Origin of the sequence: Leuconostoc miyukkimchii (assembly GCF_019656055.1) — a bacterium.
Taxonomy (GTDB): Bacteria; Bacillota; Bacilli; order Lactobacillales; family Lactobacillaceae; genus Leuconostoc; species Leuconostoc miyukkimchii.
Window position 1 is genome coordinate 1 of sequence record NZ_BPKY01000008.1, and the last position, 57,671, is coordinate 57,671.

General features: G+C 34.9%; 60 protein-coding genes, 1 tRNA gene and 1 pseudogene (1 of these 62 running past the window's edge). 38 read left to right on the forward strand and 24 right to left on the reverse strand.

The window, feature by feature from the left end; genetic code table 11:
* Positions 1 to 326 precede the first annotated feature (326 nt).
* Positions 327 to 1,514, forward strand: a complete 1,188-nt coding sequence (locus tag K5Q13_RS08515; protein WP_220741270.1) for an MFS transporter — start codon at positions 327 to 329, stop codon at positions 1,512 to 1,514.
* A gap of 35 nt (positions 1,515 to 1,549) precedes the next feature.
* On the opposite strand, the gene K5Q13_RS08520 is transcribed toward K5Q13_RS08515, so the two are convergent.
* Complete coding sequence (locus K5Q13_RS08520; RefSeq protein ID WP_220741381.1) at positions 1,550 to 2,323, reverse strand: TIGR01457 family HAD-type hydrolase; 774 nt, start codon at positions 2,321 to 2,323, stop codon at positions 1,550 to 1,552.
* Between the two features lie 299 nt (positions 2,324 to 2,622).
* Between K5Q13_RS08520 and K5Q13_RS08525 the strand changes: the two genes are divergently transcribed.
* Positions 2,623 to 3,057 carry a hypothetical protein gene (locus K5Q13_RS08525; RefSeq protein ID WP_220741271.1) on the forward strand — a complete coding sequence of 145 codons (435 nt, stop codon included), beginning with the start codon at positions 2,623 to 2,625 and terminating at the stop codon, positions 3,055 to 3,057.
* The gene (locus K5Q13_RS08530; RefSeq protein WP_220741272.1) at positions 3,057 to 3,845 is read left to right on the forward strand and encodes a DUF6681 family protein; all 789 of its coding nucleotides are present in this window, start codon (positions 3,057 to 3,059) and stop codon (positions 3,843 to 3,845) included. The genes K5Q13_RS08525 and K5Q13_RS08530 overlap by 1 nt, the downstream gene beginning before the upstream one ends.
* Before the next feature lie 3 nt (positions 3,846 to 3,848).
* Here the strand turns inward: K5Q13_RS08530 and K5Q13_RS08535 are convergent, their stop codons facing one another.
* Complete coding sequence (locus K5Q13_RS08535) at positions 3,849 to 4,298, reverse strand: GNAT family N-acetyltransferase (RefSeq protein ID WP_220741273.1); 450 nt, start codon at positions 4,296 to 4,298, stop codon at positions 3,849 to 3,851.
* 49 nt (positions 4,299 to 4,347) lie between these two features.
* Here K5Q13_RS08535 and K5Q13_RS08540 point away from each other — a divergent pair, with 49 nt between their 5' ends.
* From K5Q13_RS08540 to K5Q13_RS08560, 5 genes are all read left to right on the forward strand, one after another.
* On the forward strand, positions 4,348 to 6,558 hold the full coding sequence (locus tag K5Q13_RS08540; RefSeq protein ID WP_220741274.1) for an LTA synthase family protein: 2,211 nt from the start codon (positions 4,348 to 4,350) through the stop codon (positions 6,556 to 6,558).
* Between the two features lie 94 nt (positions 6,559 to 6,652).
* On the forward strand, positions 6,653 to 7,741 hold the full coding sequence (locus K5Q13_RS08545; protein WP_220741275.1) for a glycosyltransferase: 1,089 nt from the start codon (positions 6,653 to 6,655) through the stop codon (positions 7,739 to 7,741).
* 21 nt (positions 7,742 to 7,762) lie between these two features.
* Positions 7,763 to 8,239, forward strand: a complete 477-nt coding sequence (locus K5Q13_RS08550; RefSeq protein WP_220741276.1) for a MerR family transcriptional regulator — start codon at positions 7,763 to 7,765, stop codon at positions 8,237 to 8,239.
* A 22-nt stretch (positions 8,240 to 8,261) separates the two neighbouring features.
* On the forward strand, positions 8,262 to 9,182 hold the full coding sequence (locus tag K5Q13_RS08555) for an RluA family pseudouridine synthase (RefSeq protein WP_220741277.1): 921 nt from the start codon (positions 8,262 to 8,264) through the stop codon (positions 9,180 to 9,182).
* Positions 9,183 to 9,361: 179 nt separating this feature from the next.
* Entirely contained in the window at positions 9,362 to 10,066 is a 705-nt protein-coding gene (locus K5Q13_RS08560; protein WP_220741278.1) for a GNAT family N-acetyltransferase, read from the forward strand.
* A 48-nt stretch (positions 10,067 to 10,114) separates the two neighbouring features.
* Here K5Q13_RS08560 and K5Q13_RS08565 read toward each other — a convergent pair whose 3' ends face one another.
* The 3 genes from K5Q13_RS08565 to K5Q13_RS08575 form a co-directional block, all read right to left on the reverse strand.
* Positions 10,115 to 11,101, reverse strand: a complete 987-nt coding sequence (locus K5Q13_RS08565) for a hypothetical protein (protein ID WP_220741279.1) — start codon at positions 11,099 to 11,101, stop codon at positions 10,115 to 10,117.
* A 109-nt stretch (positions 11,102 to 11,210) separates the two neighbouring features.
* A complete protein-coding gene (locus K5Q13_RS08570; RefSeq protein ID WP_220741280.1) occupies positions 11,211 to 11,897 on the reverse strand; it encodes an ATP-binding cassette domain-containing protein in 687 nt (228 codons plus the stop codon).
* Positions 11,898 to 11,899: 2 nt separating this feature from the next.
* Positions 11,900 to 12,172, reverse strand: a complete 273-nt coding sequence (locus tag K5Q13_RS08575) for a hypothetical protein (RefSeq protein ID WP_220741281.1) — start codon at positions 12,170 to 12,172, stop codon at positions 11,900 to 11,902.
* Between the two features lie 178 nt (positions 12,173 to 12,350).
* Here K5Q13_RS08575 and K5Q13_RS08580 point away from each other — a divergent pair, with 178 nt between their 5' ends.
* Complete coding sequence (locus tag K5Q13_RS08580) at positions 12,351 to 13,118, forward strand: helix-turn-helix domain-containing protein (RefSeq protein ID WP_220741282.1); 768 nt, start codon at positions 12,351 to 12,353, stop codon at positions 13,116 to 13,118.
* 273 nt (positions 13,119 to 13,391) lie between these two features.
* Complete coding sequence (locus tag K5Q13_RS08585) at positions 13,392 to 14,954, forward strand: MFS transporter (RefSeq protein WP_220741283.1); 1,563 nt, start codon at positions 13,392 to 13,394, stop codon at positions 14,952 to 14,954.
* Between the two features lie 104 nt (positions 14,955 to 15,058).
* Here K5Q13_RS08585 and K5Q13_RS08590 read toward each other — a convergent pair whose 3' ends face one another.
* Positions 15,059 to 15,778 carry an MIP/aquaporin family protein gene (locus K5Q13_RS08590; RefSeq protein ID WP_220741284.1) on the reverse strand — a complete coding sequence of 240 codons (720 nt, stop codon included), beginning with the start codon at positions 15,776 to 15,778 and terminating at the stop codon, positions 15,059 to 15,061.
* 286 nt (positions 15,779 to 16,064) lie between these two features.
* Here K5Q13_RS08590 and K5Q13_RS08595 point away from each other — a divergent pair, with 286 nt between their 5' ends.
* The 5 genes from K5Q13_RS08595 to K5Q13_RS08615 all read left to right on the forward strand — a co-directional run bounded on the left by K5Q13_RS08595 (position 16,065) and on the right by K5Q13_RS08615 (position 19,359).
* Complete coding sequence (locus tag K5Q13_RS08595; RefSeq protein ID WP_281420546.1) at positions 16,065 to 17,420, forward strand: gluconate:H+ symporter; 1,356 nt, start codon at positions 16,065 to 16,067, stop codon at positions 17,418 to 17,420.
* 290 nt (positions 17,421 to 17,710) lie between these two features.
* Entirely contained in the window at positions 17,711 to 18,178 is a 468-nt protein-coding gene (locus tag K5Q13_RS08600; protein ID WP_220741285.1) for a helix-turn-helix domain-containing protein, read from the forward strand.
* A 61-nt stretch (positions 18,179 to 18,239) separates the two neighbouring features.
* The gene (locus K5Q13_RS08605; RefSeq protein ID WP_220741286.1) at positions 18,240 to 18,539 is read left to right on the forward strand and encodes a hypothetical protein; all 300 of its coding nucleotides are present in this window, start codon (positions 18,240 to 18,242) and stop codon (positions 18,537 to 18,539) included.
* A gap of 353 nt (positions 18,540 to 18,892) precedes the next feature.
* Positions 18,893 to 19,069 carry a hypothetical protein gene (locus tag K5Q13_RS08610; protein ID WP_220741287.1) on the forward strand — a complete coding sequence of 59 codons (177 nt, stop codon included), beginning with the start codon at positions 18,893 to 18,895 and terminating at the stop codon, positions 19,067 to 19,069.
* Positions 19,066 to 19,359: a DUF2087 domain-containing protein gene (locus K5Q13_RS08615; RefSeq protein ID WP_220741288.1), complete on the forward strand. Its 294-nt coding sequence runs from the start codon at positions 19,066 to 19,068 to the stop codon at positions 19,357 to 19,359. The genes K5Q13_RS08610 and K5Q13_RS08615 overlap by 4 nt, the downstream gene beginning before the upstream one ends.
* A gap of 217 nt (positions 19,360 to 19,576) precedes the next feature.
* On the opposite strand, the gene K5Q13_RS08620 is transcribed toward K5Q13_RS08615, so the two are convergent.
* Positions 19,577 to 21,679, reverse strand: a complete 2,103-nt coding sequence (locus K5Q13_RS08620; RefSeq protein WP_220741289.1) for a copper-translocating P-type ATPase — start codon at positions 21,677 to 21,679, stop codon at positions 19,577 to 19,579.
* Positions 21,676 to 22,110 carry a CopY/TcrY family copper transport repressor gene (locus tag K5Q13_RS08625; RefSeq protein WP_220741290.1) on the reverse strand — a complete coding sequence of 145 codons (435 nt, stop codon included), beginning with the start codon at positions 22,108 to 22,110 and terminating at the stop codon, positions 21,676 to 21,678. The genes K5Q13_RS08620 and K5Q13_RS08625 overlap by 4 nt, the downstream gene beginning before the upstream one ends.
* A gap of 87 nt (positions 22,111 to 22,197) precedes the next feature.
* Here K5Q13_RS08625 and K5Q13_RS08630 point away from each other — a divergent pair, with 87 nt between their 5' ends.
* Positions 22,198 to 23,637 (forward strand): o-succinylbenzoate--CoA ligase, encoded by a 1,440-nt coding sequence (locus K5Q13_RS08630; RefSeq protein WP_220741291.1) that lies wholly within the window; start codon positions 22,198 to 22,200, stop codon positions 23,635 to 23,637.
* Between the two features lie 51 nt (positions 23,638 to 23,688).
* The gene (gene ubiE / locus K5Q13_RS08635; RefSeq protein ID WP_220741292.1) at positions 23,689 to 24,399 is read left to right on the forward strand and encodes a bifunctional demethylmenaquinone methyltransferase/2-methoxy-6-polyprenyl-1,4-benzoquinol methylase UbiE; all 711 of its coding nucleotides are present in this window, start codon (positions 23,689 to 23,691) and stop codon (positions 24,397 to 24,399) included.
* An 82-nt stretch (positions 24,400 to 24,481) separates the two neighbouring features.
* Here the strand turns inward: ubiE and K5Q13_RS08640 are convergent, their stop codons facing one another.
* Positions 24,482 to 25,165, reverse strand: coding sequence for an ArsR/SmtB family transcription factor (locus K5Q13_RS08640; RefSeq protein WP_220741293.1), 684 nt, complete (start codon positions 25,163 to 25,165; stop codon positions 24,482 to 24,484).
* A gap of 74 nt (positions 25,166 to 25,239) precedes the next feature.
* On the opposite strand from K5Q13_RS08640, the gene K5Q13_RS08645 reads away from it, so the two are divergent.
* Positions 25,240 to 25,836: a flavin reductase gene (locus K5Q13_RS08645; RefSeq protein WP_220741294.1), complete on the forward strand. Its 597-nt coding sequence runs from the start codon at positions 25,240 to 25,242 to the stop codon at positions 25,834 to 25,836.
* A gap of 106 nt (positions 25,837 to 25,942) precedes the next feature.
* On the opposite strand, the gene K5Q13_RS08650 is transcribed toward K5Q13_RS08645, so the two are convergent.
* Positions 25,943 to 26,515 carry a cadmium resistance transporter gene (locus K5Q13_RS08650; protein ID WP_220741295.1) on the reverse strand — a complete coding sequence of 191 codons (573 nt, stop codon included), beginning with the start codon at positions 26,513 to 26,515 and terminating at the stop codon, positions 25,943 to 25,945.
* A 78-nt stretch (positions 26,516 to 26,593) separates the two neighbouring features.
* Between K5Q13_RS08650 and K5Q13_RS08655 the strand changes: the two genes are divergently transcribed.
* The 8 genes and pseudogenes from K5Q13_RS08655 to K5Q13_RS08695 all read left to right on the forward strand — a co-directional run bounded on the left by K5Q13_RS08655 (position 26,594) and on the right by K5Q13_RS08695 (position 35,295).
* Positions 26,594 to 26,917, forward strand: a complete 324-nt coding sequence (locus K5Q13_RS08655; RefSeq protein WP_220741296.1) for an ArsR/SmtB family transcription factor — start codon at positions 26,594 to 26,596, stop codon at positions 26,915 to 26,917.
* 714 nt (positions 26,918 to 27,631) lie between these two features.
* Positions 27,632 to 28,426, forward strand: coding sequence for a CPBP family intramembrane glutamic endopeptidase (locus K5Q13_RS08660; protein ID WP_220741297.1), 795 nt, complete (start codon positions 27,632 to 27,634; stop codon positions 28,424 to 28,426).
* 619 nt (positions 28,427 to 29,045) lie between these two features.
* Positions 29,046 to 29,417 (forward strand): CHAP domain-containing protein, encoded by a 372-nt coding sequence (locus K5Q13_RS09595; RefSeq protein WP_373306372.1) that lies wholly within the window; start codon positions 29,046 to 29,048, stop codon positions 29,415 to 29,417.
* A 38-nt stretch (positions 29,418 to 29,455) separates the two neighbouring features.
* Positions 29,456 to 30,058, forward strand: a pseudogene (locus K5Q13_RS09675) (hypothetical protein).
* Positions 30,059 to 30,474: 416 nt separating this feature from the next.
* Entirely contained in the window at positions 30,475 to 32,586 is a 2,112-nt protein-coding gene (locus tag K5Q13_RS08675; RefSeq protein WP_220741298.1) for an MMPL family transporter, read from the forward strand.
* A 64-nt stretch (positions 32,587 to 32,650) separates the two neighbouring features.
* Positions 32,651 to 33,862 carry a sensor histidine kinase gene (locus K5Q13_RS08680; protein WP_220741299.1) on the forward strand — a complete coding sequence of 404 codons (1,212 nt, stop codon included), beginning with the start codon at positions 32,651 to 32,653 and terminating at the stop codon, positions 33,860 to 33,862.
* The gene (locus K5Q13_RS08685; protein WP_220741300.1) at positions 33,852 to 34,484 is read left to right on the forward strand and encodes a response regulator transcription factor; all 633 of its coding nucleotides are present in this window, start codon (positions 33,852 to 33,854) and stop codon (positions 34,482 to 34,484) included. The genes K5Q13_RS08680 and K5Q13_RS08685 overlap by 11 nt, the downstream gene beginning before the upstream one ends.
* A 637-nt stretch (positions 34,485 to 35,121) precedes the next feature.
* Positions 35,122 to 35,295, forward strand: coding sequence for a YciI family protein (locus K5Q13_RS08695; RefSeq protein ID WP_220741301.1), 174 nt, complete (start codon positions 35,122 to 35,124; stop codon positions 35,293 to 35,295).
* A 242-nt stretch (positions 35,296 to 35,537) separates the two neighbouring features.
* On the opposite strand, the gene K5Q13_RS08700 is transcribed toward K5Q13_RS08695, so the two are convergent.
* Positions 35,538 to 35,735, reverse strand: coding sequence for a hypothetical protein (locus K5Q13_RS08700; protein WP_220741302.1), 198 nt, complete (start codon positions 35,733 to 35,735; stop codon positions 35,538 to 35,540).
* A gap of 389 nt (positions 35,736 to 36,124) precedes the next feature.
* Between K5Q13_RS08700 and K5Q13_RS08705 the strand changes: the two genes are divergently transcribed.
* The 5 genes from K5Q13_RS08705 to K5Q13_RS08725 all read left to right on the forward strand — a co-directional run bounded on the left by K5Q13_RS08705 (position 36,125) and on the right by K5Q13_RS08725 (position 39,232).
* Entirely contained in the window at positions 36,125 to 36,829 is a 705-nt protein-coding gene (locus tag K5Q13_RS08705; RefSeq protein WP_220741303.1) for an SDR family NAD(P)-dependent oxidoreductase, read from the forward strand.
* A 283-nt stretch (positions 36,830 to 37,112) separates the two neighbouring features.
* Positions 37,113 to 37,418 (forward strand): hypothetical protein, encoded by a 306-nt coding sequence (locus tag K5Q13_RS08710; protein WP_220741304.1) that lies wholly within the window; start codon positions 37,113 to 37,115, stop codon positions 37,416 to 37,418.
* Between the two features lie 115 nt (positions 37,419 to 37,533).
* The gene (locus tag K5Q13_RS08715; RefSeq protein WP_220741305.1) at positions 37,534 to 38,340 is read left to right on the forward strand and encodes a manganese catalase; all 807 of its coding nucleotides are present in this window, start codon (positions 37,534 to 37,536) and stop codon (positions 38,338 to 38,340) included.
* Positions 38,341 to 38,495: 155 nt separating this feature from the next.
* The gene (locus K5Q13_RS08720; protein WP_220741306.1) at positions 38,496 to 38,936 is read left to right on the forward strand and encodes a MarR family winged helix-turn-helix transcriptional regulator; all 441 of its coding nucleotides are present in this window, start codon (positions 38,496 to 38,498) and stop codon (positions 38,934 to 38,936) included.
* Between the two features lie 38 nt (positions 38,937 to 38,974).
* Complete coding sequence (locus K5Q13_RS08725; protein WP_220741307.1) at positions 38,975 to 39,232, forward strand: hypothetical protein; 258 nt, start codon at positions 38,975 to 38,977, stop codon at positions 39,230 to 39,232.
* A gap of 176 nt (positions 39,233 to 39,408) precedes the next feature.
* On the opposite strand, the gene K5Q13_RS08730 is transcribed toward K5Q13_RS08725, so the two are convergent.
* The 4 genes from K5Q13_RS08730 to K5Q13_RS08745 form a co-directional block, all read right to left on the reverse strand.
* Positions 39,409 to 40,386, reverse strand: coding sequence for a hypothetical protein (locus K5Q13_RS08730; protein WP_220741308.1), 978 nt, complete (start codon positions 40,384 to 40,386; stop codon positions 39,409 to 39,411).
* A gap of 107 nt (positions 40,387 to 40,493) precedes the next feature.
* The gene (locus K5Q13_RS08735) at positions 40,494 to 41,051 is read right to left on the reverse strand and encodes a recombinase family protein (RefSeq protein ID WP_220741309.1); all 558 of its coding nucleotides are present in this window, start codon (positions 41,049 to 41,051) and stop codon (positions 40,494 to 40,496) included.
* A gap of 254 nt (positions 41,052 to 41,305) precedes the next feature.
* The gene (locus K5Q13_RS08740) at positions 41,306 to 42,277 is read right to left on the reverse strand and encodes a Gfo/Idh/MocA family protein (RefSeq protein WP_220741310.1); all 972 of its coding nucleotides are present in this window, start codon (positions 42,275 to 42,277) and stop codon (positions 41,306 to 41,308) included.
* Between the two features lie 156 nt (positions 42,278 to 42,433).
* Entirely contained in the window at positions 42,434 to 43,393 is a 960-nt protein-coding gene (locus tag K5Q13_RS08745; RefSeq protein WP_220741311.1) for a D-2-hydroxyacid dehydrogenase, read from the reverse strand.
* 362 nt (positions 43,394 to 43,755) lie between these two features.
* Between K5Q13_RS08745 and K5Q13_RS08750 the strand changes: the two genes are divergently transcribed.
* Complete coding sequence (locus K5Q13_RS08750) at positions 43,756 to 44,463, forward strand: S8 family serine peptidase (RefSeq protein ID WP_220741312.1); 708 nt, start codon at positions 43,756 to 43,758, stop codon at positions 44,461 to 44,463.
* Between the two features lie 427 nt (positions 44,464 to 44,890).
* Here K5Q13_RS08750 and K5Q13_RS08755 read toward each other — a convergent pair.
* The 7 genes from K5Q13_RS08755 to K5Q13_RS08785 form a co-directional block, all read right to left on the reverse strand.
* Positions 44,891 to 44,962, reverse strand: a tRNA-Asn gene (locus K5Q13_RS08755).
* A gap of 57 nt (positions 44,963 to 45,019) precedes the next feature.
* Positions 45,020 to 46,141, reverse strand: coding sequence for an aspartate aminotransferase family protein (locus K5Q13_RS08760; protein WP_220741313.1), 1,122 nt, complete (start codon positions 46,139 to 46,141; stop codon positions 45,020 to 45,022).
* Between the two features lie 23 nt (positions 46,142 to 46,164).
* Positions 46,165 to 46,902, reverse strand: coding sequence for an acetylglutamate kinase (gene argB / locus K5Q13_RS08765; protein ID WP_220741314.1), 738 nt, complete (start codon positions 46,900 to 46,902; stop codon positions 46,165 to 46,167).
* A gap of 38 nt (positions 46,903 to 46,940) precedes the next feature.
* The gene (gene argJ, locus K5Q13_RS08770; RefSeq protein WP_220741315.1) at positions 46,941 to 48,155 is read right to left on the reverse strand and encodes a bifunctional glutamate N-acetyltransferase/amino-acid acetyltransferase ArgJ; all 1,215 of its coding nucleotides are present in this window, start codon (positions 48,153 to 48,155) and stop codon (positions 46,941 to 46,943) included.
* A 29-nt stretch (positions 48,156 to 48,184) separates the two neighbouring features.
* Positions 48,185 to 49,225, reverse strand: coding sequence for an N-acetyl-gamma-glutamyl-phosphate reductase (gene argC / locus K5Q13_RS08775; protein WP_220741316.1), 1,041 nt, complete (start codon positions 49,223 to 49,225; stop codon positions 48,185 to 48,187).
* Between the two features lie 146 nt (positions 49,226 to 49,371).
* Positions 49,372 to 49,878, reverse strand: coding sequence for a YbhB/YbcL family Raf kinase inhibitor-like protein (locus K5Q13_RS08780; protein ID WP_220741317.1), 507 nt, complete (start codon positions 49,876 to 49,878; stop codon positions 49,372 to 49,374).
* Position 49,879: 1 nt separating this feature from the next.
* A complete protein-coding gene (locus K5Q13_RS08785) occupies positions 49,880 to 50,269 on the reverse strand; it encodes a GTP-binding protein (RefSeq protein WP_220741318.1) in 390 nt (129 codons plus the stop codon).
* 97 nt (positions 50,270 to 50,366) lie between these two features.
* Here K5Q13_RS08785 and K5Q13_RS08790 point away from each other — a divergent pair, with 97 nt between their 5' ends.
* From K5Q13_RS08790 to dld, 5 genes are all read left to right on the forward strand, one after another.
* Complete coding sequence (locus tag K5Q13_RS08790; protein WP_220741319.1) at positions 50,367 to 50,663, forward strand: kinase; 297 nt, start codon at positions 50,367 to 50,369, stop codon at positions 50,661 to 50,663.
* 202 nt (positions 50,664 to 50,865) lie between these two features.
* A complete protein-coding gene (locus tag K5Q13_RS08795) occupies positions 50,866 to 51,384 on the forward strand; it encodes a PadR family transcriptional regulator (protein WP_220741320.1) in 519 nt (172 codons plus the stop codon).
* Between the two features lie 35 nt (positions 51,385 to 51,419).
* Positions 51,420 to 51,842 carry an OsmC family protein gene (locus K5Q13_RS08800; protein ID WP_220741321.1) on the forward strand — a complete coding sequence of 141 codons (423 nt, stop codon included), beginning with the start codon at positions 51,420 to 51,422 and terminating at the stop codon, positions 51,840 to 51,842.
* A 120-nt stretch (positions 51,843 to 51,962) separates the two neighbouring features.
* Positions 51,963 to 52,643, forward strand: a complete 681-nt coding sequence (locus K5Q13_RS08805; RefSeq protein WP_220741322.1) for a matrixin family metalloprotease — start codon at positions 51,963 to 51,965, stop codon at positions 52,641 to 52,643.
* A gap of 228 nt (positions 52,644 to 52,871) precedes the next feature.
* Positions 52,872 to 54,557 (forward strand): D-lactate dehydrogenase, encoded by a 1,686-nt coding sequence (gene dld / locus K5Q13_RS08810; protein WP_220741323.1) that lies wholly within the window; start codon positions 52,872 to 52,874, stop codon positions 54,555 to 54,557.
* Between the two features lie 84 nt (positions 54,558 to 54,641).
* Here the strand turns inward: dld and K5Q13_RS08815 are convergent, their stop codons facing one another.
* Both K5Q13_RS08815 and K5Q13_RS08820 read right to left on the reverse strand, forming a co-directional pair.
* A complete protein-coding gene (locus tag K5Q13_RS08815; protein WP_220741324.1) occupies positions 54,642 to 55,304 on the reverse strand; it encodes a potassium channel family protein in 663 nt (220 codons plus the stop codon).
* A 30-nt stretch (positions 55,305 to 55,334) separates the two neighbouring features.
* Positions 55,335 to 56,738, reverse strand: a complete 1,404-nt coding sequence (locus K5Q13_RS08820) for a TrkH family potassium uptake protein (RefSeq protein WP_220741325.1) — start codon at positions 56,736 to 56,738, stop codon at positions 55,335 to 55,337.
* Between the two features lie 305 nt (positions 56,739 to 57,043).
* On the opposite strand from K5Q13_RS08820, the gene K5Q13_RS08825 reads away from it, so the two are divergent.
* Positions 57,044 to 57,671, forward strand: partial view of an ABC transporter ATP-binding protein gene (locus K5Q13_RS08825; protein WP_220741326.1) — the beginning only. It continues 929 nt past the right edge of the window; 628 of the gene's 1,557 nt are visible here — the first part of the coding sequence; its start codon is at positions 57,044 to 57,046; its stop codon lies off the right edge, out of view.

Genomic DNA, 57,671 nt, shown 5'->3' on the forward strand with positions numbered 1-57,671 from the left:
TTAGGGAGCAAGTTTCTAGGGAGACTTGCTTTTTTTGTGTTCAAGTAGCTGAGGGTGGGTTGGCGACCGTTGATTCTTGCCTCTTAAAGCCTATATTATCAACTCATTTGACAATTTTCTAAGAAAAAAACTTTGCGTAGCTTGTGAAAAAGTGGTATTCTAAAAATAACTGTTTCTCGTTTACAATATTTTCATGCAAGCGTGCGGTGTAAATTTGAATGAAGGTTTCTGAAAATGGACAGCATGAAAACATTTCTTCGATTATCGCCTTCACCAACGTAGTGTTTTTTTTTACTGTTGTGTTGGTGAATATTGAAGGATAACTCATGGAAGAAAAATTATTTAACAAAGGCTTTATCACAATTACGATCATTAATTTTATTGTTTATCTTGTTTATTATTTGATGATGGTGATTATTGCTGTGATGGCCCATAATGAACTACATGCATCATTTGGGCAGGCAGGGTTAGCATCAGGAATTTACATTATTGGTACTTTACTTGCACGTTTGATTGTAGGTAAAGAACTCGAACTAATCGGGCGTAAACGCATTGTACGCTGGGGCGTTATTTTTTACTTAATCACAACAATTGCATATTTGACAGTGCCTACGATTGTCACGTTAGATATTGTGCGTTTATTAAACGGTTTTGCTTATGGTATGACGTCAACAGCTTTGAATGCGATTGTCACAGAGTTTATCCCAGATCGACGTAAAGGTGAAGGAATCAATTACTATGGCTTGAGTACGAGTTTGGCTGCGGCTATAGGACCGTTTGTCGGGCTGCTACTTTTTCACGCTACAGGTTTCCGATTTATTGTCATGATGTCAATTGTTTTGATTGCTATATCTGTGGTTGCTCTGTTTGCAATTAAAATTAACAATGTTCAATTGACTGATGAACACAAAAAAGAATTAAAATCATGGCAACTTTCAAGTTTTATTGAATACAAGGTTTTGTTAATTGCTGTTATTGGATTTTTGATGGGCTTGTCATATTCGAGCGTTCTATCATTTTTGGCATCATATGCAGAAGCTTTGAACCTCGTCGCAGTTAGTTCATTTTTCTTTGTGGTCTATGCTGGTATTGTGACGTTAACACGTCCAATGTCTGGCCGCATTTTTGATCGTTTTGGTGAAAATTTTGTGATGTATCCTAGTTATGCGTTCTTAACAATTGGTTTAATAATATTAGGTATGACTAACAGTGCTTGGATGCTGTTATTGTCCGGTGCATTTATAGGATTGGGATATGGTACGTTCATGTCAAATGGACAAGCTGTAACGTTGAAATTAGTAACGAGTCATCGAATTGGTATTGCGCTATCGACCTATTTCATTGGGTTAGACCTTGGCTTAGGTGTTGGACCTTATGTCTTTGGTGTGTTACATGCTCAATTACCATTTAGGGACCTATACTTTATTGCTGCTGTTATCCCAGTTATATCGGCAATTCTTTATTTGATTTTTTATAAGCCAAATAAAAAAGCAAAAATTGAACAATTTGCTTAATAAAAAAGACATGTTTCACGTGAAACATGTCTTTTTTATATGACCCAATCATCAAGGGAATTCACTTCGTGTGTCGGCTTTTTGGGCAGGTTTTTAATTTGATCAGGTGTTGAAACACCTGAGTATACGAGTAGGGTATCAATATTATTATTAAGACCTGCTAAAATGTCTGTATGATAGTTATCACCTACCATGAGCACATCTTCCTTTTCAACTGACAAACGTTGCAACGCACCAGACATAATAGGGGATTCAGGTTTAGCAATAATGGTGGGTTGCACTTGTGTGGCGGCTTGAATGGCAGCGATTATTGAACCAGCACCAGGCATCATACCATTTTCTGTTGGTAAATTTGTATCATTATTAGTTGCTATAAATTGTGCACCAGATTGAATTGCAGTTGTTGCAATTGCTAGCTTTTGATAAGTTATCTCACGATCTAGACCAACGACGACAGTATTTGCAGATGCATCGTCAACGATTAAGAAACCAGCTTTTTTTAGTGATTCAATTAAGCCAGTCTCGCCAATAACATAAATTTTAGCATTTAGTGGTAGATAAGATGTTAAATAATCAGCTGTTGCCATAGCACTTGTGTAAACTTGATCAACTGTTGTCGGAATATTGTGATTGATTGTCAAATTTTGTGCTACGTCAGTAGGCGATTTAGTTGAGTTGTTTGTCACAAAAAGATAAGGAATTTTTGCAGACTGTAAACGTTCAACAAAGCGCTTTCCGCTTGGATACTTGGTTTTACCTTGGTAGATGGTACCATCAAGATCAATAAAATAGGCTTTATATGTCATTATGCTTTAATCTCCATTTAATTTGTGTCAACTATATTATATACATCAACAAGTGTTGATATCAAACAACGAATCAACGGACTTCTCTCCAATCTCAATCTCCCTAAAACATAAAATCTCCCTAAAATATTTTATAAAAAAATGTCCGCCCGCAAGCAGTTGCGGGTTTTCGTTGCATATAGGGGTTAATTTAGTGCAACTAATGATTGAAACAGGTAAAATGAAATAGTGTAAGTGAATTTAATTTCACGAACTATCTAATAAATCTTAACCATGACTCACTTAAAAAACTGGGAAAAATTATGTCTAAAAAATACCGAACACCACCTTTTTTAACCCCTTCCGCGATTGTATCACTTATTGTGGCAATTAGTGCTGGAAATTTGGTGGTCAATGTGGCAACAGGATCAAATGAGGGCGGACGTACTGCACCGCGCCAAAGTAGCATTGATTCATCAAATAATAACCCGACTAGTTCAGTTGTTACTAGTAATGCCTCGTCTTCTACTAATGATAAATCAAGTCAATCTAATGACGACTCGTCTGAGCAAGTGTCTGAGAATGATGATACTGCTAGTACTTCATCAGCAAATAGCAGTAGTGTAGCATCAGCTACGACTAGTGATTCACAAACATCGAGTAGTAGTTCAAGTTCGACGTCTGTAGTTGATCAACCAAGTGTGTCCACGTCAACGCCGGACACAGGAGCTAGTAGCGTATCAGGAGGTAACCAGTAATGTTCACTATTCTTGATTTAGTTAATCACTATTTGGGTTATTTCACAACTAGTACGAGGACAAAGGGTCGGATATATACTGCTGTTAGTGCCGGAGGTGTCTGGTATTTGTTATATCTAGCGTATCGATTTTTTGAGAACGGACGTTGGTTGCGAGGAACGTTTATCGCCTTGCTTTTTGTCTTGTTGTTATATTTTGTTGTGTTAAATGTCTTATATTATTTTACAAAAACAACAACTAAATGGGATATCTCTCCATACATTGAAAAAATACTGGGCGGACCACACTTGGAAGAAGAAACCAACCAACCAACTATGGTACCAGCTAATGGGATTTATCAGCGTCAAAATATTATGACAGGTATTATTGAAAGTAATATCACGCAACAAGAAAATATAACAGCTTTGGCATCACAATTAGACCAACTCGGCTTGATGAATAATGACTACGGGCATTTGGGTGAACAAGCCCAACGTCAAATTATTGCACAAAAAGATATCATATTTGCTAACCACCCAGGAATACTGTTACCGTATTTTGATTTGATAATTAAGGATGATGTGACTCAAATTATAGGTGGTATCAATCAACTTCAAGCACGTGAACTCGGTACATTAGCAATGGTTGGTATGACGCCAACAAAACAAGCACGAACGAATTACCGCTTGGCTTTGTCAGCAGTTTTAATAACTGGTGGGATAGGCCATGTTGCTACACGAACAACCTTAGATGTGGTTGAGCGACCGTATAAAATTCAGGTAGAAGTGGCGTATGAAAAAAAGAATTGATAGTTACTTCAATTCTTTTTTCATATTGATATGCATAATTCCTGCTTCTAGAAATTCAGATCCGTATGTTTGAAAATTCAGTTTTTCATAGAATGTTTTGGCCGTGATTTGTGCACCAAGTTCAAGTGTGTGGATATGGTGGTCAGGGTCAGAAGCAAGGGCTTCAATGTACGCAAGTAGCTGAGAACCGAGTCCCTGACCACGCATAGGCTTTAAGGTTGCTACACGCTGTATGTGCCAAATGCCAGGGTGTTCTTCGAGTACTCGAGCAGTAGCTACTGGAGAGCCATTGAGATAAGCAACGATGTGTGTTGCTGATTCCTCTGCAATTTGGTTATCGAGTTCATCACTGAGAGGAACGCCTTGTTCAAGCACAAAGACCGTTTTTCTTATATTTAAAGCTGCCTCGTGAATATCACCAAGGCCAATTTGATGTTTAATTTCTATTGTCATATTGGTATTATAGCAATATTTAGTACAAGGCGTAAAGGTTATTGGTATAATGAGAGTTATGAAAAATCGAGTAAAAAAAACTTTAAGTAATTTTTGGAAAAATGTCATTGCACCTAAAAATTGGCAGCGACAATTAAATACACGATTAGGATTCTTTACATGGGTTGTTGTCCTTTTAGTGTTGAAAACAATTTTAGCTTACATTGCTGATTTTGAATGGCTGCATGTGCAAGATCCCATTCAAGTGGTACTCATGTTGTTAAATCCGGTAGGATTTACAGTTATGTTACTAAGTCTAACGCTTTTTATCAAATCCAAACAGCTTTATTATGGCGCGCTTCTTGTTCTTGATGCTGTAATGACGTTATTACTTTATCTTAATGTGATTTATTTTAGAGAATTTTCGGATTTTATGTCTGTTAATACAATGCTTGGTTACAATACGGTTAATCAAGGGAGTAAGGCTGCAGGAGCAATTGCTTTTGGGATGCATGATTTTTTATTTTGGATTGATATTGTTGTATTAATTGTGTTGTTACTAGCACGTAAAATTCATTTTGATAACAAACAAGTCATGAGATTTAAACCTTTTCAGGTGTTTACAATTGGTTCCTTTCTATTGGTTGCCAATTTACTTGTGGCAGATATTGATCGTCCTCAGCTGTTGACGAGGCAATTTGATCGAGAATATATGGTTAAATATCTTGGAATTGGGCCATTTATGATTTACGATGCGATTAACACATACCAGACAGGGCAAGTTAGAAAGAGTGCAACGCCAGAGGAGCTCACACGGGTAAAAAATTATGTTGCTAAAAATTATGCAGATATAAATCCAGAATTCTATGGTAAAGCAAAAGGCAAAAATGTCATTGTTATCCATTTGGAAAGTTTTCAGCAGATGTCAATTGACCGTAAAATTAATGGACAAGAGGTAACGCCATTTTTAAATAGTTTATATCATAGTAAAAGTACCATGGCATTTGACAATTTTTTTCATTCGGTAGGCCAAGGAAAAACATCTGATGCTGAAAACATGTTAGAAACGTCTACTTTTGGATTACCTCAGGGATCGTTGTTTTCAAAACTTGGAAATGATCAAACATTTCAGGCTATGCCAGCTATTCTTAACCAACGAGCGGGTTATTCTAGTGCTGTATTTCATGGTAATTTAGGAACGTTTTGGAACCGCAATAATGTCTATAAACATATGGGATATCAAAACTGGGTATCAGCAGATTATTTTGATTTGACTGGACAAAAGGCGACAACGTGGGGGTTGAAAGATAAGTTATTATTCAAAGAATCTGTACCATATTTGGAAAATCTACAGCAACCATTTTATGCAAAGTATCTCACTGTGACAAATCATACACCATTCACATTAGACCGGGAAGATCGTGACCCAAACTTTGTAACAACGGATAGTGGCTCTAAGATTGTTGATAATTATTTTGTGACAAACCATTATTTAGATCAATCGATAAAAGAGTTCTTCGAATACCTTAAGAAGACAGGTTTATATGATAATACAATGGTTGTCTTGTATGGTGATCATTATGGTATTTCAAATACAGATGCTAAGTATTTAGCACCTATTCTAGGCAAAAATGAGGGCGACTGGAACGACTTAGATAATGCCAACTTACAGCGTGTACCATTTATGATTCATGTACCAGGTATGAAAAACGGTACAATCAATCATCAATACGGTGGTGAAATAGATGTAGCACCTACGATAGAACATTTACTTGGTATTAGTACTCGTCGCTATATTCAATTCGGACAGGATATGCTAAGTAAACAGCATTCAAATGTTGTGTTGTTTCGTAATAAAGATTGGATAACAGCTAAGTATGCAAGTTTATCTGGTCGATATTGGGATGTTAAAACAAACGAAATAATTACAAAACCTAGTCTGACATTGCAAAAAAAGTTTGATAAGATTCAGGCTGGGGTTAATGAAAAACTAGCAATGTCAGATAACCTCAATCAAAAAAATCTGCTACGTTTTTATACGCCAAAAGATTTCAAAGCGGTCGATGCTAGTCAGTATGATTACAGTAAAATTGCTACGATAAAACGCTTGAAGCGAGAGAATAAAACGTTAGGCAAGGATTCAAAGAGCTTATTTGCAAAAAATAGTGATCAGTCAACATTAAGCAAATATGTGACAGATGCACCGGAAGTAAACGATGAGACGACAGATACAACACGTCTGTTACCAAGAAATGCGGATGACTGGAGTCAAGTAGAATAACAACTGTTGTTAATTTGCCAATCTTGGGCTTTGATAGCCCATAGGTTGGCGTTTTTTGATACAATAGACTCAATGTTATGTGGAGGTCTGCAAAATGAAAATTTTGATTGCGTTAGAAAATATTGGTTTAGGTGGCATGAAGAGAGCCACAACGGTTGTTGGTAATGCATTGAGTTTAAGTCATGATGTGACATATTATAGTTTTTCTGATATTGAACCGTTTTACGATTTGACGGCACCATTAATTATTGGCGAAATGCCAGTAATACTAGATAGTAGTGCAAAACCATTTCAACGTTATAGTAAGCAGATTAAAGCATTTGAAGCTGTGGCTCAAAACTTTGATGTTGTTATTTTGGCAGGTGGTCTGTTATCTAGTTTTGCGGCGTGCTTAAATTTACCACATACACAGATGATTGGTTGGATGCACAATAATGTCCAGACCTACCAAACACAGTATTATTCTGCTATGCGCACAGAGTTTGATGATGGGTTACGTGCATTAGATGTGATTGTTGTATTAACAGAATCGGATTTGGTAGGATTTGAAAAATATAATAGAGTAGTTAAGATATGGAATCCATTAACTATCACGCCAAACGGTCATGCTGACTTATCTGTGCATACAATTGCCTTCACAGCCCGCATTGCAATTGAACATAAAGGAATAGATTTTGCTGTGCAACTGGCTGCAAAATTACCGTCAAATTGGCAATTAGCGATTGCAGGCAGTGGCACTGATACTGATATGAAGATGTTTAAGCAGCTTATATCAAGCAACCATGCGGAAGATAAAATTATTTATCGTGGTGCTTTGAAAGATGACGCTTTACGTGAACATTACCAAAATGCGAGCTTATTTGTGCAGACCTCGCGATGGGAAGGACTACCATTGGTATTGGTTGAAGCTATGAGCTTTGGATTACCAATTGTTGCAATGAAAAATACTGGCTCAAGTGAAGTATTGCAAGAAGGCAAGTATGGTATTTTAACGCCTGCTGCTGATATCGATGCACTATATCAGGCAATTAAACCACTCTTATTGGACGAAACGATGCGACAATTTTATTCTCAAAAAAGTTTAGAACGTGTGGAAGACTTCAAAGTAGAACCTATTTTAGAGCAATGGGAAATGATATTTCATCAACAAGTTGATTTGACAACTAAGTTGACCAGAATATAATATGCATGAAGGAGTCTATGAATGAATTCAGAATCGGAACCGCAGTCCCAATTTTCTAAGGTATTTAAAAATGCGACACTTGAAAATTTACAATTTAGAATTGGTGAACTAGCACGTATGACGGGTGTCTCTACGCGTCAGTTGCGTTATTGGGAAAAACAGGGATACGTCTCAGCAATTGTCCGTGATGATGGTCGAGAATCTCGACTATATGGTTTTCGTGCGTACATCAAAGTGTCAATTATCAAGCAACATTTGGATAATAAAATGTCATTGCACGATGCTGTTAAGTCAGCAAATGATCAGATTGAAAATGTTAAAGTTATTCAACATATTATGAAAAAATCATTTCAAGGTTTTGAAAAACATAAAGATAGATTTGCTATTAACTTAGGTTTTTTTGATGAAGCTGAGACGCAATTGCTTTATGTTTTTCTTGATAATGATCGTGTCAGATATCGGTTAGTAGACGTAGATGACAAACGTCTCAAGCAATAGTCCCAGTTAAGGAGTAAAAGTCATGGTATCAACTTGGACGTATCGATTAGTAATGACAGACCAGCAAGCTGAGCATACAATTAAACAGTTATTGACGCAGTGGCGGCTACCCCAACGCATACGCGGTGCATTACGTATTAAAAAAAATTATCGGATCAATGATAAGATAGTGCCAACTAGTTATGTTTTACAAGTTGGAGATAGATTATCACTTAAATTTGATGATGAGGATTTTCGTACGAGTGAGTCACACTATCAGCCAAACAGTACACAGCAGGTAACTATTATTTTTGAAAATGATGATTTGGTTGTAGTCAATAAACCAGCTGGTATGAAGATGCACCCGCATTCACCAAATGAAGATGATACATTGCTGAACTACTTAGCTGACAACTTTAATAAAAGACAACTAACTAGTGCAGAAAATACTGCAAAACCATATATGGTGCATCGCATTGATCGTGAAACTTCTGGTCTTGTTATTGTTGCAAAGAATCCAGTTGTTGTGCCCATTTTGAATCGCATGATAGCTGAAAAGAAAATCAAACGGATATATTTAGCGTGGGTCGATGGTAAAGTAGCGAGTCTGTCTGGTGTCATTAATGAACCAATTGGTATTGATGTAAACGATAGTCGCAAACGTGCGGTTAATGGTGTGAATGCACAACCTGCAATAACTCATTGGGTACGCGTTCATACAGTTTTTCAAAAAACATTATTGCGTCTACAGTTAGACACAGGGCGTATGCATCAAATTCGGGTACACTTAGCCAATATGAATCATCCAATCGTCGGTGATTCTCTATACAATACGACAAAGGTAACACATCGGATGCTACTACATGCAGCAACTATTGACTTACCGTTACCATTTGGTCAAAGGACAGTGATCGTTACAGCGCCTATCCCAAAGGATTTTCCAAGGCAATTATTGTCAGAATGAAACTTGTGAATTAAATGACCCAGTGACGAAATTGCCACTGGGTTTTCAGTATAAAAAAGTTGATTTTCATATTGCGTATTGATATATTGTATACTAAAAGATCTTATCACTATAGACCATATTTTGATAAAGCGGAACAGTTGCTGTAACCAAAAAAGTAAAAAGGAAACTTAACAGGGATGATAAATCAATATAATCAAACTATTGGAGATACTTTAATAAACTATACTACTGGTAAACTACCAAATGTGGATCAAATAAAAGGGCAATATAGCACTATTGAAAAGCTTTCATGCAAAAAGCATGGAAAGGATTTATACAATGTATTTGGTCCGCAGTCAAATGCAAAAGACTTCACTTATTTACCAATCAACCAGTTCGACAATTACAATGATTATATGGTGTGTCTAAAAGAATTTGAAGTGTCTACGGACCCTTATTATTTTGCTGTTATCGACAAAAAAACAGAAGCAGCGATTGGTATATTTTCTTTTCTTAATATTGACCCTAATAACAGATCAATCGAAATGGGATGGGTTCTTTACTCAGAAAAATTAAAACAAACCAGAATGGCAACAGAAGCACAGTTTTTGGCGATGAACTATGTTTTTGAGCAGCTAGAGTATCGAAGGTATCAATGGAAGTGTGACAGTCATAACAGTCCATCATACAGAGCAGCCATTAGATTAGGGTTTACTTTTGAAGGGACATTAAGAAACGCGGTAGTTTATAAAAATAGATCTAGGGACAGTCAGTTTTTTTCAATTATTCCAGAAGAATGGTTTGCTGTAAAACAAATGTTTACAAAATGGCTAGATTCTAAAAATTTTGACGATGAAGGGGCACAAATAGCGAGCTTAAAAAGTTTTTTTAGTTTAATATAGGAATTAGAAATGCAATTATTGGTTCATCTCTTTCTGATTAAATGAGCTTTATAATGTTTTTCGTTTATAGCTCATTATAGTACCAACTATAATGAGTAACACGGTCCAAGTAACTAAAATAGTTGTCAGTTTTTCTGTGCTGACACCACCATTGTTGACAAATAAGTGCGAAATCTCAGATTTTCCAATTATAATACGGTTCAAGTCTAAATAATTCATCGGTAACCAACTCGATATAATTCCTTTGGAAAAAATACTGGTATTTTGTGACGCAACCAAAACACCAATGATAATTCCGACTTGAGTTAGCGATTGTTTAACAAAGTGCACGATAATGAGTTGAAAAAATAGGAGCATAATCATGAGTAATAATGTGAGCAGCATCAAATGACCTAGATAATCCATACTACTTTGGTTAATGATGTTTTGTCCATTGACTGTAGAAACTAATCGTTGATTAAGGTTTCCTGAACCATTTTTTATCATCAGAAAAGTAAGTATAGGAATGAAGCTTGTAACAACCATGGTCATATAAACAGTTATGCTCGTTATTGATTTAGATAGTATTTTTTTCCATTTAGCTAAGGGTATCTGATTAATGAGTTTACGACCTATCTCACCATTTTCGGGAATATATAGATTAATAATAATTAAAATAAACGCCATTAACCAAACTATTGTGGGGATGTTTTCCCATAAGACATAGACCAAATAAGCGACTGCAGGCATTTGTTTATTTGGTATTGTGACGCGTTCTTTGTGCTTGACTGACCAGGACAATCTATCTATTTTCATTTGAATGGTGATAGGTTCATCACCTTGTAGTTGACCACTTTTGGTGGCTGTTTGTACAAATCCCCAATAGTTCAACGCTTTTTTTTCATATTGCTTGTTTTGTTGTAGCGCAGATACAACGTTTTCGGCATTATTGCTTATCCTTTTCATTACGTTCATGGTATTTTTGGCTTTTGGTATATTCTTCAAAGAATCATAACCTTGTTGAGCGGTTGCTTGCTCAATTCTATATTCAGACAATAATGCTCCCTTATCACTGCCCGGCAAGCTGAAGTAAGGCATGGTAGTTAAAATAACAAGGCCACATAGAACTATCCACATAATCTTCGAGCGTATAATTCGTTTATATTCAAATACGATTTGCGTTTTCATTTAAATCACCATAGATACTCTCGTAGTTTGCTTTCACTTGCAGAACGTCATTTGTATTTTGCGCATTTTTAACAATTTTGCCATTTTTTAAATACCAAAACTCATCAACAAACTGGCTTAGATTATCCAATAAGTGTGAACTTACAATCACAATTTTATTATCTTGTTTCAGTTGCAGCATAATATTTGAAATAATTGACATATTAACTTGATCTAATCCGTTTATAGGTTCATCAAATAACATAATGTCAGCATCAACAATTAAATAAACACCAATCATCACCATTTGTCGCATGCCTAATGAAAGTGCGTCGATTTTTTTATTTGTGTAAGTAGATATCTTTAACAAATCAATAATCAAATCGCTAGATATTTTTGAATGCCAGCTTTTAGCGACGTATTCCAGCATTTCTTTGACCGTTAACATCGGAAATAATGCATCTTGGTTTTCCAGAAAAAAAACCGTTGCATTATTTGAAAAGACAATTTGACCAGACTTAATCTCAACATCCCCGTTGATCCCTCGCATCAGCGTGGTCTTACCCGTGCCATTAGGTGCCACTAAACCAACGATTTGACCGCTTTCTAAATTGATGGACAATTCATTGATTACCGGTTCTTTAGAATTATAGGCTAATACTAGTTTTTTTAGAGATAAAGTCATAATTAATATACCCTGTAAATATAAGTTGTGAGAGTAGCATATTCTGTTGCGGTATTATCCGCTGTCACACGAGTTGTCCAAGTATATCCGTTTCTAACGGATAGTTCACGATAAGTTCTTGTAATTCGATCCACACCTGTATTTTTGTTAGTTGCTGCACGTACGGTGTTGAGTACTGTACCAATATACGATGCATTAGCTGTCTCAATTGGGGCTAACAAAAGTAAACTTAACATGCCGGCCATAATTATCGATGATATTTTTCTTTTACTCATAATGATCTCTTTTTTCTCACCACGAACAGTATTGTTCTAATAAAATTATTTTTTGTTGATTTTATTAGAACACTAAGTGATAATTAAATAATAACATTTTAATTTAAAGATAGACTAAACTGATTGATTTGAAAATAGATTATTGACTATGTATCAAATTTATAGTAAGAGAGATGAAATGGTAGTTGGCGATCGCATTTACATTTTGAGAAAAGAACTAGGATTAACACAAAAGAAGATGGCAGACGAATTGTTTATTTCATATCAGTTAGTGTCTAAGTGGGAAAGACATCTCGGTGAACCTACTACAGAAATGATATTACAGATTATTGATAGATACCAGTTACCATTTGATTATTTTATAGAATCCGGTAGAGATGAGCATGTGAATCAAGAGAAAGAAATGATTATCAGATCATTTATAAAATCCATGTTTGAGTCACCAGATATAATGCCTTCTCTCGTACAAGTTGCGGAATTTTCGAGTTTATCTCTAAAAGATGTTAAACAGCATTTTAAAAGCGTAAACGAAATAACTTACGAGTTGTTTGCTATTGTAGACAAAAAAATAAAATTAGAAGTATCCTCTCAAGTTGAAAATAGTAAAGATATCTTACAAATATTTATTTTTGATATGTCACCCATGTTATATGAGCGTCGAATAATATTAAATGTATTGTATACGCGCCCGTATATTAAGGATGCATGGACTCATTTTATTTCGAATAGATACAAAAAGCTCTTGTTAACGCATCAGAAAGTCGAAGTTGAAACAAAGTTAGATATGGCGTACTTGATCGAGATACTCATTGCTTTTATTTCTGTATGGTTAAAACAGTCTAATCCTGAACCTTTAGCAGCGTTTCAAAATCGCATTATACAACTAATTGGTGTTGATTTTACTAAATTGTTTGGTCGTCATAATGACGATACCTATTCATTTTGATACGAATATTGTTTTGAATTTAATTGATGGTTAATCTTTTTAAACTACAGCGTCTGTAACAAGAACTAGTCTGACACAAAAAAATAAAAAAGCATAAGCTGCAAAAGCTCTATGGTTGTTGAAACAATTGCCATAAAAAGTTTTTGCAGCTTTTTTGTATAAGGTTTGTAATTTTCCAATCCAATATTGTTAAGTTATCAAAAAAACTTGATACTATTATTAATAATGTTAATATAAATATTGTTAATAAAGTACAAAGCGGGGAATTTATTCATGAACAAAACGAAGTTAAAACTTTCAATTTTTGTCTGCGGCATATTCGTATGTATGCTTGATACAACAGTTATGAATGTAGCTTTACCAGAGATTAGTGTAGCCTTTTCTACATCTTTAAGTAATTTATCTTGGGCGTTAAACATTTACACGATATTGTTTGCTTCCCTGACTATTCCGTTGACAAGAGTTGCTGAAAAGTTTGGTATGAACAGGGTCATAATGTTAGGGTTCATTTGTTTTGGTCTTGGCTCCCTGATTTCAGGATTATCAAACGGGATAGAAATGTTGGTAATTGGGCGTGCAGTTCAGAGCATAGGTGCAGCTTTAGTCTTTCCGCTATCAATGACGCTTGGAATTAAATTGGTAGAAACTAATAAAAGAACTGGTGTCATTGCAGTATTAGGCGTTACACAAGGGCTCGCTGGTGCATTAGGGCCAGTAATTGGGGGCATTATTACACAGTATTTAACTTGGCGGTGGATTTTCTTTGTTAATCTGCCAATTGTTATTTTGACTTTTATGATTGGATGGCAGTTACTTAATTTTAGTGAAAGAAACGATGACATTCATGATTTTGATATTTTAGGATCGAGTTTAAGTGTCTTGTTCCTTTTAAGTTCGACAACCGTTTTAACACAAGGAAGGGCTTGGGGATGGACATCAATTGTTTCATTGATTTTTACGTGTAGTGCATTATTTTTTCTTATTACCTTTTTATTTGTTGAGATTAAAGCAAACAAACCTATGATTCCACTAAGACTATTTAAGAATAGAAATTTCATGGGTGCATCTGTTGTCATCATTCTGAGTAATCTGTTTTTAGTAGCTGTTACAGTTATTTTGCCAACTTATTATATCAGTGTTAAAAACTTTGATGCTTTAAATGCTTCATTTATGTTAATTCCGATTACTTTACTTATTTTCATCACATCACCAATTTCAGGCTTTGTATTAAACAATGTGGGACCAAAAATTTTACTGTCATTTGGATTTTTATTCATGTTGGTAGGGTATATTGGTTACACTTATAATGGTTTGAACAATCAATTGTATTCTTGTTTTTATGGTGCGTTTATAGGCGCCGGATATGGTTTGATTATAGGACCTATAACTGTCATTGCTGTTTCAGATTTCACTGGAGAGTTACTGTCTTCATCACAAAGTGTCATGGGCGTACTACGCCAGCTTGGTATTGTATTAGCAGTTGCACTTTTTGTAACAGGTTTATATTCAAATTTGAATAAAGCACAGGTTAAATCTGAAAGTTATATTTCCTCAACTGTATCAAAACTAAATGTTCCTAAAAAAATAAAACCACATTTAATTAAGAAATCTAATGAGGGTCTTAAAAATCAGAAATCATCACAAATACTTAAAAAACATACTGGTATTCTTGAAATTGATAGCAAAATAAATAAGGCACTATTTGATATAAAAAATAAGGCACAAGATAATGTGATACATGCCTTTAAACTTTTATATCAAAAAGCGATACCTTTTCTGGCAGTTACGATAGTTTGGACACTATTATTCTGGGAGAGCAAATTTAAGAATGAGTGATTATGCTACGCTCTATTTGAAAATTGAGACACAAAAAACCGATAACTTGGATATCATCCAAGTTATCGGTTTTTTCACATGATGTGAGATGTTTCTATATTTAATTAAGCTTCTTCTTTAACGTTTTTGTTGAAAAAGTTAGCTGCAAATGCGGCTAAGACACCACCGAGCAAGTTAGCCAAAATATAGACCCAAACATGACCCAACGCCTTGCCTTGTACAAAAATAGCAGGAGCTAATGCACGTGCAGGGTTAAATGCGCCACCTGTGATTGGTAAGGCAACAATAATCAAAGCTGCCAACCACAAACCGATGATAATTCCGGCAGGAACGTTAGCTAATTTTGTAACGATTGAGATTACCAAAATGAACAAGAATGTCAAAACTAATTCAAACAAGAATGCAGCCAATGTTTGACCATCCGCAAAGTTTGTTTGACCTAAGCCAGCTAAATTCACAAATTGTGATACTGACATTTTTTGTCCAGACAGTGCTTGTGTGACTGTAGGTGACTTTAGATAAGCTGCTACACCACCATAAACTGCAGCAGAAGCAACAATTGCACCAAACACTTGTGCAATAACGTAACCAACAAATTCAATCCATGTTAATCGCTTTTGAATAGCCATTGATAAGGAAACAGCCGGATTAAAATGACCACCTGAGATGTGACCAAAAGCATAGATTGCAACAGCAAGTGCCAAACCAAAGGCTAAAGCAACTGTTAAAGGTGAGGGTGTTGTAGCGGCTGAATAAACAACGCTACCAGTTCCAACGAACACTAAGATAAATGTTCCGAGGAATTCTGCGAGATACTTACGCATGAATATATTCTCCTTAGTATATGTATAAATTGTCAATATATACTATTATACACTTTTAGATTAAGCAACTGTTAAATTATCAAAAAATGTTAAACTCTTAAAAAAATTAAGATGATATATAACAATTGGTAATTTGTAATATTTAGAGAACAAAAAGATAGTAATTTAAGGTATGATGTGATAATATTATTCAAGAAAGCGCTTACAAATAAATGAGTTTTTTTATAGTTAAACTGACTTACGGCGGTGCTTAAATTCATTGAGAAAACAGATTGGAGATAATGATATGATGTCTTTTATCGTACTTGCAGTAGGAATTATATTCTTACTATTACTGATTATTAAGTTTAAGCTTAATACCTTCATCGCGTTAATTTTGACTTCCGTATTGGTTGGTATTGGGTTGGGGATGAAATTGGATCAAATTCCTATTTCTATTCAAAATGGTATCGGCTCATCGCTGGGTGAATTAGCGATTGTGTTTGGCTTTGGCGCTATTTTAGGCCGATTGGTTGCAGATGCTGGTGGCGCATATCGGATTGCGCATACACTTATTGCTAAGTTTGGTAAAAAACGTGTGCAATTAGCAATCATGGTTGCCGCTTTTATTATTGGTATCGCGCTATTCTTTGAAGTAGGTATGGTATTACTTATTCCTATTGTCTTTGCTATCGCGCTGGAAGCTTCAGTACCACTGCTTTACTTAGGTATTCCAATGGCTGCAGCATTGTCAGTGACGCATGGTTTTCTACCACCACATCCAGCGCCAACGGCTATTTCTGGGGCTTTGGGTGCGAACCCAGGAACTGTGCTAGTTTATGGTTTGATTGTGGCGATTCCCGCAGCAATCATTGCTGGACCGGTTTTCACAAAATTGGCCCAAAAATTTGCGCCAGATGCATTCGTTATTAAACATCAATTGACGGCATTTGGTGAACAAAAAAAGTTTGTTTTAGAGGAAACACCTAGTTTTGGTATTTCTGTTTTGACATCGTTATTCCCTGTCTTAATGATGGGAATTACAACGATCTATACAATTGCTTTTAATGATGGGCAACCATTTACTAAACCGACAGGGTTTTCAGCGTTTGTAACGATGATTGGTAATCCTGTTGCTGCGATGATTATCTCGCTTGTTTTTGCTTTATGGTCGATGGGATGGCATCAAGGTCGACAAACAACTGACATGATGGTGACTGTTGAAGAGGCCATTAAGTCTATTGCGATGTTGTTGTTAATCATTGGTGGTGGTGCTGCATTTAAACAAATCTTGATTGATGGTGGTATCTCGAATCAAATTTCTAATTTGTTTATACATTCATCAATTTCACCATTATTGCTGGCTTGGATTATCACGGTCGTTTTGCGAGTAGCTTTGGGATCAGCGACAGTGTCAGCTCTTACTGCTGCAGGATTGGTTCAACCGCTCATGGTGGCTTCTAATGTTAATCCTGCTTTGATGGTATTGGTTATTGGTGCTGGTTCATTAGCGGCTTCTCATGTCAACGATGCTGGCTTCTGGATGTTTAAAGAATATTTTGATTTGAATGTGAAACAAACATTAATGATTTGGACTGTTTTGGAAACAATTATTGCAGTCGTTGGCTTGATCATCGTGTTAATAATGAGCTTGTTTGTTTAAAAAATGTGTATGTAAAAATAAGCAACTAATTAATTTGGTTACTGCCAATGATAAATATTTGCTATATGAAACATAGCAAATCCTATGGCGCCTCTTATTAGCAATCCGGTAACAATCATGGATATAATGAGGACATAAAAGGAAGCCTTGCGCGAACGAGACTTCCACGTAGAGCCGTTTAGGACGGTGGCATAACTTAATACGATTAAATAAGCGCTAGCTTCAGTGACACACTCCCTTAAAAAGAGACAGTTTAAATAATAAAACTGTTTTATAAAGGGAGTTTTTATATGTCCAGAAATAAGGTTCATTATCTTAAAAAATTAGAGATTATTTCGAAAATTAACAATCACGATTTAACAGTCAAATCAGCTAATTACGATTACAATCTCTCAGTTTCGAGTATCAAAGATTGGCTTCGATTATATGATAGTTTTGGTATTTCAGGACTTGTCCTTGGTACTACTATTAAGTATCCAAACGAATTAAAAATGAAGGCAATAGAAGATGTCTTGGTCAATCATTTATCTAAGGCAGATGTACTGAAAAAGTATAAAATAACACAAAATTCAGTATTAAATCATTGGATAAAACGTTATAATAACGACCAAACCCTTAAACAAAGAGGTTCTGGAGTTAAAAAAATGAATAAAGGTCGCATCACAACTTTTAATGAACGAATAGCCATCGTCAAGGCAATCGTTGCCTCAGATTACAATTATCAGGCTTTGGCTGAACAGTCTGGTGTGTCATATTAACAGGCTTATTCATGGACACAAAAATACAAATTCTATGGCGAACAAGGATTGCAAAATCGGCGTGGCAAATCTAGAAACAGCACTAGGTATGCTGAATAATATTAAAGAACAATCTAAACAACTCACAGACATAAAACAGTTCTATGATGAATTTAAATATTTCAAAACACTAAATTTTGAAATAAATGGATTAATTAATAATATCAAGAAAGATCCCAATATTACTAATAACTACTGGTTTTGGAAAGAGGTGTTTACCGGTATCTTTGCAAGCTTCATATATTCTGTTATGATTGCATTAATTATCTTTTTAGGAAGAAACGAATTAGGTAATTTTATAAATAATTTATTTAAAAAATAAAAAAGTACAACACTCTATCTTGAATTCCGGTGATGGCGCATATGAAAAAAATAATATTGATTATAATCTGGATTTTGATTGCTAGCATAACGTTCTACTTGGACCTTATTAGAGAGCAGTTACCTGACCATTCTATGGGGTTTATTTATACCTTGTTCATTATTTTAACGGGAACAATTTTTTATTTTTTATTCTCTGATAGAAAATCGTAATTACATCAAAAATTTTTCGTTAGCGACATAACTTAACAGTTGTGGCGCCTTTTTTTGTGCCTTATAATTAAAAGGGTTAGAATGCGTCGCAACTTACCGACATAAGTATGATGTGACATGATAATTTAAAGGAGACATTTAATGGATTATGAAAAAAATAATTTGTTCTATCAACTTAGTTCAAGATCTAACGAAAATATAGACTCATCTCTTTGGCAATATGAATTAGATTTATATAACTATCCATTTATGTGGAGTAGTGTATATTTTGCTTGTGAAAGAGCACTATTAAAAATACAAAAGGAGAACTTTTTATGAGTAAAGGAATTATACAGTTTTTGAACAAGGATAATATTCTAGAAGTATGGCCTGCTAAATATAGTAAAAAATTTGAAGTTATTTCTTATTTATCCACCAAATTTGAAATCAATAAAATTTACGATGAACAAGATGTGAATTTTATACTTAGAAGATGGTCCACATACAATGATTATCCATTGTTAAGAAGATCGTTAGTAGACTTTGGATTTTTATCCAGAGATAAATATGGTAAAGAATACACACTAATTAATAACAACAATAACAACAATAACAACGTCAAAAAATAAATAAAACAGTTATATTGTTAGTAACAAGTAAAATAGGCGTTTTAAATAACGATTTTTTCAAGATTATTCGTACACTATGCTATAGAAATAATAATTGAGTTCCAAAAATTTCCTAGCAATTATTTTGTTCCCCTGACATTATTTCAAAAACAGGCAAAATACTTATAAGTATTTTGCCTGTTTTTTAGTCGTTATGAATAATCAAAAGCGTATATTTTCATCGTAATGTCATAGCATTTAAAGCAACAATAATAGTCGACAAAGACATGACAATAGCACCAATCATGGGATTTAACATCAACCCAATTGATGATAGTACCCCAGCGGCTAGAGGAATTGCAATAATATTATAGCCGGCACCCCACCACAAATTTTGAATTTGTTTGGCGTTGGCATGCTTAATTAATGCTAGAAAGTCAATGATTTTAGGTAATTGGTTAGCAATGAGTACGGCATCAGCAGAAGCATGAGCAACTTGGGTACCTGCACCAATAGCGATAGATAGATTGGCTTGTGCTAGAGCTGGTGCGTCATTAATACCATCACCAATCATCATAACGTCGCCTTGTTGTTGATACTTGGTAACCAACGCAATTTTTTCTTGAGGTGAAACTTGTGCGTGAACATCATCGATGTTGAGCTGATGAGCTACAGTTTGTGCTGATTTATCATTATCACCAGTAACTAAAACAGGTGTGATACCCTTGCTAATCAAAGTCTTTACAAAATTAGCAGCAGTGTCTTTAATCGTATCTCCTTGTGAGATACCTGCAATCACATGATTATCAGATAATAAGTAGGAAATAGAACCTTCGTCGTCATCTAGTGGTGTGAAATCAATTTGTCTTTCAATCAAATAACGCTCAGATACCAATGTATAGTGTTGGTTGTCAACTATGCCGGAAACACCATAACCAGCAATGTTTTCTACTTGTGTAGCGCTTAAATGTGGGGCATGAACTTGCTCAGCATACGCGGTAATTGACTTGGCAAGCGGGTGTGTGGACTGAGAGTCAAGTGCTGCCATAATTGATATGGCTTTGTTTTTATCGAAATCAAAGGTGACAATACGGTGGACACTAAATTGACCGTTGGTTAATGTGCCAGTCTTGTCCATTAAAGCATACTGTAAGTGGTTAGCAGCTGTTAAAGCTTTGCGGTTTTTAATTAAAATACCTTGACTAGCAGCGACAGATTTTGTTCTTTGGATAACGAGGGGGACAGCTAAACCAAGTGCGTGTGGGCAGGCAATGACAAGCACAGTAACTGCGATATTAGTTGCAGTACTGAAATCACTTAAAATTGTCCAAGCAATCAAGGCAACAAAGGCAAAGAGTAGTGCTAACCAGAAGAGGTAGCCTGCCACGCGATCAGCCAATGTTTCAGCACGTGATTTTTGACCTTGAGAATCTGAGAGGGCAGTTTGTAGTTGGCCAACAAAGGATGCTGTGCCAACTTGCGTTAAGTGTATATCCAAGGAACCGTTACCGTTGATTGTGCCACCGACAACGCGACTTTTTTCAGATTTATCAATGAGTTTGCTTTCACCAGTCATGAGTGATTCGTCAACCTGACTTTGACCAGCAATCACCACACCATCGGCTGGGAAAGATTCACCAGGCAATACTTGAATAATCATATCATTTTTCAACGTATCAACTGGCATGTCCATTATCATGGTACCATGTTTAACGTGTGCAATATTTGGTAGTAATTCACGTAGTTTATCTGTTGCGTCGCTTGCTTTCATGGTAGCGGTCATTTCAATGCGATGACCAAGTAGCATAATAACGGTCAATGTAGCGAACTCCCAGAAAAAATCCATCACATGCGTACTATGCAAGAACGTATTGGCTAAAAGGGCGTAAATTGAGTACCAAAAAGTGACAATTAATCCTAGACTAACCAAACTCATCATTGCAGGTTTTTTAGCTTTAATTTCATGTTTTGCACCGTCAAAGAATGGTTTTGAACCAATGAAGTATAAAATAGCTGAAAGAACAGCTGTAACCCAGATACTGCCAGGGAATGTGACTGTAAATGGTAAATGCATGCCCATAAATGGTGTGATGATAATAATTGGCACCATGAGGGCAAAAGACCACCAAAAACGGCGTTTCATGTCAGACATATCCATACCGGCCATACCATCATCAGAAGACATTGACATGTGATGATGTGACGACATATCCATACTACTATCCATACTCATTCCGTCGTGCATGTGCATCTGATGCATATCTGTCGTCTGGTGTTGATGTGTTGCTACTTTTTCACTATCTGCTGACATGTCATGATGATTGTGTTCGTTCATGTTCATTTTAAATCCTCCCAATGATTAGGCATGCAATCACATGCCACAGTTTCAGGTGCGTCGTCCATTTTTTGAGCTAAAACATGCTGTAAATGGCCAATATCATGTTGGGACAGCTGTACGGTTGTCAGGACATCTGCCATGGCGTCACCGACACACATCGCACACATAGAGCTAATCGTGTCGTCAAGGGCAGTGGTCATTGCTTCATGTTCGGCAATTGTTGGTCTATAGATGCGATCACGTAAGGCGCCATTATCAGTTAAATAACCTTTGTTTTGTAGGCGTGAGATCAGAGTTTTAATTGTTGATGGTGACCAATTTTTTTTAAGGGTCATGATACGAATGATTTGACGACCAGTCGCCTCGCCTAATGTCCAAATGACACGCATTGTTTCCCATTCACTTGTTGTCATTTTTTGCTTTTCTTTTATCATACCTACAGTCTACAATTGTAGACTTATAAAAGCAAGTACTATGTTCAGATAAGTGATATGTTAATATAGTTATTAAGAGGTTTTAAAATGGAAAATTGGTTGACAAAGCGCGCGCAATTAACGCCAAAGCGTATGGCGGTCACTGACGGCAAAGAGCAAATGACATTTGGTGAAGTGGCTGCTGAATCAGCTATCATTGCTGGCCAAATTGACATGTTACAGAACAACAATGAACGTGTTGGGCTAATTATGGTGAATAATATCAAGGGATACCTAGTTATTATGGCGTTACAGCAGCTTGGCAAAACGATTATATTTATTAATCGGCGATTATCAGTAGATGAAGTCAATTATCAACTCACAGATGCGGATTTAGATTTAGTATTAACAGATGATGCTTATGATCATGAACTTGAAATCGCACAGCAAATTAAGTTCTCTCAACTACCACAAGGACATCATGTGACACCAGTGGCAGAATTTCCAGATAACTTTGTCACTAGTGTGATGTACACATCGGGTACAACTAGTCGTCCTAAAGGTGTGATGCAAACCTATCATAATCATTTTATGTCAGCGATGGGCAATGCCATTAACCTTGGCTTGACGGCAGAAGATAGTTGGTTGGCAGTTGTGCCGATTTTTCATATTAGTGGTTTTTCGATTTTGATGCGTAGCCTAATATATGGTATGCGTGTTATATTGGTAGAAAAATTTGACGCACAGCGCATTAATGAATGGCTCATTCGTGATCAGATTACCACGATGTCAGTTGTGCCAGTGATGCTGAAACAATTAGTGGCAGCATTACCAGATGATGTGAATTACAATGATAAATTCCGAGCCATGCTACTTGGTGGTGGGCCAACAGATCCATTGACACTCCAACAAGCACAAAAACATCAATTACCAATTATTCAGTCTTATGGTATGACAGAAACCGCGTCCCAAGTTGTCGCACTTGACCCCGCTGATATTCATGATAAACTGGGTTCAGTTGGTAAACCATTGTTTCCGGTCTCTATTGACATAAGAGATAAATTTGGAAAATCGACAGATAGCGGTAATATATGGATTAAATCGCCAACTCTGACTGTGGGGTACTTGAATCAGCCTCATAAGTTAAATGAAAATATGATCTCTGGTTGGTTTAATACTGAAGATTTTGGACATTTTGATACTGACGGTTTTTTGTACATTCAGGGTCGTGAAGGGGATATGATTAGTTCTGGTGGTGAAAATATATTTCCAGATGAAATTGAATCTATTTACGCTAAGATGCCTGGATTGGATAATATTGTTGTGGTCGGTGTACCAGATGAAGAGTGGGGTGCAATTCCAGTGGCAGTTGTCACCGGGTCACAGTTATCAGCACAAGCATTGCGTCACTATGGGCGTGAAAAACTAGCGCATTATAAGGTTCCAAAACGTTTTTATGTGGCTAAAACATGGTATCGTACGGCCAGTGGCAAAACGCAACGTCGGCGATTTAAATCAGATCTATCTGAACTCATTGAGCTACAATAATATTTAAAATAGGAGAAATGCGTGGTATTGTTATAACACGTACTGAAAATTATGACACAATCACCTAAAAATACTGATGTTCAGGCGCTTTTTGATAAAATTGCACCAGAATATGACAAAATGAATAATATTATTTCTTTTGGCACACATAAGTTGTGGCGACAAAAAGTAATGTCTAAAATGACATTTCCAGTAGGCGCGCAAATCATTGATTTGGCAACTGGGACAGCTGATTGGGCACTAGCACTGGCTGAAAAAAGTGATGCCACAGCACATGTGACAGGGCTTGATTTTAGTGAAGAAATGCTGGCAGTTGGTCAGAAAAAAGTTGATGTGAGTGACTACTCTGATAAAATCACTTTAGTGCAAGGGGATGCCATGTCATTATCGTTTGATGATAGCACGTTTGATATTGTCACCATCGGTTTTGGTTTGCGCAATTTACCAGATCCTGCACGTGGCTTACAGGAAATGTTTCGTGTCCTCAAGCCAGGTGGACAACTCGTTATTTTGGAAACATCACAGCCAGATAATCCGATTGTAAAGCCACTTTGGCAGTTATACTTTGGTAAAATTATGCCGATGTTTGGTAAAGTTTTTGCAAAGGGAAAGTATAAAGAATATAAGTATTTAGATGAGACGACTGAAAACTTCATGGATTATATGACACTGGGGAAAATCCTCTTGAAGATAGGCTTTACCAAAGTGAAAATTTCGCGTTTTAATTTAGGTGCAGCAGCTGTACACTACGCAACGAAGTGATATAAAATAACGCACAATAAAACCGATTTCTTAGGCAAAAACTGTCTCGGAAATCGGTTTTTTAAATATTAAAAAATGACAATCAAACCGATATTTTGTCAGCAAAAAAATGTTCTCCAGCAGGCGTTAAATGAATACTTCTATTTTCTTTGTTTGATATGATGTAGTTTTTATCTTGGCAAAATTGCAAAAATGCTTTTCCCAGGTTACCACCCAAATGGAATGTTTTTTCTGTCCAATCCAAACAAGGTTTAATAAAAATACCCTGTTGTTTTTTGATTTGATTGATTTCAATACCAATGGTTTCAAAGTATTGTGTGCCTGCTTTTGTTAGTTCAAGCGTATTATTTTCTAATAAATTAACATAGTTGTTTTGTGTTAGAAAATTAAAAAAGTCAACACCAATAGCACCTGCTAAATGTGTATAACATGATCGTGCCATTTTTAATTTTTTATATGCTACATTTTCATTAAATGACTTAATTTCTTTGATTGGGCTTATAGTCATTAATTTTTCTAGCAATTCAGCAACATCTTCAGAAGAGAGCTGATAATAAACATTTCTTCCTTGTTTATAGTTAGAAATCCAGTTCAGCTCGTGTAACTGTTTGAGGTGATATGAGGCAGTGTGGGTCTGTATTTTGGTTTTTTTAGCTAATTCACTTACCGTATGAAATTTTCCGTCCATTAGTATAGTCAGAATATTTAAACGGGATTGATCTGCCAAAATTTTAGTAACTGCTTGCAAATTTGGAAATCCATTCATGTTGTTTTCCTCATTTTTATTTGTCGATGAGTATCGATATATATTTGAATTATACTATATTTAGAGGTGAAAAGATGTTTAAAAAAATTGAAAAAGACAGTTTCTATTACGGTTTTCCAGTTGCGCTCATGACTACAAAAGATAGTAGTATGACAGATAATATTACAGTTATTAGTTCTAACTGGTCTTTGGATAAATCAATGATTATTGGACTGAGCTTACACAGTAAGGGCTTTTTAAACTTAAAGATGGTACATGAAGCAACGTTCAATCTAGCAGATGACACAATATGGGAAAATGTTGAGCGTATTGCCAATACAACAGGTAATGAAAACTTGCCAGATTATAAAAAGGAAGCTGGGTATAAATATTGTTCAGACAAATTTACTTTAGGCGAATTGACTAAAATAGCTGGCGAAAGGGTTGGTTCTGTACGAATCAAAGAATGTCCCATCCAAATAGAAACGACGCTTGTAGATAAAAAAATTAGAAATGATTTTGCTATTATTGAATTTGAAATTAAAAATATTTTTGTAAACGAAGATATTCTATTTGATAGTACTCACATAGATGTGGATAAATGGTCGCCCTTGATCTATAAATTTAGAGCGTATACCACAGCAAATCAAGCATTAGGGACAAACTTTAGATTTCAGGAATTCAAAAAATAGTGTGCCTATTTATCTGAAGTGAATTTTTAAAGGCGCATTCGTTTGCTTAGCATATTGTGTGATAGTTGCTTTGCTAGTGATTAATATAGAATAAATTGTGAACGCTTTAAAATAGTCTCAAAAATCGGTGCACTAAACCTGTATCAATCATGACAAAAATACCAATTAAAATGTAAATTATTCGACTGAGTGGTGCGCCCCAGCGTTCAAAGATGTTTTTAATCATTGGAATTTGTCCGAAAAAGTAAGTTAAAGTCAAAGAGATGGCAGTTAAAATAATAAAATAAATCATTGTCATTAAGATAGTTGCTAGATTCATGGTGGCTAATATCGGCACATAAACTGCGATATTATCGGCGCCACAACTCACGAGATAAATTAAGAGGGCAGATATAATCCCTGTTGCTGATTTAGTACGTTGTGGGTCGTCGTCATCGCTTTCTCCCTTAATTCCAATATAAATAGGAATAATACCAAGTAATCCAATGCTCCATCCAGGAATAAAACTTTGAATCACTTGACCAGCCATAGCACTGATAGTAAAAACTAACATCATACCGACTTCATAACCAATCAAGGTATCTCTGAAGCTGTATTTTTGTAACAAAAATAATAATATGACAAAAAAGTCTAAGTTAACACCAATGAATAACATTGTAACTAGCGGTAAATCGTTCATACTGCTCTCTCCTTCGTGATATAATGACATATATCAATTTAAACATATGTTATCATTAACATATGTAGAGGTCAACATATGAATAAAAATATCAATGTACTTAGTCAAAAAGAGATGCAACGTATTTTCAAACTACTAAGTAACGGCATACGTCTAAATATTCTCATTTTATTACAAAATAAACCGATGAGTGTTAGCGAGATTGTTGAACAATTGCAAATTTCGCAACCTCAAGTTTCTCATCAACTAGCCATCTTAAAAAAACATCAGTTGGTTAGTGCTGAGAGAGTGGGAAAGAAAAATTTATACCAACTTGATGATCCACATATTTTAAGTGTCATTGAGTCGACCAAAAATCATGTTAAACATGTTGTGATTGGTAAACGGCATGGGGAAGTATAGTCATTATGTCATAGAAGCAATAATGATTCATGCGTGATATGTACGGACGTGTTGAAAAAGTTAGATAGTTGAAGTGAACCCGATAGCCTAAACAAAATAAAAATTTGTTCAGAAAGTTATCTGGTTTACTCCTGATATGTCAAAAAATGAATCTAAGGACTCAGATACATTTGAATATGATCCAATTGGTTTGAAGATTATTGACGAGATATCAAAGACTATATTTTGGAAGCTGATTATTTTAGCTTCCTTTTTATTTTTTTTGGAATTTTCTCAAAGTCAAATGTTTGCAGATGACAACAATAGTGTAATTTGTTGTTTTAAAAATTGACAATCGAACCGTCGGTTTACGATTTTGGCAAATGATGCGGGAACAATAGCAAACTTTATCGCAGTTGCAGGAACAAGTCGTGTCAAAAACTAATCATCAAAAAGTGAGATGAGTTTTAGAAAAAAGTACGATTGGTAATGCCAGTGCTGTTTATCAAACCGATATAATAACTAGTTCAGATAACGATTCAAGTAATGGCACACTAACCGATAAAAATTCAGATGCTGGTAAACGAATCAGTTATATGATTAATAGTTTTTGAAAAGAATTTATGATAAACTATTTATATTCGTTTTTCAGAGGGAATCTTTGAAATAAGTAATAAGTAATAAGTAATAAGTAGTTCTTAGTTTTATAATCACATTAGGAAAGTAGAAATAGCAATGAAAAAAGTCTCAACAATTTTATTTTTAGTCGTATCACTAATAGTTTCTTACCTGTACGGGATAGCTCCTAATATATCTTTGGGAATAGGAAATAATAATGAACCAACCTTAGGAATCATAACAATTCCGATAGGAGGGTTAATAGTCGTTCTCTTATTCTTGCCGATAAGTAAATTTATTTTTGCAAATAAATTTGGTTTTAAACTTGAGAATTGGAAGCAGCATAAGATTAACCTATTAATCATTTCTATTCCAGTTATTATGACAATTATATTTAATGTAGCTACCTCTATATCACTAAATATGATTATTAATAAACTACCTAGTGGACAAATTATTGTAGGGATTATTAGTTCATTTATAGCAGCATTATTGGTTGGTTTTATTGAAGAAATAATTTCTAGAGGTGCAGTATTTAATGCATTAAAGAAACTATTGTCAAATTCTAGACATGGTGTACTACTAGCTAGCATTATATCTAGTATTATTTTTGGTGTGTCGCACTTTATGAATCTATTATCTGGCTCAGATTTTATTTACACATTATATCAAGTTATATATGCATTTGCTATAGGCCTTTGTTTATCATTTATCTATTTTATCACCAGAAGTTTAATAATTCCTATTATTGCACATACCTTAGTGGATTGGTCTGATTTTTTCTTCAATATGAGTGGTCAACCTGATTTGCAGAATATAAGTTATGTTCCTATTATTTTAACAGTAGTTTACTTGTTAACAGCTATAATGCTGTATAAGAGAAATTCTAACATTTTTTTACATAGTAAATAAAAGACAAAGTGCAAATTTAATTATCAGCCACATTGTAATGTGCCTGATAATTAAATATTTTTCTTAGATAACGACTCATCCGAGTTTGAATTTGAACGACTTCATTTGAAGTCGTTTTTGTTTTCCCTTTAGATAAAAATCTACGAGTTATACGATTGTGATTTTTGTTTGTGCCACACTAAAATCTTGCATAGGTATGGCAACAATATACTGAAAAAAGATACAGGACCCATCCAATCTGCGAATTTGGTCAGTTATCTGAAGTGATGACTTCGACTATAAGAGGGATCAAGAAGCACTTTTTTCCTTAATTAAAATCACTTTAATCTTCTAGTGTTGCGACTGATCGGCGTGAAAATAATCTAAATACTAAGGCGGTCAACCCTGTTGGGCAAGTAATCCAAAACGTAAAGTGTCAAAAGTTAGAGCACGGACGGAATCAATCAGAAAAACATATGATCTTAATTTTGAGGAATCATTAAACAGTGACAATAATTTAGCTAGTGATAGTAATATATTAGCAAATAATAGTGTTGATAATGACAGTAACAATCAAGGTGCCTATTGTAATAATGATGACATTAAGACTTATGTGCATAATATTACGTCAAAAAACTAGATTGGAGATTTAACGACACCAAACGCCTATAATCAGTGTGCGGGTTTCTCACAAGTCTATATGAATGCGATTTGGTCACCTAATTTTACTTTTAGAGGAAATGGTAATGTGACGGCAGAAACTGTGGCAAAAGCAACAGGAGTTAAAGTCACCACGACACCAAAAGCTGGGGCTGTTTTTGCGTCTGATCGTCCTAATCATACAGGCGTTGTGTTGCATGTTTTAGCAAATGGTGATTTGATTGTTGCGAATCAAAATGCGGGGACTAGCAAGGATTATGAAATTACATTAGTCCCTAAAAAAGACTATGCCAAAGATAGTCAAGCAGTTGGTTATGGGGATATGACTTTTGCCTATCCAGGTGACAACTAAAAGTATAAATTACATTGGTAGAGAAAGGGGTAGAAAACATGACAACAGTACAAATTGGTTCAGATATTAGCATTTTGCCAGATAGTGCATATCAGTTAGCAAAAGAAATATTTTTAGTGGTCAAAAATGATTATTTACATTTGTATACGGCTTATCAGAGTTCAAACAAGTTAAATAGTAAGGCAATGCAGACGATTTATATTGAATTGGCACACTTTTATCAACGCTATGATGATAGAATGACACCGTATTTAGTACAAGATTTATATGAACAAATGAAGCAGGTAGAGTGACTAGTAGAACTATTAACAACGTGTGACCAGGCATTAGAAAATTTAGATCAGACAATTAGTTTAATTGCACATCAATATGATGATGAAGCAGTGATCAATGGCGCTATGAAAAACATTCGTAAACAGTATCAGGTATTGTTAGAAAAAGTTGGTTTAGACGGTAGTGTCATTGATCATGTTAATCAAGCAATAGATGATATTCATGGTCAATATCGTAAACTGCACGTTCAAAATAAAGCTTTGTTTTTTTCACAACTAGAAAATATTCATGATCAGACAATCAAATATATTAGACACTATATTGAAATTGAATTTATTCAAAAACGGATTGAATATGGATTCGATTAGTTTAATATATTTTTGCGAATGGTTATGGACAATTTTGTTTATAGGCGACGCTAATTAATCAATATTATAGTCAAAAAGATCAATAATTAAGGAGGATTTTGACAAGCAAAAAAACGTAATTGTTTATAGGCGGAAGTATATTTATGATAGAAGGATACCAATACTAGAGGGAATCAATATTAGGGAGAGGGTTTTTCAAAAACATAATCCTTTAATTTTCTTATCAACATTTGTTGATGAGTCAAATATATTGATTTTAGATTAAATGAATTTTAAACATTTTTAAATATAAGAATATTATGTACAAAAAGGCATTAGTACTTGCCCTTCAGGGCAAAAAAGTATGCCCGATTGTACGCTGATTATTTTTTGAAAACTTGCTATATTAATTACATATCAAGTTTAAGGAGAATACAATGGGTAAATCACTTGGAAAATTAGGATCGTGGATATACGGTCATGCCAAAATAACGATATTTGGATTTATTATAACAGTGGTTATTTCTGTTGTAGTGGCATTAAGTATCGGTGTTCACTTTGATGCTGCTGGGATGTCAATTCAAGGATCAGAGTCTGAAAAAGCTAATAAATTAATGGAAAAAGAATTTCCAAATACTAAGCAGAATGGCGGTCAAATTCAAATTGTATTGCATTCTAGCAATGGGAAACCATTAAGTACACCTGATAATCAAAAGACCATGAATGATCTGTTTACAGATGTTCAGAAAAATAAGCATGTTAAGATGGTTGTTATTCCTCAAATGTTACAAAGTTTTAGTAAAGATAACATGACAGGTATCGCTAGAGTTATGTATAAACAGAAAGGTGATAATGTTTCACCTAAAACAATTAAATCTTTACAAAAATCATTAAAAATTACTCGCAACAAGAGTATTCAAACGGAACTAACGTCAAATGATGTTACTATTTCTCCAATGGATAATGGCGAACAGGCAGAAGTAGTTGGATTAATTATTGCTTTTATAATATTATCTATTACCTTTGCGTCATTATTGGTAGCAGGTATTCCGATTTTATCAGCGATTCTTGGATTGATTGCTGGCATGATGTTGGTTCTAATTTCAACAAATTTCTTGTCTGTTGGGACTTTTTCAATGTCATTAGTTGGTATGATGGGACTAGCCGTCGGTATTGATTACGCGTTATTTATTATTTCTAGATATCGACAAGAATTAGTTGAAAAATCAAAAAAAGAGGCATTAACTTATGCAATGTCTACTGCAGGAACATCAGTTGTTTTTGCTGGAGTAACGGTTATAGCGGCCTTACTTGGCATGACAATTTTAGGAATTGACATGCTTACAGTAATGGGAATGACTGCAGCAATGTCTGTCTTTACGGCGATTTTGACCTCGTTAACTTTTGTTCCAGCAATGTTAACAATCTTAGGTGATCGAGTTACTGGAAAAAAACCTAATCGTGTTTTATATATAGTTAGTCTACTACGTGTAAAAGGTGGATGGGGTAAATTAGTTACAAAATATAAGTATTTACTCACGATACTTGTTATTGGATTGCTAGCAACAGCAACGATTCCGTTTACTCATATTAATCTGGGATTACCAAATGATGCTGTCAAATCTGAAAAATTGACAGAGCGTCGAGCATATGATATTTTGACAGAAGCTTACGGAAAAGGTAGTCAAGCTACTCTAGTTGTACTTGTGAGAAGCGATAATCAAAAAGCAGTTCAAAATGGTATACAAAAGATTAAAGCATTATCCAATGTTGTGTCAGTCTCACAAGCAGCTCCAAGTGAGAATAATAAGTATCAAATGATTACTGTAATACCTAGTACTGATTCCAATGATGTTAAAACAAAAAAAGTGGTGCATCATATTAGAAAATTGGCTAATAAAAATGATATTCCTCCACTTTATGTAACGGGTGCTACTGCAATCAATATTGATATGTCGGACGCTTTGATGAAGGCGTTACCTAAATTTGCAATTTTAATTGTTGTTTTCGCATTTATTTTGTTAACAATTGTCTTTAGATCATTACTAATCCCTGTTGTTGCTGTTGCGGGATTTGTACTGTCATTAGGGGCAACCTTAGGAACTATTGTATTTGTTATCCAAGATGGCAATTTTATTAACCTTTTGGGAATTCCTAATAAGGGAGCAATTTTAAATTTCTTACCAGTTTTGGTTATTGGGATTATGTTTGGGTTGGCGATGGATTATGAAGTGTTTTTGGTTAGCCGAATTCGTGAAGAATATTTAAAATCTCATGATACACGTCAAGCAGTGATGGCTGGCATGAAGGACAGTGGACCGGCCGTGGTGGCGGCAGCTTTAATTATGATAATCGTCTTTTCCGGATTTATATTTGCCAGTGATGCTGTTGTTAAAACAATGGGATTGGCCTTAGCAACAGGTATTTTGTTTGATGCTTTATTTGTTAGGTTAGTGCTAGTACCAGCAACTATAGCAATATTTGGATCTTCTAGTTGGTATTTACCGAAATGGTTGGATAAATTTTTGCCAAATGTAAAAATTGACTAATTGAATAAACACTGAGACTAAGCTAGAATAAAAAAAGCTTAGTCTTTTTTAAAAGGAGATTTATATGACTAAAGAAAACAATATACAGACGAAGCGTTATTTATTTGATTTATATCGTTGGCCAATGATATTTTTAAGTTTAATGATTTACTTTTTGGCTTTTTATCTAAGAATGGAAGTAAAAGACATTGGTAGCATTCAAACATCAACATTTTTTACACTTTATGTTGTGCAATCAGTTAGTAACTATTTCAGTAGTTACATTACAAGATTTAGTAAGTTATTATATTTATTTCTGCAAATAGTAATTATTGTTAGTGCTGGAATTTTAATTAGCCCAGGAGAAAACATGCTTTATATAGGTATGTTACCACTTCTTGGTCTTCAAATTGTGACGCTCTATGATGACGTCAAGCTTTTTACTTTTTTAGTTATTTTAGTACCATTTCAGGTTATCATTGTAGTGTTACAGTATCTCAATAGTGGCTTCTTTTTAACCATCATGTCTATCCAATCGTCAATGGCTTTAAACATTATTTTTTTCATAACATGGCGTTTTTATCGTCAACAAGTTAGCCAATTAATTAAGACACAAAGTTTGCTCAATGAGTTACAAGTTGCTTACACTGAAGTTAAAGAAATTTCGCAACAAAACGAACGTAATCGAATTGGCCGTGATTTACATGATACTCTAATGCAAGGACTTGTTGGTGTTACAATGCAGCTGGAAGGAACCAAATTACTTTTATTAAATCATCAAGTGGACAGAGCTACCCAAGAAATTGATAAGACAATTTCTTTAACACGTGATTCACTGCAAGAAGCTAGACAATCTGTTTACGATATGCGAAAAAATAATAATGATCAGATTAAACTTCGTGATCGTTTGGATAAATTGGTAAAAGTTTTTCATGAAAATTATAGTTTGAGTGTTAATCTGGGTGTTGATGTTGCAATTGCAATTCCAAAGAATGATTTGGAAGAAATTATTAGAATTATTTCTGAATCACTTACTAACATTGTGAAGCATTCTCAGACAGATGTTGCTATCGTAAAAGTTTCACTAGATGATGTTTTATCGATTACTATTATTGATTATGGGGTTGGGTTTAATGTTAAATGGGGAATAAAAAAATCAAATCATTTTGGTTTAAACGCAATTATAGAGCGTGTTGAAAAACTTGGTGGTACTACAAATATTTTCAGTCATGCTGGCGAAGGAACGCGAATAGACATTAAAATACCAAAAAAATTGAGGTGGCAGCATGGTGAGTAAAATAATGATTGTAGATAACCATGTTATCGTCCGTGAAGGGTTGAAACTGATTTTTGAGACAAATCGAGACTATAACATTGAATATGAAGCTATCGATGGGCAGGAGGCAATTGCTTTATTAAAAATAAAGCAACCTGATTTAATTTTGTTGGATATCAAAATGCCTAATATTGACGGATTTGGGGTTATGAATTACGTTAATGATTATTGCCCTGAAGTTCCAGTAGTGGTACTTTCAACGATTGATAATAGCCAAGATATCAAAACAATGCTGAAGTTAGGTGCTAAAAGCTACTTACTAAAAGACGCCAGTACTGATGTTATTTTCAATACCGTTAGTAATGCTCTAAAAGGAAATACAATCTTACAGTATAATGTCACGGAGATAGTACGGCATGAACAAAGAAACATGCAAAATAATTTTTTTCAATTAGAGAGTCTGGAAGTAGATCTTCTGACTAGTCTTGCTCAAGGAAAAAAAATTAAACAAATTGCGGTGGATCAGCATTTTTCAGAAAGAACGGTTAAAAATAATTTAACTAAAATCTACAGTAAACTTGGAGTCTCATCCGGTTTAGAAGCGGTTGCCCTAGCTGTAAAGAATGACTTAATTACATTTTGATTTTAAAAAATAATATCTAGGTAATTTGATAAATTAACTGTAGTATTAATGTTGGTGCCAGATGCTGTTTAATTCAAAACAATCATACAAATTTATGTATTACTACATAAATCACATTATAAAAACGGTATAGCTAATTTGGCACTAAATTTTTGAAGAACCGATGAATTTAAAATACTAATAATATGATTCCCAATTATTGTCATATTTGTTTTAAAATGTGAAAGTAGTAACTTATACTCCCACTTTTTCGGAAAATTTTAATTCTAAAACTCCAATTCTTAGAAGATATGTTTTTAAGTTCAGTTTATTTTGATTAATTGATTTTATTTTAGTAAATATGAATCTATTGAATTCTTCACAATATATGGAACTAATAATTTCTTCTTTGGACTTAAAATGTACCTGTAGAAACACCTGCGTGTTTAGCTATATATATAATTTTTGTTTGTTTAATACCTTGATTATTAAACAATATAATTGCGGAATCAAATAGTTTTTCTCTAGTCGTTAATTTTTGTTATGCTCGAGTCATTTTATTTCTCCATTAATATTTAATTATACATATTATATAATGAACTGGTTCAGTGAATTAGTTCATTATATAACAAATGAGTTACGATTAGGAGTGCATATTTTGTTTATCTTCAGTTTAACGTATAAAAAGCCTTTACAAGAAGTTGAAAAGCTTCTAAGCGAGCATAATCAGTATTTAGAAACTTTTTATAAAGAGGGTATTGCTGAATATAATATTATTGGATTTCAACTTAAAAAAATGAATGAAATGTTCAAACAAATTGTTGGCCACTAGAAACTAATAAAGAAAACAAAAAATACAGTACAATATGAAACTGAGTTTAGGGTTATTTGTTATAAAATAACCCCTAAACCTTTTCCTGTATAACCGCGGATTACAAATCCAGCTCCTGAAAAGATATCTTTTGCATCGTTTTCACTAATATAAATTGTTATATATTTACCACTTTTAGTTACCTTAGACACACCCTGCTTATATTTAGCGGCTCTTAGTTAATCACTTAACTGATTATTAATTTAAGGTGGAATAGTGTAGACAGTATTTCCAACTATTGTAACATTATTGCTATCTACATTTTCTGACGAATGCACTGTGTTGTCACTAACCTTTGGTATGCCTATACTATTATTGAAACTAACTTGCATTAGTGGTACGGTCATACCTGCTACAATCACACTTATTAGTAAATATACATTTATGTTCGTGAAAATCATGAGATTATATCCTTATAATTAGCTCTACATAAATTATAATACGACAAAAAAGCTGTTCCAAAATAAAAGGCTTACATTGTCGTCAAAAAGATATTATTTTTAACATATTAAGAAATTAAATCATGAAATAAGCCAATAATTATGATTATTTTATAGAGTGCTAAAATCTTAGATATAAGTATGTAAGGACAGTAAATTATGACGAACCCTGTGCTGTTTTGTATGATTTTCGATAAATCTAGATGTTTTTATGTATCTATCCCTTTTATCATGCTAAGAGTAAACATTAGTTAAATTTTTATCATGTATCAAAATCAACACATGCACTTACTAATTAATAGTGATATACTAATTATGCGTTAATACTTAACTAAAAAAGAGGATATAAAATGACAAAAACAGCATTAGTAACAGGCGGAAATAAAGGTATCGGTTTTGAAATTGCTAAAAATTTATTAATAAACGGATATAATGTGGTAATCGGCGCTAGAGATGTCACTCGTGGAAATAAAGCGGTTGATGATTTAAGTAAGTATGGCGACGTGGCATTGCAAATTCTTGATGTTAGTAATGTAAGCAAGATTAATGAAGTTGCCAATAAAATAAGTCATAATTACCCTGAATTAGCATTGTTAGTTAACAATGCTGGTATACCAGGAGACATGCAAAAATCTGCTTGGGAATTTACAGTAAAAGAATTACAAGAGACTTACACAACTGATTTTTTAGGTGCTTATGAGTTAAGTCGTTCTTTGTTACCTACCATCGAAAAAAATCAAGGTACAATATTTAGCATGACAATTCCAATTGAACCTAATAATTTCTTCCACCCTTTTGCTTACTTATCAGCAAAAGCACCATTAAACATAATGACAAAAACCTGGGGCCTTGAATTTAAAGAACAAAATAAACCAGTTGAAATTTTTGCTCTTATGCCAGGAGGGGTAACAACAGATCTTAATAACCATATGGACGCACCAGGATTTAAAACGGCTGAAGAAGCTGGCCGATTAGTTGTTGATTTAATCACTGATAATACTGATCGTTCTGGAAAAGTAGTTAATTTTGACGGAACAGTTGCTGAGTATGTATAAAAGTGATAAATAAAAAAACAGGACATAAGTATTAAATTATGCCCTGTTTTTTATACTAATTATTTGTAACAAAATGTAAGCTAGATATTTTTTTATGCTGTTTCATTAATTCAAGACATTATGCTAATAAGGAAACTATGAACGTAAAAATTTGAAAAAGAGCAATCATTCTAGCTTTTCTACTTGACTTAAGTATAGAATATAAAAACTTGTGTTTCCTACTTTGCTTTGTTATTCTATTATTTATTAGTTTATGTATCAAATTGAAGAAAGGAATAACTACATGACTAAACTCAGAATTACATTTATAAATAGTGAGACATTGGATATTAATCAAACTACATTGCTTGATTTAGCAATCTATGAAAAAGAAAATTATTTCAATATGTCACCAAGAACTACCAAAAATATAACATTATCGGAATCATCACATTTTTATGGTCCTATAAGCATACAAGATATTCACGACCCTAATTTGATAATGAGTCTCTTAAACTTTTTACACAGCTCTGATTTTTTCTATGTTCACAATCAACCAGAAACAATCTATGCCAGCTCCTCTATTTATAAGATTGAACAAAAGGATTAAAACAAAAATATTTTAGTTACTTCTAGACAAATAATAGTGATGATGTTATCATTAATACATCGTGAACGATTTAATTGTTCGCGATGTATTAATGATTCAAGAAAGAGGAATTACAATGTTCAAACATACACGTGCCTTACAATTTAATGCAAAGCCAGATCGTCCTGATCCACTAATGGCCCGCAAACTACAAGAAGCACTTGGCGGTCAATGGGGTGAAATGACTGGTATGATGTCATATTTATCACAAGGTTGGGCTTCAACTGGTGATGAAAAATATAAAGACATCTTGCTTGATACTGGGACAGAAGAAATTGCTCACGTCGAAATGATTTCGACTATGATTGCTTATCTTTTAGAAGATACTCCTATTTACGAGCAAGAGGAAATGATTAAAAAAGATCCTTCTCTTGCTAAAGTAATGGGTGGCACTGATCCTGAACATGGACTTGTACATGGGTTAACAGCTGGTCTAACTAATCCAAATGGTGCAGCTTGGAATACTGGTTACGTTACATCAAGTGGTAATTTATTGGCTGACATGCGTTTTAATGTAACTAGAGAATCACAGGCACGTGTTCAAGTGAGTCGTTTATATCATATGACTCGTGATGAAGGAGTGCGTGATATGTTAAAGTTCTTACTCGCACGCGAAACACAACATCAGTTGCAGTTTATCAAGGCCCAAGAGGAATTAGAAGCAAAGTATGGCATAGTAGTACCAGGTAACATGGACGATATTCAACATTCAGAGTATAGCCACGTTATTATGAATTTTTCAGATGGTGAAGGATCACGTGCATTTGAAAATCAAATTGCTAAAGATGGTCAAAAGTTTACTTACCAGGAAAATCCTGAAGCAATGGGTGGGGTACCTAAAACAAAGCCAGCAAGTTCTGAACTTCATAATGATCAAGGTTAATAATGCTTAAATTGAATTAATAAGACATTGATCTTGAGTATAGGGTGTCAGACAATTATCTATTTAGCGCATTGAATAGCTGATTCTATCTAGACAATTATATTAAATCGTGTTAATATTAAATCGCACACGATTTAATAAAAGGAGTTATTCCTATGATAGAATTTAACAAAAACAACGCCCAATTGGAAAAACACTTGTGTTTTTCTATTTATGAGCTATCAAGATCAATTCAACGCATGTATAAGCCGTTTCTCAATGAGCTTAATTTAACATATCCACAGTATTTAGTTTTAGTTGCTCTTTACGATCACGATAATATTCCTGTCAGCGAACTGGGGGAATTATTGGACTTAAATTACGGTACTTTGTCCCCTTTATTGACCCGCATGGAAAGCCAAAAATTAATTGAACGTATGAGATCAACCAAAGATACCAGAATTGTCTACATTAAATTAATGCTTTCTGGTAAGAAGATACGTGAAGAAGCATTTACGCTTCCTCAACAATTAGTATTGAAAAGTGGATTAAACGATCAAGAATGGAATGAATTATCTAAATTATCTATGAAACTATTTACTAACTTATCTAAATAATTTTCAATATATACTCGCTAAATAACGGAGGGCAACGAATGATTCATGAAATAGTAAATTCAATCAAATTAATGGACGGATCCTATTACGAAACTGGTCAATCTGGCTGTGAAAAAATTGCTCGAGACAATGGTGAGTTTTGGTCAATTTACGTTAATGGTGTCAAAAAAACGTGGATTGGTAGCGAGCTCATTGCCTATATCGATGGTAAATCTCAACAACCTGAATCGTACTTAGCAGATATGTCTGAAAAAGATCGCGAAAAGTTTAAAGATGTTCATTGTGATTGCGACTAATCAAGGTATTTTTTACATGATGATAATAAGCTAAATTAATATAAAAAATTGATAAAAAGGTGACATAACTTAACAGTTGTGTCGCTTTTTTTGTATATTTGGTAATTAATCATATGTTGTGTATGCATAACTAGATGCCAATATGCGAAGCATAGTTCATTCATAAGAGATAGAAATTAATAAGGTAGTCTGGTCTTCTCTATTTTTGTATCTGTAAAATTGTTTTGGTTCAGTATATTTCTTATATCATTTTTTTGTTCGAAAACTTTGTGAGATAAAATTACGCTTTTTATTAAAGACGGTGTAAATTCTAAGCTAACAACAGGTCTTCCGATAAAAATTATTTCGGGTTCAATATCATTCTCTTCTCCATTGATTTTTACAACCACAAAACGAATCTCCTCTTCCTGGTACAAGTCGGGGTTTTTAAAACATAATGAAAATAAAAACATTGCTTGAGCAGAACATTGCATTATTTCAAGCATATCTGAAGAATCTACATTTAGATTTCTGTAATCATAGAGCCACTCTTTGACGACGGGTTTAATATATTCTAATTGAGTTGTTATATCGTATTCGACTTTTAGTGGGAAAGAAAATCCATTACCACGACTAAATTCTGAAAAAGTATTAGCTCCTTTTGAAAAATGTTCATTGAGAAAATATTGTATATCTTGACTATTAAAAGACAAAGCAATTTCTCCATAATGTTGTAATGATTGTGAATGGTTATTAGCAGAAAAACTCCAAATATAATTATTTCTTGGTATATTTTTATTAAGTAAGTTAAACACTTGTATTTCTTCTTTGCCAGCACCTAGACTCTCGAGTTCGATTACTCCCAACTCAAGCGCATAAAGACCATCTTTCTGATCATTCATCGAATGAATTGAACCTAAATAAATTATTTTTTTAGATATTATTTTTTTTAGTACATCAATACTTGTATAGTGATACAAATTAGGGAAAATATTGGGATCACAATGGAATTTATTTGTAATTAATATTGGTTGAGCGTGTTGATAGAAATCGGATTTTTCATCATAAAAATCGTTCAATGCAAGTTTACCTTCGTCGGTTAGATTGCCAATTATTGTTTTAATACTTGGTGTAATACGTCGTGATTTTAAAAGTTCATTTAATTTTTCTAGCATTCATTTTCTTCTTTTTAGTTAGTTAGTTAGTTTCAATAACAAATAATTTTTTGAAATAGTATTCGATGTAATTTTTTTTTTATATAATTATTTTAGACTGATATTTATTAAATAAATAATTTTTTTATATATTGAACTGTTCTAGCAGAAATATTAAAAGCTTCTGCTGTAGATTTTACCGTGTGTGTTTGAGAATATTCAAAAATGGCTGTATTACGGCTATCTTTTTTTCTCCTTGGTCGTCCCTCTCTATAGTTAGGATTATGTTGCTTTGCAAAAACTTTGCCAGCCTGAGTTCTTTCGATAATCATGTCTCGTTCCATCTCAGCCACCGATAGCAAAGTTCTGACAATCATACGACCCATTGGGGTGTTATCAATAGTTCCTAAATTTAAAACTTTAATTATAATTTTTTCTTTCAGGAGATCATCAATTAAATTTAATGCTTCACGTGTATTTCGAGCAAAGCGATCTAACTTGGTGACAATCAATGTGTCATTGGGTTCAATCATGGCGACTAATTTTTCAAACTGCGGTCGTACCGTAGTTGTGCCTGAATATTTTTCACTTAAAATAATATCGGCACCAGAATTTTTTAAAGTTTCTTTTTGTTCATTTAAAGATTGCCCAGCAGTGGACACTCTAGCATATCCATAAATAGTCATATTTCGCCTCATAAAGTTGCATAATTAAATTGCAGTATATAAACATAAGTATATCACAGCATACAAAAAGCGCAAAATACTTATAATTATCTTGCACCTAAATAAATCAAAAAAGAGAGTGCCAATTACTTAAATCCTTGGTAGCATTCTCTTTTAGTTAATATAAGCTGTATGATTCTAATAATGACATCCAATAGGCTTAATGGTAATCCTCGAACAAACTAAAGTGTAATTTAACTCATATTGTATGTGACTCAGCTATTGGCTTTCTGTTCAGACCAAGATTTTTTCATTTCCTCAAAAATGCTAAATACATCGTCGGTGATGCCTTTATATTGCTGAAGATTATCCGAGTTATTGATAATACTTTCAAAATCTGCAATCTCGTAAAACAAAGCATCATCAGTATTCCCTTCGGAAATACGCTCTGTTTTTTCGGTATCGACATGGTACCAACTAGCTTCTTGTGCACGTGGATATTCAGGAATTTGAATATATCCTTTTGTACCTGAAATCGTTAATGTCTTTGGTTGTTTAGCTTGTAAGGATACTGAGACGGTAGCCATTTCGCCTGATCGATTATGCAGAATCGTAACAGATTGTTCATCAACACCGGTTGGGGCGTAATCAACAAAAGATTGGATATTATTAGGCTGCTCTGACATAAAATAACGTACACCGGATAATGCATAAACGCCCATATCAAGTAAAACACCGCCACCTAAGTCAGGATTAAAAAACCGATTTTTTGGATCATAGGGCTTCACACTACCGAGGGTCACATTAATATGTTTAATATCACCCAAAAGATTTTCTGTGATAAGTGATTTGATTTTTTTAATTAAAGGCATGTGGACTAATGTCATCGCTTCCAATAGCACAACATGATGTTGTTGGGCTAACTGCTCGAGTGTATCCAAATCAGCCTTATTTAGTGTGATAGCTTTTTCCATGAGTACATGTTTACCATGCGCAATGGCCTGCTTTGCAATATCGAAATGTGTATTATGTGGTGTAGCAATGTAGACAGCATCCACCAGATCGTCCGAAAAGACATCTGAGAGCTCACTAAACTCATGATTAATACCATATTTATTAGCAAATTGACGTGTTTTGTCAGCATTACGACTAAATACACCATAAATATTGCGATTGTTTTGATTGAAGGCTGTTGCCATCTCGTTAGCAATTACGCCTGTTCCAATAATAGTCCAATTTACTGTCATCTTTATAATCCTTTCAATACCTGATAGCATTAACATAAACGCTACGCATAAGAATTTCAATTAAAGTCGTTTTTCTGGTTTTTCAAAAATAGTTCTCTAAATGTCAGTTAACGAATTGACTCATCAAAATAACGTTAAAAATCTAATTGATTCAACTTATTCAACGATATTGATTGGCTGATTTGCTAAATAAGATTTTAAGTTATTAATCGTGATGGTCAATAATCGTTCACGTGTTTCGAGTGGCGCCCAAGCAATATGAGGTGTGATGTAGCAATTTTTAGCTTTTAACAAGGGGTTGTCATTAATAATTGGCTCTTTTTGGACAACATCAGTCGCTAGTGCGTAAATTTGATTGTCATTAAGCGCATTGGCGACATCTTGTTCATTAATCAATTTGCCTCTTGCTGTATTTAATAAAATAACATTGTTTTTCATTTTTGCAATGGTTGTTTTATTGATGAGATTGATTGTGTCTGGTGTTTGAATAACATGTAAACTAATAACATCGGATTGCTGTAACAGCTCATCTAGAGATACCTGTTTAAGCCATGGTTCAGATATATTTTTGGGGCGATGATTGTAAAAAATAACAGGCATAGAAAACGCATGTGCTATTGCTGCAACTTTTTGGGCGATATGACCGAAGCCAATTAGACCCAATGTTTTTCCTTTGAGTTCAAATAATGGTTTGTCCCAAAAAGTGAAGTCAGGTACGTTGGACCATTTATTATTATGCACGAGCTGATTGTGAAGGCCAACTTGACCTGTCACTTCAAGCAATAATGAAAAAGTAAACTGTGCTACAGCGTCGCTAGCATAGGTAGGAATATTGGTGACGACAACATTATTTTTATGAGCGCTCTTGATGTCAACAACATCATAACCAGTGCCCATGATTCCGATGTATTGTAAACTAGGGGCGTTGCTGATAACATCATCGTTTAGTGGTGTTTTATGTGTAATGACAATTTCAGCATTGCCAATTCGTTTCAAAATTTCATTGTTATCGTCAACTGGTGTGCGATCATAAAAAGTACAGTCACCCAACTGATTTAATAACTGCCAATTTAAATCTTTATTCAGTGCATAACCATCTAAAACTATGATTTTCATAATTATTTCCTCGCTATGTCATCTTAACTAAAAGTTTATTTTTAATACTATTTAACAACATAATACCTCTTTTTGATAAACTGATAAAGTGATTTGTCTAGATAACGTAAAAATCACTTGGATTCGAACTATTAAGAGCGAAACATTGATATACCAAATTACCGAGTTCATTTCAAAATCGGAATTCTAGTTGACGTTTTAAATGTTAATAATACCAAGATGTATTTTTTAATAACAAATATTTGCACAAAAATGGTGTATCAGGTATATTAAACAAATATTTAATATCACATTTAATATATCGGATCTGAACGAGTTGAGCAACATTATCTATGTATCATGGCACAGGAAAGAAGAATGACATGAATCGCAATAAGCAATATAAAAAATATAGTATATATGGCATTTTAGTTGTGTTGCTTTTTACTAGTGCGGTCGTGATTACAAACTATGTGATAGATAAACAGACTCTTGTGCCAATGACGAAACTAAAAGTTGGATTGATTGATGGTTCTGTGAAAGCAAGTTTACCGCAATTTTATGACACCAAGGTAATTAGTAAGAATTTTGTATCAAATGCAACACAAGTGGACGAAGAGCACGGGACGGCCGTGGCCTACACCATTATGAAACATAGTCCGTTAGCAAAGGTTGATACGTTATATAGCGCCAGTGTCATGGAAAACGGGTTTGTGTCGCAAGATAAGCTATTACAAGCATTGAATTGGTTTGAAGAAAAGCACGTGAGCTTAATCAACATTAGCTTAAACATGCCACGACCAACAAAAGAGATTAAAAATAAATTGACACAATTAACCAAAAACGGCGCAGTCATTGTTTTGTCGATGGGAAATAATAACTATTTTAAAAATGAACCACTTAAAATAAAAGGAGTGGTTCAAGTGGGCACTCAAAAAGAATATGCTGTCGTTGAAAAAATTAAGCCAATCCAATCAATCGACTTATCAGGCGCTAAGAAAAAATATGAAGGCATCAGTTTCAACACCGCGCGTCAAACAGGTAGGTATGTATCTGAATGGTATTCTTACAAGAATATCAGATTACCGTAGTAGTAATGTTGAACCAGTTAGAGATATCATACTTTGCGTCCAGTGAGCATACAAAACTTGAAACCTGATCAGTTTTTGATAGTTGAACGGTGTCCTGTCAAATATCCGGAATTAATAAAAGAAATATTAAAAAATATATAGGACTTGGTGGCGTCAATTCACACGTATTATTAGCAGACATATTTGTGTGAGTCGTTTGATAAAAAGAACTGAGTTGAGATAAATTAAACCAATTTATGATGATTTTAATACACGCGTTTAAAATGGTGTTCATGCATGGTCAAAGATCAGCGTTAATTATGTATAGGGTTTAAGCCAAGAATTTTAAAATGACGCGTAATCAATATTTGCAAATTTTTTAAATCAAAAATAAAAACCGTGAAAACTTTTTCACGGTTTTTATTTTACTCGTTCAATATTACTAAAACTGCTCCACCTGGATTCGAACCAGGGACCTGCGCATTAACAGTGCGTTATTCTACCACTGAACTATGGAGCAATTAAGTTGATTAATCAACTATTAAATTATATCAAGATTAGAAAAAGATGTCAACACTTATTTTTCAGAAAGATATAATTTGATTTTATCAAGAGATTTTAATAACTGATCGGTTGGAATTGTCAGTGGTGGTAATAAACGCAAAGTATTGTTCCCAGCAGATAAAACAATAATGTGTTCATTTAACAAATCAGTGACGACAGTATTGACAGGAATATTTAATGCAATACCAGCCATCATGCCAAGGCCACGAACATCATCGACAACATTTAGTGCGTTAAATTCAGATAATTTTTCCCAGAACAGGGCTATTTTGGTACTTAGCTGAGGCAGTAACTCATCTAAGACATCTAGCGTTGCCTCAGCTGCAGCCATGGCAAGCGGATTGCCACCAAATGTGGAACCATGTGTCCCATATGCTAGAGCGGGGGCCAAATCATTTTTAGCAAGCATTGCGCCAACGGGAACACCGTTAGCAAGACCTTTAGCGCTTGTGAAAATATCTGGTTCGAAATCATAATTTTCAAAGGCAAATTTTTTACCTGTACGACCCATGCCAGTTTGTACTTCATCCACAATAATGAGTATCTTGTTATCATGTGCCAGTTTAACAAGCGCTTGGATGAATTCCGGTTTAGCCGGGACAACACCGCCTTCACCTTGAACTAATTCAAGCATGATAGCAGCAACATCTTCAGTTATTAGCGCTTTAACACTGTTAATATCATTGAAAATAGCGTACGAAAATCCAGATAGCATTGGCAAGCCAGCATGGATACTATCTTGTCCAGTGGCAGCCATAGCAGCGTAAGTACGGCCGTGAAACGAATTCGAAAACGAAATAATTGTTTGTTTTTTGGTCGCCAAACGTGCTAATTTAATAGCAGCCTCATTTGACTCGGCACCAGAATTAGCAAAATAGGCTGTATAAGTGTCACCACCAATTTTTTGTGCGACAGCTTCTTGCAATGGATTGCTGTATAGATTAGGAATATGCCAAATTTTTTCTGCTTGCTGTGTTAACGCGTGTACAACTTTAGGGTTGTTGGCGCCAACATTATAAACACCAATACCACTGGATAAGTCACTGTAAGACTGATTTTTGTCATCAAACCAAGTGGCGTTTTTTGCTGATGAAAATGTGACTGGTGCGCGATGATAGTTTGGAAATAAGGTCATGATAACTCTCCTTGAAGAATATGTTAGAGTGTAACAACGGTACCAGGATGTGTCACAGTATTTGTAATATGCACATTAGGAACGCCACGGTGAACGGCATCAAGCGCACTGTTAATTTTGGGGATCATACCACCAGTGATGATGTTTGATGATTTTAATTCGAGGGCTTTTTGTGGTGTCAACTCTTGTAGGATGTTGCCACTGACTTTAACACCTGATACATCAGTCAATAAATAAAGTTCGTCAGCCTGAATGTACTTGGCGATAGCTGTTGCAGCGTGATCAGCATTGACATTGAGCCACTGACCTTCATTGGTGATAGCTAGTGGTGCAATAATTGGCACAAGATTGTTTTGCCACATGCGATTCATTAATTGTGTGTTCACTTGATGAATCGCACCAACATAACCATAAGTATCTTGGTCCAAAACATGGCCAGTTAATAATTGATCACTTCCGGCATTTAGGCCAATGGCTGGTACGGCATTTTGACGAAAAGCTTCAACAAGAGCAGGTTGTACTTGTCCAAGTAAAGCCATTTTAGTAATATTGATACCATTTTGTGTCGTAAAGCGAATGCCATTGATTTTTTGAACAGGCTCATTAAATTGTGCCATCAATGCCGAAATATGGTCGCCACCACCATGAACAATGACGATGTTAGTGTTTTGTTTTTGCCAGTTTTTGATTGTTTCAAAAAAAGCGGGCGTGAGTTGTGTAGCAGCAGTGCCACCAATTTTGATTACGATTTTTTTTGTCATATTGAGCTCCTTACGTCATCTTATTGGTGGCATCGCGATCAGGTTGTGTAGAGGGCGTTGATTTTAACATATTCATAGGTTAAATCAGATCCCCAGGCTTGACCACTGGCATCACCAGTATGTAAATTAATATCGATAGCAATGTTTTTTTGTTTCAGACTTTCAGTCATGTCTGTTTGATCAAAATCTGTTGGTGCACCAGCGATCATGACGGGTATATCATTGAGTGAAATGTCAATGATATCAGGATCAATGTCAACATCACTTGCACCAATAGCAGCAATAATTCGGCCCCAATTTGGGTCCTGACCAAACATAGCAGTTTTAACAAGAGAGGAACCGACAACTTTTTTAGCAACCATACGTGCATCCAATGCTGACTGAGCCTGATTAACTGTGACGGACAATAACTTTGTAGCACCTTCACCATCACTAGCAATGCCAATGGCCAATGCAGTAGTGACGGTATGCAACATGTCTTTGAAATGGTCGTAATCAGAATTATGACGATCAATAGTGACATTATTTGCTAAACCATTTGCCATGACTAACACCATATCATTTGTACTGGTGTCACCATCGATAGTGATTTGATTAAAGCTGGTTTCGACATCTTCTGATAGAGCCTTTTGTAGCATATCAGGAGCAATATCAATGTCTGTGGTGATAAAGCCAAGCATAGTTGCCATATTTGGATGAATCATGCCTGAACCCTTTGCGACACCACTCATTGTAACTAAATGACCAGCAATGGTACTTTGGATAGTAATTGATTTTTCTGCTGTGTCTGTTGTCATAATTGCATGAGCAAAGCCATTTGTGTTACCGTCAATTTTAAGTTGATGAATACCAGCAACAACTTTGTCAATGGGTAAAATTTGTCCGATAACACCGGTCGATGCAACACCAACTAAGTCAGGATCAATGTTTAAAACTGTAGCAGTTGTTTCTTGCATCTGTTTTGCATGTACCATGCCAATCTTACCAGTGACGGCATTTGCGTTACCAGAATTAACGATAATAGCCTGTAACATGCCATTTTTAATAGTTTGTTTGTTAAGTTGAACAGGTGCGGCTTGTACTTGATTCGTTGTGAAAACGCCCGCTACAGCTGCTGGTTTATCACTAAATATCCAACCGAGATCTTTTGACTTGTGTTTGAGACCAACATGCTGACCATCCGCATGAAATCCTAGTGGCGCAGCTATATCGGCCAGTGCTAACTGATTAATTTTTTGAAGTAAGTCTGTCATAGTTATATCCTTGTTAATTAAATTGCTTATTAAGCATATTGTGCGATAAGTTGTAAGCCAGTGGTTTCGTCCAAATCAAACAGATGATTCATATTTTGAATGGCTTGGCCAGCGGCGCCTTTTATCATGTTGTCAATCACGCTGACAATCGTAAGATATTTTGTAACAGGATTATAAGTTAGACCAATATCCGCGAAGTTCGTGCCGACAACTTGTTTGATATCAGGGAGTTGATCCTTAGGCATAACACGAACAAAGGGCTTATCTTGGTAAGTATCTTCATAAATTTTTTGAAGCTTATCAGCTGTTGTTTCATTGTTTATTTTGACATAAGCACTGATGAAAATACCGCGATTGATTGGAAGCAGTGAGGTTGTGAATTGAATGTGATCAATAGTAGGTTGCCATTGTTTGAGCTGTTGTGTGATTTCTGGAATATGTTGGTGTTGGTTGGCTTTATACATGCTGAAATTTTCATTGACATTGATAAAGTGACTTGATAAATTCAACGATTTTCCAGCACCAGACAAGCCACTTTTAGCGTCAATGATGATGTTGTCCTGATCTAGTAATTGATGCTGAGCTAAGGGAGCTAAACCAAGCAGTGTTGCTGTTGCATAGCAACCAGGATTTGCAATATAGTGACTATTTTGCTGATAAAAATCAGCCAAGCTATAGTTCGCTTCATCAAGTAGTGACTGTGCAGCGGGTGTTTTCTTATACCATGTCGCATAATCCGGAGCAGTTAATCTAAAATCGCCTGATAAATCGATCACTGGAAATTTTTTGGCAATGAATGGCTCTGCAATGTCTTTAGTCACACCACTAGAGGTAGCAAAGAATACTAAGTCAGCTGACTGCATAATATGCACAGGGTCAAATGGTGTTGGTGTTATTTTATACATGGACTTTAGATGTGGAAATGTTGTGCTAATATCTTCTGTACTTGATGACGTGTTATGAATTGACACAACATGAACAGTAGGATGATTGTATAGTAATCGCAACAATTCAAGACCGCCATAACCTGTAATGCCGACAATGGCAACATTGATTGATTGTGTATTCATGTTGTGTCTCCTTATTTATTTGATGTTTTAAATATAAACCCTACTGTATTTAAATACAAACAATATGCAGAATAAACATGAATATAGTGTTTAAAATGTATAAAAATACATATATCAAGACACAAAAAAACACTTCCGAAGAAGTGTTAAGCTCGAGCGGGTAACTCTATAATGGCTATATCAAGTACATGTTTCTGACTTTTATGCCGTAACTCATTCAAAAAGAAGCCGTCCTTGATATCAAGTTCAGTATCTAACGCAAAAACTGTTAATGTATAATGATGTGTTTTATCTGGTGGCATGGGACCAATATAGGTTTGGTTCAAATTTGGGTCTGCCGGTGTATCAGTTGTTTTAACAGCATGCCACGTAGAATTTGTACCAAATACAGCATGACCAGTGGCCCGTAAATTTTCGGGAATGTCGGTGACTGGTAAATTAGCAGCCAACCAGTGAATCCATGGAAAACCAACAACAGGAACGGCATCATAGTCAATGAGGCTAACTGATAAAGATTTTGTACCATCGGGAATATCTGTGATGTTTACTGGGAAATTGACAGTTGGCATATCTTTTGTACGATATTTTTCAGGTGCATACTTGGCATACTTATCAGGGATAAGATCATTCTCTAATACGACGTTAATTTGCATATTAATCTCCTATTAACCTTTTCTTTGCTTGTGCGAGGTAGGTTCTAACATCGATACTCATGTCTTTATTATAAGCATGAATGTCTTTGATGGCAGTAATGATAATATCAGTGCGTTCATCAAAGTCAGTTATCTGGCTAATTTTTTGGTGAATGGTGCGTTCGAAACGATCGATGAATGCTTTTTGTAAAACCGATTTATTGGCACGCAATGTTTCTGCAGCTGCCATTTTACCCTGAATTTCTAAGTCTTTGATAGCTTGATTGTATCCAGTAAAAAATTCATCGGGATCAGTTGTGTTTTCCCAAGTAATCGGTTCTTCTTTGACTGGCGTAGTGTCTTCAACCACTACAGGTTGTGCTTTCTTTTTGAACAAATCAAATAGTGACATGTTTTCGCCTTTCTTTTAAAAATATTTATAACTTTATTGTACCGAACATTTGTTTTATTTGGTACAATAAATTTAACTTTTAAATCTGGGGAAAATGATGACAGCACGCAAAACAGTATTTAATGACAAGCAACGCATATTACGACTTTATTCAGCACTTATTAGCCATCGTGCCTTATCAATTGAAGAAATTGAAGATATGTTTTTTATTGGACGTAAGACTGTACAGCGTGATATCGCAGAAATTCGTGATTTTTTGCATGATTTACAGGTTGGTGAGCCAATACAATCTGAAATTGTATATGATCGTAATTCGAAGAAATATAAATTAACGGAGATGGAAAATCTCTTTCATGTCTTTGATAAAATTAATAAAATTGATGAGGAACAATAATCAAGTTAAGTTATTTTTGACAAAATAAGTTCGTAACAAAAACAGACTTTTGGTAAGCAATCACTAAAAGTCTGTTTTTTATGCCTATTAATTATTGAATAGCGAACTATGCGAATAGGTTCACGTATTCTTCAGATACCCAGGTATCAGTGGTTCAACGTAGTGTATAATAAAGCTAGCAAATAAATTGGAGGTAAACGTTGTGGTAATGAAAGGTCGAGAGATAATTTTAGGTATTTTACAAAATGGACCACATACTGGTTATGAAATAAATGACATTTTACAAACACGACTAAACCATTTTTTTGATGCAACGTTTGGCATGATTTATCCGACCTTAAAAAAGTTAGAACAAGAAAAACTGGTTACAAAGCAGCAAGTTGCACAAACTGATAAACCAAACAAAAATATTTACACAATTACGCCAACAGGAAAAGCAGTGCTTTCTAAAGCCCTGATTGAGCCAACTGCTGATGAAATTTTCAAATCTGATGTTCTGATGCGTCTATACTTTAGTCAAAATTTACCAGCATCACAGGTTGCAGAATTTTTACAAGAAGAAATCATACGTAAGGAAACGAAGTTAGCTGAGTTAAAAGCACAATTAGATCACTGGATGGACAGTGGTATGACTGACGTACAAAAAATCACTTTTGACTATGGTATTGCTTATTACACTGCAACATTAGAGGTATTAGAAAAGGCAAAAACGCAACTATAAAAAGAAATAGTTAATTAAAATAAGGATATTCTAAAATGACAAGAGAAAGATTGTATCATACTGAAGTTGAAAATGTGACGGGTCTATCTGGTCATGTCAAAACAGTGACTAGTGACGATCTAGATGTCTTGACCAGTGGACCACTTAATGACGAACCAGGTACCAATCCTGAACAATTATTGGCTGCATCATTTGCGACATGTTTAAATGCAACGATTGAGGCAGAAGAGAAACGTCGTCAACTGAAACATGAAAGTGTTGTGCGTGTCGGGGTGGATATGGGATACGATACGAAGGGATTTCAATTTTTTGTTCAAGCACAGGTGATAATTCCTCATGTTAGTCAACAAGAAGCAACAGACATGTTAGACATTGTTGCACAACGCTGCCCGGTTTCTAAATTGCTGGTAAGTAATGATAATGTCAATATTGTTTTAGTGGATGAATTTAGTTTTTGAATTAAGCACCGTTGTCTAGATTACTAGGTTTGAATGTCTTAAAATGCGTTAACATAACTTTAATATTGAACGTGTATAATTTAGCTACCAATTTGTATACTAATTGGTGGAGGATATCATATGAAATTTTCTAGAATAGTTAAATTCATCATTTTAATAGTTGCTGCAACGTATTTAATTCAAAATCCTGTAAAGGTTGCAGAAGGAAGAGCCTGGTTAACCAACAAAGTACAAGAATGGGTTGTGCTTTTAGACACAAATAATAGTAATACTGGCAAGTCAGGAACGTCAGGAGCCACGCAAGAAACTGTTAGTACAGATGACCATGGAACAACGCATTTAAATGGTGCAATATGGCCTAAGAAAACATTAAATGTTTATTTTGATACATCCGAAGTGAATATGCCAGCCTATGAATCAACATGGCAGCGAGCATTTGACAATTGGAATGCAGTAAAAATTTTGACATTAGTGCGGGTACAAAATAAAAATCAAGCAGACATTGTTTTAACTACTGAAGATATTAGCAATACATCACAAGCAGGTGTTGCAGAAGCCCAATTTTTGGTCAATCCGTTGAATGGTAAAAAGGTGATGACACATGTTGTAGCAAAATTAAATGTGCATTATTTGAACCAGTACTCAGAGACAAGAAAAATTAATACGGCTGAACATGAACTCGGTCATGCGTTAGGATTAGACCATGAAACAGGTCGTGCATCTGTTATGCAACCACAAGGCGCTGATTACGGCATACAACCTTCTGATATTAATCAGTTAAAAACGCTTTACCAAAATTAAAGAATAACTGGTTTGCGAACGAAAACCATCTCACAAACAACGTGTTATAGGTGATTAAGTGTGTTCAATTACTGGTTATTTTTATTTGCATAGTAATTCACAAAATGATAATTAATGCCATAAAAGTTCTTGAAATGTTTTTAAATCGACCTTTTTAAAATCAAAGTGGTATAGTAGACACATAATGTATTTTGAATATTTTCAAAATATAAATTTTGGGGGCATATTATGACTACTGTTCAAGAGTTGACAGAAATTGTTGGTAACAAGCACATCATTACTTCAGCTTCAAAATCATTGCGTTATCGTAAAGGATATCGTAGTGGACGCGGGGATGCTTTGGCGGTTGTGCTGCCTGGTAATTTGATGGAATTGTGGCAAGTACTAAAGGTACTTCATGCCCATAATACAATTATTATTATGCAGGCTTCTAACACGAGTTTAACGGAAGGATCAATTCCAGCACCAGGCTATGATCGAGAATGTGTTGTGGTCAACGGAACACGAATTAAGGGTGTACAGCTGATTAACCATGGTGAAGAGGCACTCGCTTTTCCTGGCACAACACTGTTTAAATTAGAGAATGCACTTAAACCAATTAATCGGGAACCGCATTCAGTTATTGGGTCATCAAACCTAGGGGCTTCAGTTATTGGTGGTATTAATAACAATTCTGGTGGTGCATTGATTCAGCGTGGTCCAGCATATACGGAACTAGCATTGTATGCTCAAATTGATGAACACGATGAATTGCATTTAGTGAACCATTTGGGTGTTGAATTGGGCGATACACCTGAAGAAATGATTAATAATCTCGAAAATCGTAATTTTGATATTGATCATGTGAAGAAAGACGATAAACGCGTTGGGCACAACCGTGACTATGAGGCACGCGTTCGGAATATTCATTCACATACACCAACACGTTATAATGCCGATCCAAACGAATTATATGAAGTTTCAGGTGCATCTGGTAAACTCGCTGCTTTTGCAGTGCGTCTAGACACTTTTCCAAAAGAAGGGGCTTCACAAGTATTTTATATTGGTACGAACGATCCTGCTGTATTGGAGAGATTGCGTCGACACATTTTAGCTGAGTTTAAAAACTTGCCTGTTTCTGGCGAGTATATGCACAAAGAGGCGTATGATTTAGCTAAAAAATACGGCAAGGACTCACTCCTTGTGATTGATACAATTGGTACCAACATGTTGCCATACCTTTTCGGTATGAAGTCAACAGCTGAACGGATACTCAGTCATATTCCGACGTTTAAACCTTATTTTCCTGATCGTGTATTACAGCATATAGGTGAAGTATTTCCCAATCAGTTACCAAAACGAGTAGAAGAGTATAATGATAAATACGAGCATTATCTTCAATTGAAAATGGTTGGTGACGGTATTGATGAAGCCAGGCAGTACCTTCAGAAATTTTTTAAAACAGAGTCAGGTGATTATTTAGAGTGTACGCCTTCAGAGGCAGAACGCGCTGCTACGCATCGTTATGTAACAGCCGGCGTGGCAATTAGATATCAAGAAGTATTTCAAAATCAAAAACTAGATATCTTACCTTTAGATATTGCATTGCCTCGTAATGAGTTTGATTGGTTTGAACATTTGCCAAAAGAAATTGAAGATAAAATTGAACATAAATTATATTATGGGCATTTTCTTGATCATGTTATGCACCAAGATTATATTTTAAAAAAGGGTGTTGATCCACACGAGTTGAAAGAAGAAATGTTAAAGTTACTTGATAAGCGTGGGGCGATCTATCCTGCAGAGCATAATGTCGGACATTTGTACCATGCAGCTTCCACCTTAATAACACACTATAAGCGTAACGACCCTACTAATAGCTTTAATCCAGGCGTTGGTTTAACGACAATGGAAAAATATTGGGGCAATTATTAATTAAAGTATACACAGAAAAACAGCAGAAACGTTAATTAACGTTTCTGCTGTTTTTATTTTAAGATGTATGGCGAAAATATCGTGCTAATTATTTGTCATTTGATCAAAATCGTCAACCATATCTTTGGGGCCAACAACGGATAAAATATCTTTGTCGTGAATACGATATTTGGAATCTGGCGCGACAATGACTTCTCCGTCATGACGTACCGCAATAACGTTCAATCCAAATTTTTTATGGATATTGAGTTCAGATATTGTCTTACCAGTAAAAGATGGGTTAACAATTTGGACTTCAGCCATTGAATAATCGTCTGACAATTCAATGAAATTGAGCATATTTGGTGCTAAAAGCTTTCGACCAATACGTTCCCCCATTTCGCGTTCGGGTTGTACGACAAGATCGGCACCGATTTTTGTTAGTACGCGAAGGTGTGTCCGATTTTCAGCTTTAGCAATGACATTTTTGGCACCGAGATCTTTGGCATTAATAGTGGCTAAAATACTAGCCTGCATGTTATGCCCAATTGCAATAACGACGTGGTCAAAACTGGCGATATCTAGTTTACGTAGTACATCGTCTTCTTGTGCATCAGCGATGACGACTTGAGTCGCGATATCTCGGTAATCATTCACATGTTCTTCACTAATATCAATACCGAGCACGTCTTGTCCATTTGCAACAAGTGTTTCGAGTAACGCACCGCCGAAACGGCCAAGACCAATAATGGCATAAGTTTGACGCATAATTTTTTCTCCAATTTTTTGACAGATAACTCAGCCGATAATAACAGATTCTTCCGGATATTGATAAGGTGCGTGATCACTATGAACGTTCAAAATAGAGAACATGACAGTATATACGCCGACACGTCCAATAAACATAGTCAACATAATAACACATTGCCCAAAAACATTTAAATGTGGTGTCAATCCTAGAGTGAGTCCGGCTGTTGCAAAGGCGCTAACAACTTCAAAAATGATATATTCTAGTCCATACTGTGAATTACTGCCTTGAGTTAACATGAGTAAAAATGATAACACACCTAAGAAAAGTAACGATACAAACACAAGTAAAAGGGAACGTGAAATGTTTTCATTTGTGAGACGTCTGTGTGCAAAAGTGACGTCCTTTTTTCCGCGCAAGGCAGCATGTGTTTTAAGTAATAAGACACCTAACGTGGTTGTTTTAATACCACCAGCTGTTGAGCCAGGTGTACCGCCGACATACATTAACATGATAGTTAAAAGAATTGTTGCTGGTGCCATTTGACTAAAATCAAATTGTGAAAAACCAGCAGTACGATATGAAATAGACATAAATAAGGTATTGGCTACACGATTAATACCGGAAAGATTTTTGGCAATAGCTAAATTACTCTCAGTGAGTTCAAATAATAACCAACCACCAATGATTAATGCGCCAGTCATGACAAGGGCCAACTTTGAATGTAGTGTTAACTTGTGCGTGCGAGAGTATAATAAGACATCACGCCACACTAGAAAACCAAGCGAACCAGCAATAATAAGTGCTGCAATGATAAGTAAAATCCATGGCTTATCGGCATAAGCCACATCCCCAGCTGGTAAAATTGTGAAACCAGCATTACCGAATGCTGAGACAGCGTGAAACACTGCATAAAACACGCCATGTTTTATCCCAAAATCATGAATAAAGAATGGTGATAACAATAGTGCCCCAACAGCTTGGATAATAGCTGATAATTTAATCACGTAACCAAACACTGCACGTGTATCATATAGACTTTCTAGACTATAAACTTCTTGAACCATCATTTTATCACGAAGATTCATTTGTCTTTTTGTGGCTGTGAATAAGAGCACGGAGAACGACATAAAACCTAGTGCGCCAATTTCAATTAAAAACATAATCACAATTTGACCAAAAACGGTCCAGTGCGTTGCAGTATCAACAACAGTTAAGCCAGTGACAGATGCTGCAGAAGTCGCAGTAAATAATGCATCCATAAAAGAATGACCCATATCACCGTTATAACTAAAAGGCAGCATCAAGAGTAAGGCACCCACAGTAATAACTGATAAAAATCCTAACGTTAAACGTTGTGGCATAGAGAGCCGTGAAAAAAAGTTGCGACGTTGGGATTGATTATGAAATTTTTTCATCTCCGCTGCAGTCGGGAGTTCTATTTTTCGTGACATGCTTCTATTATAACTTAAATGTTTGTTGGATATGTTGAAACGCAAAAATTTGTTACTAATGGTACCAGATGACAACGATTTAATTATTGCTATTTGTATTGTATTTTGTTTTTAGGTAAATCAAATGAAACAATTACAGACCAATAAACATGATATAATATTCCTTGAAGAAAAATCCCACGAGCAGTTATTGTTCGTGGATTTTTTAAAAAAATTTCAGAAAGTGGAAACGCGGTTTTGCGTGCGAGATTGTTTTAATAAAATAAATCAAGCTTGCTAATAAAATTCGCGCTCTGAGAAGATAAATGACCGAATCAACGCCAGTCATTGAAATGCGCCATATCGTCAAAAAATTTGGCGATTTCGCAGCCAATGATGACATTAATTTACAAGTCCAACAAGGTGAAATTCACGCGTTACTTGGTGAGAACGGTGCTGGAAAATCAACATTGATGAACATTCTAACTGGTTTATTGCAGCCAACATCTGGACAGATTCTGATCAATGGTAAATCAGTCGCAGTGGATTCTCCATCGAAATCTGATGCACTCGGTATTGGTATGGTGCATCAACACTTCATGCTGATTGATGCATTTACTGTCACTGAAAATATTATATTAGGTTCAGAGGTGACTAAGGGGTTATCGCTTGACACCAAAACTGCAGCCAAAAAAATCAAGCAATTATCTGAGCAATATGGTTTACAAGTTGATCCATATGCAAAGATAACGGATATTTCAGTTGGTCAACAACAACGTGTTGAAATCCTAAAAACACTATATCGTGGTGCTGATATTTTAATCTTTGATGAACCCACCGCTGTTTTGACACCACAAGAAATTGGTGAGTTGATTACCATTTTGCATAATTTAGCTAAAGAAGGCAAATCAATCATTTTAATCACACATAAACTGGACGAAATTCGTGCGGCAG

Coding starts and splice junctions, on each gene's coding strand:
- K5Q13_RS08745 (WP_220741311.1), bottom strand. CDS start 43,393: ATGAAAATCATAGTTTTAGATGGTTATGCACTGAATAAAGATTTAAAT.
- K5Q13_RS08805 (WP_220741322.1), top strand. CDS start 51,963: ATGAAATTTTCTAGAATAGTTAAATTCATCATTTTAATAGTTGCTGCA.
- K5Q13_RS08615 (WP_220741288.1), top strand. CDS start 19,066: ATGAGTAAAGGAATTATACAGTTTTTGAACAAGGATAATATTCTAGAA.
- K5Q13_RS08705 (WP_220741303.1), top strand. CDS start 36,125: ATGACAAAAACAGCATTAGTAACAGGCGGAAATAAAGGTATCGGTTTT.
- K5Q13_RS08655 (WP_220741296.1), top strand. CDS start 26,594: ATGAATAAAAATATCAATGTACTTAGTCAAAAAGAGATGCAACGTATT.
- K5Q13_RS08550 (WP_220741276.1), top strand. CDS start 7,763: ATGAATTCAGAATCGGAACCGCAGTCCCAATTTTCTAAGGTATTTAAA.
- K5Q13_RS08625 (WP_220741290.1), bottom strand. CDS start 22,110: ATGATAAAAGAAAAGCAAAAAATGACAACAAGTGAATGGGAAACAATG.
- K5Q13_RS08590 (WP_220741284.1), bottom strand. CDS start 15,778: ATGCGTAAGTATCTCGCAGAATTCCTCGGAACATTTATCTTAGTGTTC.
- K5Q13_RS08580 (WP_220741282.1), top strand. CDS start 12,351: ATGGTAGTTGGCGATCGCATTTACATTTTGAGAAAAGAACTAGGATTA.
- K5Q13_RS08585 (WP_220741283.1), top strand. CDS start 13,392: ATGAACAAAACGAAGTTAAAACTTTCAATTTTTGTCTGCGGCATATTC.
- K5Q13_RS08610 (WP_220741287.1), top strand. CDS start 18,893: ATGGATTATGAAAAAAATAATTTGTTCTATCAACTTAGTTCAAGATCT.
- K5Q13_RS08740 (WP_220741310.1), bottom strand. CDS start 42,277: ATGACAGTAAATTGGACTATTATTGGAACAGGCGTAATTGCTAACGAG.
- K5Q13_RS08780 (WP_220741317.1), bottom strand. CDS start 49,878: ATGCAAATTAACGTCGTATTAGAGAATGATCTTATCCCTGATAAGTAT.
- K5Q13_RS08820 (WP_220741325.1), bottom strand. CDS start 56,738: ATGTCACGAAAAATAGAACTCCCGACTGCAGCGGAGATGAAAAAATTT.
- argJ (WP_220741315.1), bottom strand. CDS start 48,155: ATGACAGACTTACTTCAAAAAATTAATCAGTTAGCACTGGCCGATATA.
- K5Q13_RS08515 (WP_220741270.1), top strand. CDS start 327: ATGGAAGAAAAATTATTTAACAAAGGCTTTATCACAATTACGATCATT.
- K5Q13_RS08785 (WP_220741318.1), bottom strand. CDS start 50,269: ATGTCACTATTTGATTTGTTCAAAAAGAAAGCACAACCTGTAGTGGTT.
- K5Q13_RS08525 (WP_220741271.1), top strand. CDS start 2,623: ATGTCTAAAAAATACCGAACACCACCTTTTTTAACCCCTTCCGCGATT.
- K5Q13_RS08595 (WP_281420546.1), top strand. CDS start 16,065: ATGATGTCTTTTATCGTACTTGCAGTAGGAATTATATTCTTACTATTA.
- K5Q13_RS08620 (WP_220741289.1), bottom strand. CDS start 21,679: ATGAACATGAACGAACACAATCATCATGACATGTCAGCAGATAGTGAA.
- K5Q13_RS08535 (WP_220741273.1), bottom strand. CDS start 4,298: ATGACAATAGAAATTAAACATCAAATTGGCCTTGGTGATATTCACGAG.
- K5Q13_RS08815 (WP_220741324.1), bottom strand. CDS start 55,304: ATGCGTCAAACTTATGCCATTATTGGTCTTGGCCGTTTCGGCGGTGCG.
- K5Q13_RS08730 (WP_220741308.1), bottom strand. CDS start 40,386: ATGCTAGAAAAATTAAATGAACTTTTAAAATCACGACGTATTACACCA.
- argC (WP_220741316.1), bottom strand. CDS start 49,225: ATGAATACACAATCAATCAATGTTGCCATTGTCGGCATTACAGGTTAT.
- K5Q13_RS08645 (WP_220741294.1), top strand. CDS start 25,240: ATGTTTAAAAAAATTGAAAAAGACAGTTTCTATTACGGTTTTCCAGTT.
- K5Q13_RS08640 (WP_220741293.1), bottom strand. CDS start 25,165: ATGAATGGATTTCCAAATTTGCAAGCAGTTACTAAAATTTTGGCAGAT.
- K5Q13_RS08735 (WP_220741309.1), bottom strand. CDS start 41,051: ATGACTATTTATGGATATGCTAGAGTGTCCACTGCTGGGCAATCTTTA.
- K5Q13_RS08790 (WP_220741319.1), top strand. CDS start 50,367: ATGACAGCACGCAAAACAGTATTTAATGACAAGCAACGCATATTACGA.
- K5Q13_RS08630 (WP_220741291.1), top strand. CDS start 22,198: ATGGAAAATTGGTTGACAAAGCGCGCGCAATTAACGCCAAAGCGTATG.
- dld (WP_220741323.1), top strand. CDS start 52,872: ATGACTACTGTTCAAGAGTTGACAGAAATTGTTGGTAACAAGCACATC.
- K5Q13_RS08570 (WP_220741280.1), bottom strand. CDS start 11,897: ATGACTTTATCTCTAAAAAAACTAGTATTAGCCTATAATTCTAAAGAA.
- K5Q13_RS08555 (WP_220741277.1), top strand. CDS start 8,262: ATGGTATCAACTTGGACGTATCGATTAGTAATGACAGACCAGCAAGCT.
- K5Q13_RS08660 (WP_220741297.1), top strand. CDS start 27,632: ATGAAAAAAGTCTCAACAATTTTATTTTTAGTCGTATCACTAATAGTT.
- K5Q13_RS08725 (WP_220741307.1), top strand. CDS start 38,975: ATGATTCATGAAATAGTAAATTCAATCAAATTAATGGACGGATCCTAT.
- ubiE (WP_220741292.1), top strand. CDS start 23,689: ATGACACAATCACCTAAAAATACTGATGTTCAGGCGCTTTTTGATAAA.
- K5Q13_RS08710 (WP_220741304.1), top strand. CDS start 37,113: ATGACTAAACTCAGAATTACATTTATAAATAGTGAGACATTGGATATT.
- K5Q13_RS08750 (WP_220741312.1), top strand. CDS start 43,756: ATGAATCGCAATAAGCAATATAAAAAATATAGTATATATGGCATTTTA.
- K5Q13_RS08700 (WP_220741302.1), bottom strand. CDS start 35,735: ATGATTTTCACGAACATAAATGTATATTTACTAATAAGTGTGATTGTA.
- K5Q13_RS08800 (WP_220741321.1), top strand. CDS start 51,420: ATGACAAGAGAAAGATTGTATCATACTGAAGTTGAAAATGTGACGGGT.
- K5Q13_RS08530 (WP_220741272.1), top strand. CDS start 3,057: ATGTTCACTATTCTTGATTTAGTTAATCACTATTTGGGTTATTTCACA.
- K5Q13_RS08675 (WP_220741298.1), top strand. CDS start 30,475: ATGGGTAAATCACTTGGAAAATTAGGATCGTGGATATACGGTCATGCC.
- K5Q13_RS08650 (WP_220741295.1), bottom strand. CDS start 26,515: ATGAACGATTTACCGCTAGTTACAATGTTATTCATTGGTGTTAACTTA.
- K5Q13_RS08600 (WP_220741285.1), top strand. CDS start 17,711: ATGTCCAGAAATAAGGTTCATTATCTTAAAAAATTAGAGATTATTTCG.
- K5Q13_RS08685 (WP_220741300.1), top strand. CDS start 33,852: ATGGTGAGTAAAATAATGATTGTAGATAACCATGTTATCGTCCGTGAA.
- K5Q13_RS08540 (WP_220741274.1), top strand. CDS start 4,348: ATGAGAGTTATGAAAAATCGAGTAAAAAAAACTTTAAGTAATTTTTGG.
- K5Q13_RS08680 (WP_220741299.1), top strand. CDS start 32,651: ATGACTAAAGAAAACAATATACAGACGAAGCGTTATTTATTTGATTTA.
- argB (WP_220741314.1), bottom strand. CDS start 46,902: ATGACAAAAAAAATCGTAATCAAAATTGGTGGCACTGCTGCTACACAA.
- K5Q13_RS08715 (WP_220741305.1), top strand. CDS start 37,534: ATGTTCAAACATACACGTGCCTTACAATTTAATGCAAAGCCAGATCGT.
- K5Q13_RS08720 (WP_220741306.1), top strand. CDS start 38,496: ATGATAGAATTTAACAAAAACAACGCCCAATTGGAAAAACACTTGTGT.
- K5Q13_RS08760 (WP_220741313.1), bottom strand. CDS start 46,141: ATGACCTTATTTCCAAACTATCATCGCGCACCAGTCACATTTTCATCA.
- K5Q13_RS08560 (WP_220741278.1), top strand. CDS start 9,362: ATGATAAATCAATATAATCAAACTATTGGAGATACTTTAATAAACTAT.
- K5Q13_RS08575 (WP_220741281.1), bottom strand. CDS start 12,172: ATGAGTAAAAGAAAAATATCATCGATAATTATGGCCGGCATGTTAAGT.
- K5Q13_RS08545 (WP_220741275.1), top strand. CDS start 6,653: ATGAAAATTTTGATTGCGTTAGAAAATATTGGTTTAGGTGGCATGAAG.